Source organism: Mesorhizobium sp. WSM3860 (assembly GCF_002294995.1).
In the GTDB taxonomy this organism is placed as follows: Bacteria; Pseudomonadota; Alphaproteobacteria; order Rhizobiales; family Rhizobiaceae; genus Mesorhizobium.
Genome location: NZ_NSGF01000024.1, coordinates 1 through 57671, shown reverse-complemented (window position 1 = coordinate 57671; position 57671 = coordinate 1). Strand labels below are relative to the sequence as shown.

Below are 57671 nucleotides of genomic sequence, written 5' to 3'. Positions count from 1 at the left end.
ACCGCTCCCGGTGGAAAAGTCGGAGGGTGATCCTCTCACCGGCGGCACGTTGAACAAGAACGGCTCGCTCATCATGCGCGCCGAAAAGGTCGGCGCCGAGACCACGCTTTCGCGCATAGTCGAAATGGTCGCCAAGGCGCAGCGCTCGCGCGCGCCGATCCAGGGGCTGGCAGATCGCGTTTCCTTCTATTTCGTGCCGGCTGTCGTGCTGGTGGCGATCATCGCCTTCATTGCATGGTCGCTCTTCGGTCCCGAGCCCAGCCTGGCCTTCGCCATCGTCTCGGCGGTGTCGGTGCTGATCATCGCCTGTCCCTGCGCGCTCGGGCTGGCCACGCCGATGTCGATCATGACCGCGACCGGGCGCGGCGCGCATGCCGGCGTGCTGATCAAGGAAGCGGCGGTATTGGAGCGCTTCGCCTCCGTCGATACTCTGATCGTCGACAAGACCGGCACCTTGACTGAGGGCCGGCCACGGCTGACCGATGTCGTCGCCGCCCAGGGCATAGCGGAGAATGAATTGCTGGCGCTTGCCGCCACGCTCGAAAAAGGCTCGGAACACCCGCTCGCCGAGGCGATCGTCGAGGGTGCCGCCAAACGCGGCGTCAAGCTTGCAGCTGCCGAGAACTTCGAGGCGGTAACCGGCAAGGGCGTTGCCGGCACCGTGTCCGGCAGGAAGGTCGCGCTCGGCAATGCGGCGATGATGGCCGACCTCGGCGTCGGCACCGCGCCCGTTGCCGCCAGCGCGGAAGCGCTGCAGGCCGAAGGCAAGACGGCGATGTTCGTTGCCGTCAGCGGCAAGCTCGCCGGCCTCGTTGCTGTCGCCGATCCGGTCAAGGCAACCACTGCCGAGGCGATCAAGGCGCTGCACCACAAGGGCCTGAGGATCATAATGGCGACCGGCGACAACGAGCGCACAGCAAGAGCGATCGCGGGCAGGCTCGGCATCGACGAGGTCCGCGCCGGCCTGCTGCCGGATGAGAAGGCGGCACTTGTCAACGACCTGCGCGCCAGGGGCGCCGGCATCGCCATGGCCGGCGACGGCGTCAACGATGCGCCGGCGCTTGCCGGAGCCGATGTCGGCATTGCCATGGGCACCGGGGCCGACGTCACGGTCGAAAGCGCCGGCATCACGCTGGTCAAGGGCGATCTCAACGGCATCGTCAGAGCCCGCACACTGGCCCAGGCGACGATCCGCAACATTCGCCAGAACCTGTTCTTCGCCTTCCTCTACAACGTGCTCGGCGTGCCGGTCGCCGCCGGCGTGCTCTATCCGCTCGCCGGGACGCTTCTGTCGCCGATGATCGCGGCGGCGGCGATGAGCCTGTCGTCGGTCTCGGTGATCGGCAACGCGCTGCGGCTGAGAACGTTGAAACTTTGAGCGACGCCCCCAAATACGACATTCCATTCAACAGGAGATATTGGATGACCTTGGCCAAGAAGATTGTGCTGCTGCTGATGGCGGCGGGAATGCTGATCGCGGTGTTCCTCGAAAGCGTGCCCGCGCAATCGGACGAAATGAAGCACGACATGTCCGGTATGGCCATGGGCGCCAAAACTCCGGCGACTGCTGGCTACAAGGCCGCGATGGACAAGATGCACAAGGACATGATGCTCAACTACACCGGCAACGCCGATGTCGATTTCGTCCGCGGCATGATCCCGCATCACCAGGGAGCCATCGACATGGCCAAGGTGGTGATCGCCAACGGCAAGGACCCGGAAATCCGCAAGCTCGCCGAGAACGTCGTCAAGGCGCAGGAAGCCGAGATCAAAAAAATGCAGGATTGGCTTGCCAAGCATCCGGTGAACTAATTTCCCGCGCCGGGAATCCGGACGAAGGCGAGGACTTCGGCCTGGATTTCCGGCAATGCTTGTGCTGCGATCCGGCCTCACGCGGAGCAGGCCATGTCTTCTAAAATCAGAACTACCGTCCTGCCGTCAGGCGAAGCCCTTCCGGTGCTGGGTCAAGGCACATGGAAGATGGGCGAGGACCGCCGGCGCCGCGCTGATGAGGTCGCGGCGCTAAGGCTTGGACTGGATCTCGGCATGAGCTTGATCGATACGGCGGAAATGTATGCCGGCGGCGGCGCCGAGGAGGTGGTGGCGGAAGCCATCGCCGGGCGCCGCGACGAGACTTTTCTGGTTTCCAAGGTGCTGCCGTCCAACGCCTCGCGCGGCGGCGTCAAGCGGGCCTGCGAGAACAGTCTGAAACGGCTCGCCACCGACCGCATCGACCTCTATCTGCTGCACTGGCCGGGCAGCGTGCCGCTGTCGGAAACAATCGAGGCCTTCGAGGCCTTGAAGGCGGCCGGCAAGATCCGCCACTGGGGCGTCAGCAATTTCGATACCGACGAGATGGAGGAATTGGTCGGCCTACCCTCCGGCGCCAATGTCCAGACCAACCAGGTCCTCTACAATCTGTCGCGGCGCGGTCCGGAATTCGATCTTGCGCCCTGGAGCCTTGAGCGCGGCATCCCGCTGATGGCCTATTCGCCGGTCGAGCAGTGCGCGCTGGCGCGCAACGCCAGGCTCGACGCCGTTGCCGCCCGCCACAACGCCACGGCGGCGCAGGTCGCGCTTGCGTGGGTGATGGCCCAAAAAGGCGTCGTCGCCATCCCGAAGGCCAGCCGGCAGGAGCACGTCCGCCAGAACGCTGCGGCACTCGACATCAAGCTGACGGCGGAGGATTTTGCCGAGCTCGATCGCGGCTTCCCGCCGCCGACGCGCAAGCGCGGTCTGGAGATGATTTGACGGTGAAGCTGCCAATCTCCCAACTTGGGGAGAGATCAGCCGTCATCGCGGCTTTCGCCAACCGTCAACGCAGAGCCAGCCCTTTCAGCCTGTAAAGCGCTTCCAGCGCCTCCCTTGGCGTCATCTCGTCCGGATTGATCGCCCCCAGTGCTTCGCCCAGGACATCGTTCTTCGGCGGCTTCGGCGCTTCGCGCTTCACCGCCACCGAAAACAGCGGCAGGTCGTCGACCAGCCGGTTGGTCTTGCCCGAAACTTCGCCTTCCTCGAGCTGGTGCAGCACTTCCTTGGCGCGCGCCACCACCGCTTCCGGCAGTCCGGCGAGCCGCGCCACCTGCACGCCGTAGGAGCGGTCGGCGGCACCCTTGCCGACCTCGTGCAGGAAGACGACGTCGCCTTCCCACTCCTTGACCCGCATGGTGACGTTGGAGAGCCGCGAAAGCTTGCCGGCCAGCGCCGTCATCTCGTGGAAATGCGTGGCGAAGATCGCCCGGCAGCGGGTTTTTTCATGCAGATATTCGACCGCCGCCCAGGCGATCGACAGGCCGTCGAAGGTCGCAGTGCCGCGGCCGATCTCGTCGAGGATGACCAGCGCCCGTTCGCCGGCCTGGTTCAGGATCGCCGCCGTCTCGACCATCTCGACCATGAAGGTCGAGCGCCCCCGCGCCAGATCGTCCGAGGCGCCGACGCGCGAGAACAGCCGGTCGACGACGCCGATATGGGCGCTTTCGGCCGGCACGAAGGAGCCGGTCTGGGCAAGGATGGCGATCAGCGCGTTCTGCCTCAGGAAGGTGGACTTGCCGCCCATGTTGGGGCCGGTTAGCAGCCAGATGGCGCCGGCCTCTGCGCCGTTTTCAGGCGAGAGGTCGCAGTCATTGGCGACGAATGGGCCTTCGCCTGAGCGCCTGAGCGCCTGTTCGACTACCGGGTGGCGGCCGCCGGCGATCTCGAAGGCGAGGCTGGAGTCCACGACCGGCCGGCACCAGCCCTCGCTTTCGGAAAGCAGCGCCAAGGCCGACGATACGTCGAGGACTGCGAGTGCCTCGGCGCCGGCACGGATGCTGTTGGCCTCGCTCACCACTTCCGCCGTCAGCCGGTCGAAGGTGGCAAGCTCGATGCTCAGCGCCTTATCGGCGGCATTGGCGATCTTCGATTCCAGCTCCGCCAGTTCCGTCGTCGTGAAGCGCATCGCGTTGGCCATGGTCTGGCGATGGATGAAGCGCGCCTTCGCCGCGTCGCTGCCGGTCATGATCGAATGATGGTTGGCCGTAACCTCGATATAGTAGCCGAGCACATTGTTGTGCCGGATCTTCAGCGATCGGATGCCGGTCTCCTCGATCAGCGAGCGCTCCAGCCCGGCGATCACTTTTCGCGACTCGTCGCGCAGCGCCCGCATTTCGTCGAGTTCGGCATTGTAGCCTGACCGCACGAAGCCGCCGTCGCGCCGGATCAGCGGCAGTTCGTCGTCGAGCGCCTCGCTGAGATGGCGGGCGAGCGCCTCGGGCAGGCCATGGATCGCCGAGAGCGCCGCGGCGAGTTCGGCGGGGAGCGTCGTCGTCGCGAGCAGCGCGGCGATCGCGCCCGCGGCCTCGAAGCCGGCGCGCAGCGCGCCAAGATCGCGCGGGCCGCCGCGGTTGAGCGCCAGCCGGGACAGCGCTCGTGGCATGTCGGCGACGTTTTTCAGGCTCGTTCTCAATCCCTGGCAAAGCCGCGCTTCGGCGCGAAAGAACGACACCGAATCCAGCCTTGCGGAAATCGCTCCCGGGTCGGTCAGCGGCGCCATCAGCCGGTCGGCGAGCAGCCTCGCCCCGCCGCCGGTCACGGTGCGATCGATCGCCTTGAACAGCGAGCCTTCGCGGCTGCCGGACAGCGTGCGCAACAGTTCCAGATTGGCGCGCGTCGCCGGATCGATGAACAGCGTCGAGCCGCTCTCTTCGCGCTCGGGCCGCGACAGCGGCGGCCGTTCGGCCTTCTGCGTCTTCTCGACATAGGCGATGGCGCCCGAGATCGCCGACAGCTCGGCGCGCGAAAAAGTGCCGAAACTGTCCGGGGTCGCCACGTCGAAGAAGCGGGCGATGCGGCCCGTGGCCGATGCCGAATCGAACAGCGATGGCGGCTGCGGGTTGGCGACCCGGCCGAGCACGTCGAAGACCGGCCGCAGCTCCGCGTCATGGAACACCGGCTCAGCGACGATCAGCTCGCGCGGATCGACCCGGAAAATGTCGGCAAGCAGCCGTTCGGCCGAGGTTTCAGCCACCCGAAACGCGCCCGTCGAGATGTCGATCCAGGCAAGCGCGAAACTGCCTTGGCTGGCTGCATTGCCGCCCTTCACTCGCCCCAGCGCCATCAGAAAGCTCGACTCCGAGGGTGCAAGCAGCTTGTCCTCGGTGATGGTGCCGGGCGTGACCAGCCGCACCACGTCGCGGCGCACCACCGATTTCGAGCCACGCTTCTTGGCTTCCGCCGGGTCCTCGATCTGCTCGCATACGGCGACGCGGAAGCCTTGCGCGATCAGCTTCTGCAGATAGTCGTCCGCCGCATGCACCGGCACGCCGCACATCGGGATGTCGTGGCCCTGGTGCTTGCCGCGCCGGGTGAGCACGATGCCGAGCGCCTGGCTTGCCTTTTCGGCGTCGTCGAAGAACAGCTCGTAGAAATCGCCCATGCGGTAGAACAGAAGCGAATCCGGGTTCGCCGCCTTGATCTCGATATACTGCTCCATCATTGGCGTGACGCCGCCCATGGCGGGCGCCGGCGTCGTCGTTTCCTGGGCGTCGGTATCGGTCGGCATGTGCATGTTCATGCCCGAACGCTAGCAGATGTGGCAGGGCGGTTTAATGCCGGACGCTCGAAAAGCAGGGGAAAGCGCGAGCCATGCCGCCCCTCGCCGTCATTCGGCCCGCCGCATTGCTGGCCTTCTGCGTTGACGCAGCTTCGCCCGGCTTGTCGGTTTACAGTCGCCGCGTGTAGCCTTAATCGGTGGAAAGCATAAGCAAGCAGCCGTCCCAAGCGGTGCCGCACAGGCGAGGAAATCAAAAGCATCATGGCCAGGAAAACCGAAAGCAGCGGGCCCTCCGTCAGCGCGCAGGAGGCGCTCGAATTCCACGCCATGGGGCGTCCCGGCAAGCTGGAGATCGTCGCCACCAAGCCGATGGCGACGCAACGCGATCTGAGCCTCGCCTATTCGCCGGGCGTCGCCGTTCCGGTGCGCGCAATCGCGGAGGATCCAAGCCGCGCCTTCGACTACACGACGCGCGGCAACATGGTCGCCGTCATCTCCAATGGCACCGCAATCCTCGGTCTTGGCAATCTCGGCGCCCTGGCCTCGAAGCCGGTCATGGAAGGCAAGTCGGTGCTGTTCAAACGCTTCGCCGATGTCGATTCGATCGACCTCGAAGTGGCGACCGAGGATGCCGACGAATTCATCAACTGCGTGCGCTTCCTCGGACCTTCCTTCGGCGGCATCAATCTCGAGGACATCAAGGCGCCGGAATGCTTCATCATCGAGCAGCGCCTCCGCGAGCTGATGGACATCCCCGTCTTCCACGACGACCAGCACGGCACCGCCATCATCTCGGCCGCCGGGCTGATCAACGCGCTGGAGATCACCGGCCGCGACATGAAGACCACGAAGATGGTCTGCAACGGCGCGGGCGCGGCGGGCATCGCCTGCATCGAATTGATGAAGGCGATGGGTTTTTCGCCGGAAAATATCATCCTGTGCGACACCAAGGGCGTCGTCTTCCAGGGCCGCACCGAAGGCATGAACCAGTGGAAGTCGGCGCATGCGGTCAAGACCGAGGCGCGCTCGCTCGCCGAGGCGCTGGACGGCTGCGACGTCTTTCTCGGTCTTTCCGCCAAGGGCGCCCTGACCCCCGCCATGGTGCAGTCGATGGCCAAGAACCCGATCATCTTCGCGATGGCCAATCCGGATCCGGAGATCACGCCCGAGGAAGTGGGCGAGATCCGCACCGATGCCATCATGGCCACCGGCCGCTCGGATTACCCGAACCAGGTCAACAATGTGCTGGGTTTCCCCTACATCTTCCGCGGCGCGCTGGATGTTAGGGCCACCACCATCAATGACGAGATGAAGATCGCCGCCGCACGCGCCCTGGCCGAGCTGGCGCGCCAGGACGTGCCGGACGACGTCGCGGCCGCCTATCAGGGCAATCGGCCGAAATTCGGCCCCAACTACATCATCCCGGTGCCGTTCGACCCGCGCCTGATCTCAGCGATCCCGCTTGCCGTGGCGAAGGCCGCGATGGAGTCCGGCGTCGCCCGCAAGCCGATCCTCGATCTCGACCGCTACGCGCATGAGCTCTCCGCCCGCCGCGATCCGATCGCCTCGACCTTGCAACGCATTCACGACCGCGTCCGCCGCCAGCCCAAGCGCATCGTCTTCGCCGAAGGCGAGGAAGAGCAGGTGATGCGCGCCGCCGTCTCCTATGTGAACCAGAGGCTGGGGACGGCGATCCTGCTCGGCCGCGACGACGTCATCAAGGAGAATGCGCGCAACGCCGGCATCGATCTCAACAAACAAGGCCTGGAGATCATCAATGCCAGGCTGTCGCGCCGCAACGGCATCTATACCGACTATCTCTACGAACGCATGCAGCGCAAAGGCTACCTGTTTCGCGACTGCCAGCGCCTGATCAACAACGACCGCAATCATTTCGCCGCCTGCATGGTGGCGCTGGGCGATGCCGACGGCATCGTCACCGGCGTGACCCGCAACTATTCCACCGCGCTCGACGACGTGCGCCGCGTCATCGACGCCAAGCCGGGCCACCGCGTCATCGGGGTTTCGATCGTCTTGGCAAGGGGCCGCACCGTACTGGTTGCCGACACCGCGGTACACGACATGCCGAATGCCGAGCAGATCGCCGACATCGCCGAGGAGGCGGCCGGCTTTGCGCGCCGCATGGGCTACGAGCCGAGGATTGCCATGCTCGCCTACTCCACCTTCGGCCATCCGCAGGGTGAGCGCTCCGAGCGGGTGCAGGAGGCGGTGCGCATCCTCGACAAGCGCCGCGTCGACTTCGAATATGACGGCGAGATGGCCGCCGACGTGGCGCTGAACCCGCGCGCCATGGCGCAGTACCCGTTCATCAGGCTCACCGGTCCGGCCAATGTGCTGGTCATGCCCGCCTTCCACTCGGCCTCGATCTCGACCAAGATGCTGCAGGAACTCGGCGGCTCGACCGTCATCGGCCCGCTGCTGGTCGGCCTGAACAAGCCGGTGCAGATCGTCTCGCTGAATGCCAAGGATAGCGACATCGTCAACATGGCAGCGATCGCAGCTTATACGGCGGGAAATTGACGGGCGGCCGCCCCAACTTTCTGCAAAAACAAAAAGGGCCCGCGGCTTTGCCGCAGGCCCCTTCCTTTGAGAATGCAAGCTTCGATCAGAACGAGCGCTGGAAGCGGACGATGCCGCCGACGCTGTCCTTCTTGTCGGCCTTGGTCCAGTTGCCGAACGGAGTGCCGTCGTCGAAGTGGCCGAAGTGGTTCCAGTCGACTTCGGTCGTGATCGTGTAGCCCGGCACGATGGTGTAGGCGACGTTCGCCGCAAGAGCGTAGTTCTTGTCGTCGTCGGCCGAAGCCTGAAGATTGAACGCCGTCTTGTCGTTGAACTTGTAGGTGCCGCCGCCCCAGACGGCCCAGTTGCCGCCCCACGGCTTGTAGAAGCCGCGGCCATGGGCGTCTATGGCGTTGCCGGCATCGTCGCTCAGGTTGTCGTCGGTGCCGTAGCCGGCCATGATGAACAACGACAGTTCCTTGCTCACATTGACGTCGAGGCGAACCTTGCCCGCCACTTCCTCATAGTTGCTGTCATAGGCGACGACGCCGGTGATCGCACCCCAGTCGCCCTTGTACTTCAAGCCGCCGACGACGTGGGGAACGTAGCTGTCGATCGTGCCGGTCACACCGGAGCCCTCTTCGAGCGAAATGACACCCGAGAAGCCGCCGTCCACATCGAAGTAGTAGCTGACGACGTTGGTATCCTTGACGCCGTACGGAATGATCGTGTCCTGGATGACATTCCCGGCATAACCGATGAACTGGTCATAAGGCGTTTCGTCCTTGCCAACGCGCAGACCGCCGAGCTGGATCCAGGCGAAATGCAGGTCGGTTGCCTTGTTTGCGGCGGGATTGCTGTCGACGTCGCCGGCTGCATCGGTGACGAGGTTCCTGTCACCGAAGTTGAAGCGCGTTTCGGTGTAGGTCTTCAACGTGCCCAACTCGGTTTCCTGGCCGGTCCAGGTCTTCAACGTGAAGCGAAGGTTCTTGTAGAAGGTGTTCTGGACGTCGCCGTCCCGAACGTCGATGCTCTTGGCGCCATCGAACGTGCCGATATCGCCGATGCCGGCGTCATAGCGGATATAGCCGCCGATGCGCAGACAGGTCTCGGTGCCGGGGATATAGAAGTAACCTGCGCCGTAGACGTCGCAGATCTTGACGTATTCGGCCGGTTCCGGCTCGGCGACGGTCACCGCGTCGGCGGCGCGGACGCCCGAAACTGCGATCAGCGCCGCAGCGGAGCCGAGAAGAAGGCTCTTGATGTTCATTTTCTTGAATCTCCAGTCAAAGGTTCAAGACAGGTCTGGCAGCCATCCGGCTTTTGCCAACCCCGTCCCCATCGTTGAAAAAGTCGCGCACCGGCGCCGCTTCTTCGCGCTCGACATGGCCCAATTGGCTGTCCTTCACAACAGAGATTGCGTCCGAAAAACGGTCTTTGGGCTCTTATACAAGTCTTGTTGCGCAAATATCACGTCACATATTTGAAAGAATGGCACATATGGCACAATATATACGGTAGTGGCGTTATTTTTGATTATGAAATGTGCCAAATGTGCCATTTATTACGGTTTTATGACAGATGTATTCTCGGCTGGTGAGTGTCTTGTGAGGGCCCCAAAGCGCGAAGCCGATCGGGAAATCGGGGATCAGGACAAGCTGCGCGCGACGCGAACCACGTCCTCGATCATGTCCTCGCGCAGCATTTCGATGGGGATGCGGCCATCCAGTTCGGGGCAGAGGTGAGTGAGCCAGAACCAGGCCAATCTCGGATTGGTGATTGCCGCCAACACCTCGCTTATGCCGGGGGCCGGCCTGCCGTCGACGAACTGGGCGAGCGGGAAGACATGCTTGCGGCCGCCTTTGCGCAACGCGACGACCTCACCGCGCCTTTGCCAGCGGTGCAGCGTCGAACGAGGTATGCGGTACTTCTCTTCCAGGTAGGTCGACCCGGCAACCTCGCCGGCCCAGTCTTCGATCAGCATCGACTGCAGCTCGGAGTCCCGCTCGGCAAAAGGCCTGGCGGTGGGCTTGCCGGCCCCGATCTTCGGTTTTTCGTCCCTGCTGCCGGCGTCGCGTGGTTCGGCGCGCGCGATCTTCTCCGCCATGGCGCGGAAGAATTCGGATGCGAGCCCGGTCCAGTTCTCCTTGAAGGAGGTGATGGCAAGCCGCTGCGCCTGCGGCAGGAAGGGAAGGGCGGCGGAAACACCGCCGGCCATCGCGCTGGCGCAGATCAGAGCCTCCGGGTCCAGCAGGACGCCATGCTGCATCAAAGCCTGCCGCACAGCCTCGGCCACCAGACCGGCCAAGGCGTCTTGCGAAATTCCTTCAGGCGAATTCTGAAATCTGGTCATGCGTCTGTCTTGCGCGCCGCGCTCCTCCCAAGCTGGGGAACGGCTACAGCGGAAAGCGGCAATCGCAATCGTGACAGACGCAGCGACCGTGAAGGTTGCTGTCTTGCATTTTTGACACCCCAACTGCTGCGGGCGTCTCGAAATGTCAGTCGCGGAACACCCAACCTGCCTGTAGGAGCGATCTATGACAGCGGCGCGACAGATGGTCCTCTTCTTCTCCCCTTGTGGGGAAGGTGGATCGGCGCGCAGCGCCGAGACGGATGAGGGGTCTTCCAGCTTGGCGCCGGCTTACCCCTCACCCGGATTGCCAGCCGAATTGCGAAGGGCAATTCGGGGCAATCCGACCTCTCCCACAACAAGGGGAGAGGTAAAAGGCGCTAAAGCAGGCCCGCCTGTTCCGCTTCGCGGCGCAGCTTCTGGCGCGGTCGCGGGCCGATCTGCTGGATCACCAGCCCGGCCGCCAGCGAGCCGAGGTCGCCGCAGTCCTGGAGGCTGCGTCCGGTCGTGTACCCATAGAGGAAACCGGCGGCATAGAGGTCGCCCGCGCCGGTGGTGTCGACCAGTTCCTTGATCGTGGTCGCGTGAATAGTGACGGTCTCGTCGCCGCGCACGATCACCGAACCCTTCTCCGAGCGGGTGACGGCGGCGATCTTGCAATCCTTGCGTATCGCCGCCAGCGCATCCTCGAAGGAAGCGGTCTGGTAGAGCGACTTGATCTCGTGGCTGTTGGCAAAGACGATGTCGACCGTGCCGGAGCGCATCAGATCGAGGAACTCGTCGCGGTAGCGGTCGACGCAGAAGGAATCCGACAGCGTCATCGACACTTCGCGCCCCGCCGCATGCGCCAGCCTCGCGGTCTGCCGGATCGCTTCCTTGGCGCGCGGCGGATCCCACAGATAACCCTCGAAATAGGTCACCTTGGCGCCGGCCGCCTTGTCGGCCTCGACATCTTCCGGCCCCAGCTCGACGCAGGCGCCGAGATAGGTGTTCATCGAGCGCTCGCCGTCCGGCGTGACGAAGATCATCGAGCGAGCCGTCGGCGGCTCGCCTTGCAGCGGCTTGGTGTCGAAGGCCACGCCCTGGGCGCGGATATCATGGGTGTAGATGTCGCCGAGCGCATCGTTCGACACCTTGCCGAAAAAGGCGGCGCGGCCGCCGAAGCTCGCCACGCCCGCCGCCGTGTTGCCGGCGCTGCCGCCCGAAGCTTCGATCGCCGGTCCCATGCGGCTGTAGAGCAGCTCGGCGCGCCTAGTGTCGATGAGGTTCATCGCGCCCTTGATGATGCCGTTGGTTTCGAGAAAGGCCTCGTCGCACTGCGCGATGATGTCGACAATGGCATTGCCGATGCAAAGCACGTCATATTCCGGCATCAATGTCTCCGCCAACGATTGTCCGGCTTTCTGCCACGCCGGCCGCGCGCGGGTCTAGCGGCTCGCAGCCGCTTTGCCTACCCCGAAAATCGGCACCGGTTTCCGCTTCGCCGACTTCTGATCGGCTGCTGCGGCAGCCATCGCGCCGAACTGGACCATACCGATGGCGGCGACGGCGGCTATGGTTGGATCGTGATCGAAACATCTCCGCCGCGGTGTGAGCTAGAAGCGGACCGTCGAAACAAGCTGAAGGCGCGAAACCACCATGTCTGAAAAGACCGAGATGACGACCGAGCTGGCGCTGCTCGGCATCCTGGCGGTGTTGTGGGGCGCTTCCTATACCTTCATCAAGATCGGCGTGGAGACAATCCCGCCGGTGACCTTCATCGCCGGGCGCACGCTGATCGCCGGCGGCATTCTGCTTGGCCTTATCCGCTGGCGCGGCCTTGCCATGCCGCGCGATCTGGTCAACTGGCGCCGCTTCATGTTCCAGGCCTGCTTGAACAGCGTCATCCCGTTCACGCTGATAGCGGCCGCCGAACGTTCGATCGACGCCGGCCTTGCCACCATCCTCAACGCGACGTCGCCGATCTTCACCTTCCTGCTGACGGCGCTGATCACCCGCCACGAGCCGGTGACATTGCGCAAGCTGGTCGGCGTCGGCGCCGGCATCGCCGGCATTTGCCTGATCGTCGGCACCGAGGCGCTTGGCGGCATCGGCCATCAGCTCTGGGCGCAGCTTGCGGTCGTCGCCGCCACCGTCTGCTATGCCGGCGCCGCGATCTTTGGCCGAAACTTCAGAGGTCTGGATCCTATGGTGCCGGCCGCCGGCTCGATGATCTGCGGCGCCGCGATCCTGATCCCCTTGAGCCTCGTCTTCGACCGGCCCTGGACGCTGACGCCGTCGACAGCGTCGATCCTGGCGCTCTTCGGGCTTTCGGTCTTCTCCACCGCGCTCGCCTTTTCGATCTTCTTCCGGCTCATCCACACGCTGGGCTCGGTCGGCACCACCTCGCAGGCCTATCTGCGCGTGCCGATCGGTGTCGGCATCGGCGCCGTCTTTCTGGGCGAAAGCCTCGGGCCGAGCGCCTGGCTCGGCATGGGCTTCGTCGTCGTCGGCGTCGCGGCGATGACCATTCCGGCAAGACAGGCCAGGCTTGCGCAATAGTTGCGCCGCTTATCAAGCCCGCCTATCTCGGGAACGTCGTTCCTCTGTAAGGGCTTGGACCTGCCGTGATCCTCGACGCCGTCCGCGCCGCCGCAAGCCGGCTGTTCTCACCTGAATTCCGCTCCGTCTTCCTGAAGACGCTGGGCCTGACGCTGCTCGCCCTGGTGGCGCTGTGGTTCGGCATCGAGAGCCTGCTCGAATGGCTGGCATGGCCATGGCTGCAGACATTTGTGCCCGGCCTGCCGTCCTGGGCAGGATGGCTGAGCGGCATCATCGCCGGCATCGTGCTGGCAATGGGCATGGCGCTGCTCGTAGCACCCGTGACGGCGATCGTCGCAGGGTTGTTCCTCGACGATATCGCCGAGGTGGTCGAGCGCACCGACTATCCTGGCGATCCGCCCGGCAGCGCCGTGCCGGTGCTGCAGTCGCTGGCGCTGGCGATAAAATTCTTTGGCGTCGTGATCCTCGGCAACATCGTCGCCCTGCTGCTGCTCCTCGTGCCGGGCATCAACATCGCTGCATTCTTCATCGTCAACGGCTATCTGCTGGGCCGCGAATTCTTCGAGTTCGCCGCCATGCGCTTCCGCCCCGAGGCGGAAGCCAAGGCGCTGCGCCGGAAGTATGCGGGCACGGTATTCCTGGCGGGACTGCTGATTGCGGGCTTCCTTGCCGTGCCGCTGCTCAACCTTTTGACGCCGCTCTTTGCTGCCGCCATGATGGTGCATCTGCACAAGGCGGTTTCCGGGCGGGAGCCGGTCCAGAGCAATTCCAGGAAACCGTAGCGGTTTTCCGTCCGCAGTTGCGTAACAAAGGGATAGGGCGGTTCGGCGTTCCGGTGAAACGCTGAACGCTCTAATCCTGCTCGGTACCGCCCCCGCGGAACAGCGCCTGCAGCTTGCCGAACGGCATCGCCGAACGGGTGAAGCCGAAGGTGCCGTCCTGCTGGATTTCGCGCGCCGCGGTTTCCAGCATGCCAAAGGCGAAATTCGTCAGCCATGGCCCGAGCGAGACGCGCTTGACGCCGGCCTCGGCAAGGTCGGACACGGTGAAGCCGGGCCGGGCCATGACATTGACCGGCTTGCTGACCGCGGAGCAGACCGTCCGCACCGTGTCGATGTCGGTCAGGCCCGGCGCATAGAGCACGTCCGCGCCGGCCTTCTCGAAACCCTGAAGCCGCTTGATCGTGTCGTCGAGATCGGTCTTGCCCCACAGGAAATTCTCAGCCCGCGCGGTGAAGACGAAATCGTGCTTCAAGGCGCGAGCCGCCTCGGCGGCCGCGGCGACGCGTTCGACCGCATGCGAGAACTCGTAGATCGGATTGTCGTGATCGCCGGTATGGTCCTCGATCGAGCAGCCGGCGAGGCCGGCGGCTTCGGCCGCGAAGATGGTTTCCGCGGCCTGCTCGGCGCTGTCGCCCTTGCCGCGTTCGAGGTCGGCCGAAACCGGCAGGTCGGTTGCCGCCGTCACCTCGCGGCAATGGTGGATCATGGCCTCGAACGTCACGGCGCCGTCGGGCAGGCCGCGCGAGAAGGCGAAGCCGGCGCTGGTCGTGGCCAGCGCCTTGAAGCCGAAGGAAGCCAGAAGCTTGGTCGTGCCGACATCCCAGGGATTGGGCATGACGAAGGTCGAAACGTGCAGATCGCGAAAAATCTTGCCCTTGTCCATGGCGGGTCCTCAATCATGGGTCGTGCGGGGAATTTATCGCGGTCGCCCCGCTCGGGCAAACGAATGCGCTCGGCTTAGAAGCGTTTCTCGTTCTCTGCTGACAGACGTTTGAGGGCGTCTGAACCGGCTACGTAGCGAGACGCTTTCTTATTCCAATGATAGGTGACTGAAATGTCTTTCGAGGACGCCTTGGGTGGGGCATCCTCGCAGCTTTCCTCACTCGGCACGGTGGCATCGGTCACCGTAGCCTTGATGGCTGCATGGGCTTGGCCGCCCGCAATGGCGCGCAAAGCGATGTCCTGCTTGCGGCTGTAAGCACACAGCCTTTCGTCGAAGGTATAGATCATGTCTATCAGTTCGAACTTGTCGTTGCGCACCATGATCAGCGGCGTGATCACATAGCTCTGGCTCGAATTGAAATGCGTGCTCATGGTGACGAGGATATCGTCACCGGCGCCGACCGACAGTTTGTTCGGCTCGCGGAAATAGGTGCTGCGATCGACGGCGACATTAACCGCGTCGAGCAGCGCCGGCTTGCCGGTCAGATCGTAGAGCGCCAGCACCGCATAGCCCTCGGCGCTGTCGGCAGAATCGCCGAGATCGAACAGCATGGTAAACCGGTCCTTGCCGCCGGCCTTGATGGCAAGCACCGCAGCATTGGGCAGGCTTGATGTTTCAGGCGGCGAGCCACCACTGTCCGGGCCCTCGATATGGCGCATCTCGATCGGTAAGCCGCCGTGGTAAAAGCCGTCAGCGTTCGGCGCCAGGTCGGGGATGACCATCCTGGCGAGATCGAGATAGGTGACGTCCTTGTGGCCTGGGACAGCGCTGCCGAGATCCGGGAAGCTGACGTCCTGCGCGGCCGCCGAGACCCGCAACCAGGATAGAAGCACGAGAGCGAGGGCGAGGCGCAGCAGAGTGGGTTTCATGCAGGGGCGCTTCCGGCGGTCTGACGCATGCACGCTAGCACGGAAGATTTCGCCGCACAGCCCGGAGCAATTCCAGCATAGATGTGAAACAGTTTCCGTCTGGAATTGCGTAAAAACAAATACCTAGAGCGGGTCGGCAATTCAACGGAACGCTGAATCGCTCCAATGTCCGATCAAAGGATCGGCACCAGATCGGCGAGTTCGCGCATGTCGTCGAACAGGATGCCGCCGGCTTCCGCCAGCCCGTCGGGGTCCGAGAATGGATCGGCGTGATAGGAAAACACGCGCATGCCGGCGGCAATGCCGGCCTGGGTGCCGGCGACACTGTCTTCGATGACAATGCAGTCGGCCGGTGCGAAGCCCATCGTCTTTGCCGCATGCAGGAAGAGGTCCGGGAACGGCTTGCCGCGCCCGACCATGGTCGAGGAGAACATGGCGTGCTCGAACAGCGGCAACAACCCGGTCTGCCCGAGCGTGATATGCATCTTCGAAACCCGCGCCGACGAGGCGACGCAATAGGCGATACCGGCGGCGCGCACCTTTTCGATGAAGTCGCGCACATGAGGGATCGCCTCGACGCCATGCGCGAACAGGTCCGGCAGCCCGGCGTTCCAGCGTTCGACGAAGTCGGCGCCGAGTCGGGCCTCGGTCGCCTCTTCGATCTCTTTCTGCACCGAAGCCATGGTGCGGCCCGAGAAGTTCTTGCGGCAATATTCGAATGTGGTTTGAAAGCCCGCTTCACAAAGCCATTCGGCGAGGCGCCGATTGGCAAGGTTCTCGGTGTCGACCAGAACCCCGTCGCAATCGAAGATGACCAGTTTTGGAACCAGCATTACGCCGTGCCGGTCGATCCGAAACCGCCTGCGCCGCGCGCCGTGCCGCCGGCAAGCGCCCGTTCTTCGCTGGCCACCTGCGTCACCGCCGCAAACACGATCTGCGCGATCCGCATGCCGCGCGCCACCGCGAAATCCTCATCGCCAAGATTGACGAGCAGCACTTTCACCTCGCCGCGATAGTCGCTGTCGATGGTGCCCGGCGTGTTGAGCACAGTCAGGCCATGCTTGAAGGCGAGGCCGGAGCGCGGCCGCACCTGGCCTTCCATGCCTTCCGGGATTTCCAGGATCAGCCCGGTCGGCACCAGCGCGCGTTTTCCGGGCAGGATGAGCAGCGGCCGGTCTTCCGGCACGGCGGCTCGCAGGTCCATCCCGGCAGCACCCGCGCTTTCATAGGCCGGCAGCGGCAGGCCATCGCCATGCGGAAGCCTGACGAAACCGACGGTGGGGCCGATGACGGAAGAAGGATAGACAGCCGTGCGCATGAGCCCATTCCTATCGGCGCGGCTGCCGATTCGGTCAACCCGGCCGCGACGCTATCAACGCCTTTCTTTCAATGCGGTTCCGCGTCAGCGTAGCTCCACCGGAACGACGGTCGTCTCCTTGATCTCCTCCATGACGAAGGAAGCGGAGACGTCCGACAGCGGCACCTTGGCGATCAGCCGCTGATAGAGCCTGTCATAAGCTTTCACGTCGGCGACGCGGGCTCGCAGCACATAGTCGAGGTCGCCCGACATGCGGTAGACGCCGGTGATCTCGGCAAAGCCCGTCACCGCCGCCCGGAACTTCTGCAGCCAGTCCGGGTCGTGGTTGGACGTGCGGATCAGGATGAAAACAGAGAGGCCGAGCCCGAGCTTGTCGGCATCGACCAGCGCCACGCGCCCGGTAATGACGCCCTCCTCCTCCAGCCGCTTGACACGTCGCCAGCAAGCGTTGCGGGACAAGGCCACGCGCTCCGACAGCTGGTCGACGGAAAGCGTGCCGTCGCGCTGCAGTTCCGCGAGTAATCGTCGGTCAATCGCATCAAGTTCGAAGGGCATATTGGGATGAATGTCCCAAAATAACGCTCAACACAAGGACAATTTGAGACCGATGAACCTTCAGATCTTGGCAGGATACTCAGCATCGGGACTCATCCCGGCAGGAGGGATCACCATGACGCGGTTTTCGGCGCTCTTTACGTCTCACCCGGCCAAGGTTGGCGAAACCTATTTCGGCCACATGGCCTTCGCCGCCTGGTTCTGGTCCCGCCTGTCGATGGCCGCGGGCGCCGCCCTCGTTCACGCTTTCTTGCCGTTTCTGTTCGAGACTACGGCAAGTCGAATCGTCCGTGAGCTCTATGAGCGTACGCATAACAGAGGCTCACACGCGGTGAAGGAGCCGTCGGCTCTGATGGATCGCGCCTGATAACTGGTGGAATGCGATGTGCCGGTGGGCGGCCTATCTTGGTGAAGCGGTCTTCCTCGAAGACATCATTACCGCGCCCTGCCATTCGCTGATTGCCCAGAGCCACTGCGCCCAGGAGGCCAAGTCGCCGACCAATGGCGACGGTTTTGGCCTCGCCTGGTACGGCGACCGTCCCGAGCCCGGCCTTTATCGCGACATCCTGCCGGCCTGGTCGGACCCCAATCTGAAAAGCCTCTGCCGCCAGATCAAATCCGGCCTGTTCCTCGCCCATGTGCGTGCCTCGACCGGTGGTGCCACCAGCCGCATGAACTGCCATCCGTTCGTCTCCGGCCGCTGGTCGTTCATGCACAACGGCCAGATCGGCGGCTTCGAGAAGATCCGCCGTACGCTGGAAAATTCGCTGTCGGATGCCGTCTTCGACCAGCGCGAAGGGACGACTGATTCCGAACTCTTCTTCCTGCTGATGCTCGACGAAGGTCTGTCCGCCGACCCGCAAGGCGCGGTATCCCGCGCCACCAGCCGCGTTCTCGAGGCTTCGCGCCACGCCGGCCTCGAACCCTCCCTGAAGCTGACTGCCGCCTTCTCCGATGGCGAGACGCTCTACGCTGTGCGCTACGCCACTGACGGCCATGCGCCGACGCTCTATACCGGCGCATTCGCGAGCCGAGCCGGCCGCTGCATTGTCTCGGAACCGTTCGACCGCGACGGCGGCGACTGGCAGGCGATCCCGCCGTCGAGCTTCGTCACCATGACCAGAGACGGCACAAACATCCGGCCGTTCGCGCCGGCAGCTGCTAAGTTCGCGGTGGCCGTTTAGCTCCAAACTTAGCAAGGTCACGGGACAGCGCCGCCCTCTGTCCTGCCGACATCTCCATCACAAGTGGGGAGATTGGCAGCTCCGGCTCTCGCTCCATCCTGCAATATAGACCCAGTCGCGAAAGCCGCGGTGACGGCTGATCTCGCCCCGAGTGGGGGAGATGTCCGGCAGGACAGAGGGCGCCGTAGAGCGCCAACCTGAAAATCGGTCGGCGCAATTTCGATCAAGCGCTTCAGGCGTTCGGATGCTGAATTCAGCTTGAAGCCGTGCTCTCATCCGCCATGTTCAAGGCGCAGCGCGGCAAGCAGCCGGAGTGCGCATCATGGACATCGGATTTTCCTCGACTACCGAACTCGCGGCAGCAATTGCCCACCGGAGAATCTCGGCCGTGGAGGCGCTCGATGCGCATCTGGCACAGATCGACCGGCATAATGAGACGGTCAACGCCGTCGTCCTCCTCGATCAAGAAGGCGCACGTGAGCGTGCCCGACAAGCCGATGCGGCACTGGCGCGCGGCGAACCGCTCGGACCGCTGCACGGCGTGCCGTTCACGCTGAAGGATGCGCACGAGACCGCTGGCATGAAGACGACGGTCGGCTTCCCGCCATTTGCCGACTACGTTGCCAAGCAGGACAGCCCTGTGGTTGCAAGGCTAAAGACAGCCGGCGGCGTGCTGGTCGGCAAAACCAACGTCGCCACCATGCTGGGCGACTGGCAGTCGGACAATCCGCTTTTCGGCCGCACCGCCAACCCCTGGGATCCGTCGCGTACGGCGGGCGGCTCAAGCGGTGGCGCAGCAGCCGCGGTCGCGACGGGCATGACGTCGTTCGAGGTCGGCACCGACATGCAGAATTCCATCCGCTTGCCCGCGGCGTTTTGCGGCGTCTACGGCCTGAAGCCGACCGAGCATCGCGTCTCGCTGGCCGGCGCTTTTCCCGATCCGAGTGGCATTCCGCGCAGCGTCCGCTTGATGTCCTGCGTTGGACCGATTGCTCGCAACATCGAGGACCTGGCGCTGATCTATCAAATCATTGCCGGTCCGGACGGAGCCGACACCGATCTGGCGCCGGTGCCGGTTGATCCGATGCCGAAGCTCGAGCTGAAATCGCTGCGCATCGCCTTCGCCGGCACCTTCCCCGGCTTTCCGGTGGCCGCCGAGATCGGCGCCGCGGTCGAAAGATTGGCTGCTAGGCTCGCTTCCGCCGGCGCGCACGTCGAGGAAGCCAAACTGCCGAAGCTCGACCTGCATGATGATCTCGCCGAGGGCGGCAAGTTGATCGGCATGATGCTGGAGGCAGCGCAACCGGAACCGCCGGAACAGCCTGCGCCGGTGTCGCGCTGGTTCGCGGCGCTTGCCCGCCGCGACCGGTCGATCTTTGCCTGGGAGCAGTTCTTAGAAAGCTGCGATGCCTTGCTTTGCCCGGTCGCCATGACCACGGCCTTTCCGCACTGCAAGCCGGGCAGCGCGCTCAAGGTCGACGGCAAGGACGAGAGCTATTGGATGCTGCCGGCCTATGGCGCGGTGTTCAACTATTCCGGCCATCCGGCGCTGGCGATACCATGCGGGCAGGACAGCAACGGTTTGCCCCTCGGCCTGCAACTGGTCGGCAAGCGCTGGTCGGAGGCGAGACTGCTCGGCGTCGCGACGGCGATGGCGCCGCTAACTGGCGGTTTCCGCCGGCCGCCGGGCTATTAAAGCAATTCCAGGAAAAGTGCGAAGCGGTTTTCCGTCCGGGATTGCGTTGATAACTCTAAGCGAAGCGCGACAGCGCATAAGGCGCGAGCAATGGATCGCGCTCGCCATCGAGGATTTCGCCGGCCGCAAACAGGCCGATGGCGGGTGCCAGCGTAATGCCGGAATGGGTGACGGCGACATAGAGGCCGCCTATTCCTTCGGCGCGGCTGACAATTGGGAAGCCATCGATCGGAGTAGGACGATAGCCGACTGTGTGGAAATCGTACTCCACCCCGTCGGCGCCGCGCAGCATCGCTTTCACCGCTTCGAAAAGCTCAAGCGCGGTTGCCTCCGGGTTCTCGCCAGGATCGCCGCCGCCAAAATCCGAGCCGGCGATGATCCGGCCCTCCGCCGTCTGCCGCATATGCAGCCTCTCGGCCAGCACAAGGCCGTTGAGCAGCTTCCCGTAGGGTCGCGAATGCACGATCAGGCCGGGCGGCGTCTTGATCGGCAGCTGAACGCCTGCCGTCGCGGCGATCGCCGGGGCGCCGGCGCCGGCGGCGATCACGACCTGATCGGCGGCGATGGTTTCACCCGCTACGACGACGCCGGTGAGCTTGCCACCGGATAGAGTCAGTCTATCGACAGTCCCCATAACGAGCCGCGCGCCGCGCCGTTCGGCGTCCGCCAGCAGCGCCTTTGCGGTCGCGACCGGCTCGGCCACGCCTTCCTCGGCGACGTGAAGCGCAAAATCCGGAAGCTCGGTCAGGTTCGGCTCGATCCGCGCTGCCTGCTTGGCGTCGACCCGCTCGATGCCGTAGCCCCAGGACGAATGCTCGGCCGCATAGGCTTTGAGCTTGTCCGCCGGCAGGTCCCAGCACAGGCCGCCGCACCAGGCAAGCGGCAGGCCCGGCAGATCATTCGCCAAGCGTTTCCATTCGGCCATGGCCCGGATGCGCAGCCGGAAATAGGTCTCCGGGTTGCCCCAGCTTGCGTTGATCCAGGCGAAGGAATTGGGCGTCGCCACACCGCCGGCGCCGCTTGTCGAGACGACCGTCACCCGCGCTCCGGCCTTCGCCAGATGCCAGGCGATCGATGCGCCGATGATGCCGGCGCCGATGACGATGATTTGTTTCGCGCTGCTCATGCCATGACCTTCAGAGGAAATTTCCCCCTCATGCCATCGCGCCGGCCAGACCTCAAGCGAGAAGCGGTTGCGCGCCGCCCCACCGCTATCTTCTGCGTCCCGGCAAGCAGGCCCTTCAGCTCTTCGAAGCGCCGCGTGAGCTGAGAAGAGTCGACCTTCTTTGCAACCGGAGAGGCCGTGCTCCCTGCTGTCGGTTGCGCCATCGATCAGCTGCGCCGCGCGCTTGTGCCAGCCCTTGGCGACGGCAAGTTCCCCTCTCTGCAGATGAACCCTGGCCAGGCTGATTGCCGGGCAAGCCGCGCGTAACCGCTGGCCGCCCACGCCGTAGGCAGTCACCGCGCGCGCCAGAAGCGGGATGGCTTCAGCGGGGCGCCCCATGCACTCCAGCGCAAGTGCCCATTCCTCGAGATCGGCCGTCAGCAACTCGCCAGCGGTCTCCGCTTCGGTGAAGCAGGCTGCGGCCTCGTGCCATTTTCTCACAGCAACAGCCGCGCGTGCCGACAGAATCGGTGAACCGGGATTTGAAGGCTTGCCGCCCGCACGGCCGGCCCGTTTGCCGAAATTGGCGGCTGGTCGAGGCAAATCCGGTAGCCGAGGTTCCTGTCAGGGCGCTCCACCACGCTGTTCGGCCGTGCCGGTCTGCCCGAAACTGTCGACATGCCCAAAATGCGCTGCTAGAAGCCCGCGCCACAGATAGGATTCCAAAAAATTGGCAGAAGACATCGAACAGGCGGTATCGCGCCGCCGCACTTTCGCGATCATCGCCCACCCCGATGCCGGCAAGACCACGCTCACCGAAAAGCTGCTTCTGTTCGGCGGCGCCATCCAGCTTGCCGGCGAGGTCAAGGCGAAGAAAGATCGCATCCAGACCCGGTCCGACTGGATGAAGATCGAGCGCGAGCGCGGCATCTCGGTCGTCACTTCGGTGATGACCTTTGAATATGACGACAACGTCTTCAACCTGCTCGACACGCCCGGCCACGAGGATTTCGCCGACGACACCTACCGCACGCTCTCGGCGGTGGATTCGGCCGTCATGGTCATCGACGCCGCCAAGGGCATCGAGCCGCGCACGCTGAAACTGTTCGAGGTCTGTCGGCTGCGCGACATCCCGATTATCACCTTCGTCAACAAGATGGACCGCGAGAGCCGCGATCCGTTCGAAATCCTCGACGAGATCGAGCGGAAGCTGGCGCTGGACACAGCACCGGTCACCTGGCCGATCGGCCGCGGCAAGACCTTTTCCGGCACCTATCACCTGGCGCAGAACGCCGTGCGCCGGAGCGACGACGAGAAGGAGCGCACGCCGGTCCACGGCCCGGATTCCAACCGCGTCGCCGGGTTGCTGCCGGAAAACGAGCGCAACGACTTCATCGAGGAACTGGAGCTCGCGCGGGAGGCTTGCCGACCTCTCGATATTGAAGCCTTCCGCGAAGGCCATCTGACGCCGGTCTATTTCGGCTCGGCGCTGCGCAATTACGGCGTTCGCGATCTGATCGAGGCGCTCGGCGGCTACGGACCGCCGCCACGCGCCCAGGCAGCCGATGAACGCACGGTCGAGGCGACCGAGGAGAAGATGACCTCCTTCGTCTTCAAGATCCAGGCCAACATGGATCCCAACCATCGCGATCGCATCGCCTTCGTCCGCGTCTGCTCCGGCAAGCTGGAGCGCGGCATGAAGGCCAAGCTGGTGCGCACCGGCAAGCCGATGAGCCTCTCGGCGCCGCAGTTCTTCTTCGCCCGCACCCGTGTCACCGCCGACGAGGCCTTTGCTGGCGACGTCGTCGGCATTCCCAATCACGGCACGCTGCGCATCGGCGACACCCTGACCGAGGGCGAGGAGATCCTGTTCCGCGGCGTGCCGAACTTCGCGCCGGAAATCCTGCGCCGCGTCCGCCTCGGCGATGCCATGAAAGCCAAGAAGCTGAAGGAAGCGCTGCATCAGATGGCCGAGGAGGGTGTCGTGCAGCTGTTCTCGCCCGAGGACGGCTCGCCGGCCATCGTCGGCGTCGTCGGCGCGCTGCAGCTCGATGTGCTGAAGGAGCGGCTGAACATCGAATACACGCTGCCGGTGGATTTCGAGATGTCCCGCTTCTCCGTCTGCCGCTGGATCTCGGCCGACGACAGGGCGGATGTGCAGCGCTTTATCGAAGCGCATCGCGGCGACATCGCCCGCGACCTCGACAACGATCCGGTGTTCCTCGCCCAGCACGCCTTCTCGCTCAACTACGAGGCCGAGCGCTGGAAAGCGATCCGCTTCGCCGCCGTCAAGGATTATCAGGTCCGCGACAAGGCCGCGTGATTCTGATGAGGTGAATGGTGAATAGTGAATAGTGAGTAGTAGGACGGAAAGGCGCGGATGCTAATCCTCACCATTCACCATTCACCATTCACCATTCACTATTCACGCCTAATCACCCCTTCGCCGCTTCCTCGATCGTGGCGATGTCGATCTTGCCCATCTGCATCATCGCCGACATCACGCGCCCGGCCTTCGCTCTGTCCGGATCCTGAAGCAGGCGCGGCAGTTGCTCCGGCACGACCTGCCAGGAGACGCCGAACTTGTCCTTCAGCCAGCTGCAGCGTCCCGGTTCGCCGCCGCCCCCCGTGAGTCTGGCCCAGAAATAGTCCACCTCCTCCTGCGTTTTGCAGTCGATCGACAGCGACATCGCCTCGGTGAACTTGTATTGCGGCCCTCCGTTGAGGGCTTGGAACTGCACGCCGTCGAGCTCGAACGAGGCGACCAGCACCTGGCCTTCCTGAGGATGGCCCTTGGGCCAGCGCGTGACGCTCAGCACCTTCGAATTCTTGAAGATGGAGACGTAGTGGTTCATGGCTTCCTCGGCCTGGCCGTCGAACCAAAGGAAGGTGGTGATCTTCTGCATATCTTGCTCCTCCGACTTGTTCAGGTTGGTTGCATCTTCAAACGGCGCCAGCGATCTGGTGCAGCTTCCGTGCCGTCTGCCACAAGGACGGCTCGGCAAGGCGCGATCCGACAGCGCGTTTGCAAATTTCCTGAAGAATCGTGGCGCAGCGCAAAATTGTGGCAAGGCCGGACCTTGGCCGCTATAACCGCTGCCGACTGAATACAGCGCCGCCGCGCCACGCTTGAGCGCGGCCAGCCAGCAAGGAAATACCGATGCCCGCCTATCGTTCCCGCACCACCACCCATGGCCGCAACATGGCCGGCGCCCGTGGCCTGTGGCGTGCCACCGGCATGAAGGACAGTGATTTCGGCAAGCCGATCATTGCGGTGGTCAATTCCTTCACCCAGTTCGTCCCGGGCCACGTGCATCTGAAGGACCTCGGCCAGCTCGTCGCGTGCGAGATCGAGAAGGCCGGCGGCGTCGCCAAGGAGTTCAACACCATCGCCGTCGACGACGGCATCGCCATGGGTCACGATGGCATGCTCTATTCGCTGCCGTCGCGCGAACTGATCGCCGACTCCGTCGAGTACATGGTCAATGCACACTGCGCCGACGCCATGGTCTGCATCTCCAACTGCGACAAGATCACGCCCGGCATGCTGATGGCCTCGCTGCGGCTCAACATCCCGACCGTCTTCGTTTCCGGCGGTCCGATGGAGGCCGGCAAGGTGGTGCTTGCCGGCAAGGCGCAGGCGCTCGACCTCGTCGACGCCATGGTCGCCGCCGCCGACGACCGTATCTCAGATGAGGACGTCAAAGTCATCGAGCGCTCGGCCTGCCCGACCTGCGGCTCCTGCTCGGGCATGTTCACGGCGAATTCCATGAACTGCCTGACCGAAGCGCTGGGTCTCTCGCTGCCCGGCAATGGCTCGACTCTGGCCACCCATGCCGACCGCAAGCGGCTGTTCGTCGAGGCCGGCCATCTGATCGTCGATCTTGCCCAGCGCTATTACGAGCAGGAGGACGACAGCGCGCTGCCGCGCAGCATCGCCTCCAAGGGCGCCTTCGAGAATGCCATGGCCCTCGACATCGCCATGGGCGGCTCGACCAACACGGTGCTGCACATCCTCGCCGCAGCACACGAGGGCGAGGTCGACTTCACCATGGAGGATATCGACCGGCTGTCGCGCAAAGTGCCGGTGCTTTGCAAGGTGGCGCCTGCCAAGTCCGACGTGCACATGGAGGATGTCCATCGCGCCGGCGGCATCATGGCGATCCTCGGCCAGCTCGACCAGGCCGGGCTGATCAACCGCGATCTGCCGACTGTCCACACGGCGACGCTCGGCGAAGCGCTCGACCATTGGGACATCGCCCGCACTTCCGCAGAGAATGTGCGCGAGTTCTTCCGCGCTGCGCCCGGCGGCGTGCCGACGCAGGTCGCCTTCAGCCAGGACCGCCGCTGGGAGGATCTCGACACGAACCGCGAGACGGGCGTCATTCGCTCGGCCAAGACGCCGTTCTCGAAGGATGGCGGCCTCGCCGTGTTGAAGGGCAATCTGGCGCTCGACGGCTGCATCGTGAAGACGGCCGGCGTCGATGAGTCGATCCTGAAATTCACCGGTCCTGCCCGCGTCTTCGAAAGCCAGGACGCTTCGGTCAAGGCGATTCTCGGCAACGAGATCAAGGCCGGCGACATCGTCGTCATCCGCTATGAGGGGCCGCGCGGCGGCCCCGGCATGCAGGAGATGCTCTACCCGACCAGCTATCTGAAGTCGAAGGGCCTCGGCAAGGCCTGCGCGCTGATCACCGACGGCCGCTTCTCCGGCGGCACCTCGGGTCTGTCGATCGGCCATGTGTCGCCCGAAGCCGCCGAGGGCGGGCTGATCGGCCTGGTCCAGGAAGGCGACACGATCGAGATCGATATCCCGAACCGCAAGATCCATCTCGCCGTCAGCCAAGCCGAGCTCGACGCGCGTCGTAAGGCAATGGCGGCCAAAGGCGCGGATGCCTGGAAGCCTGAGGAAAAGCGCAAGCGCAAGGTGACGACCGCCTTGCGCGCCTACGCCGCCTTCGCCACCAGTGCGGACAAAGGTGCTGTAAGGAAAGTGCCGGAGTAGGTCGGACTGCGCCCTCTACCTCCCCCTTGTGGGGAGGTCGGACCGAAGGTCCGGGTGGGGGTCGGCGCCGCACCCCCGCCCCGCTGCTGCGCAGCGACCCTCCCCACAAGGGGGAGGGTAAGGCGCCGGCTCTACGGCATCAGCTGATACTCATAAAGCTTCTGATAGAGCCCGCCCTGTTTGAGCAGGGTCTTGTGCGGGCCGCTTTCCCGCACCTTGCCCTTCTCCAGCACCACGATCGTGTCGGCCTGATGCACCGTTGACAGCCGATGCGCGATCACGATCGTCGTGCGTCCGACGGTGAGTTGCTGCAACGCGTCGCGGAACAGCGCTTCCGACTCGGCGTCCAGCGCGCTGGTCGCCTCGTCGAGCAGCAGGATCTCGGCATTGCGCAGCATGGCGCGCGCGATCGAGATGCGCTGGCGCTGGCCGCCGGACAGCAATGAGCCGTTCTCACCCACTTCCGTCTCGTAGCCCTTGGCCATGGCGCTGATGAAATCATGCGCGTTGGCGGCCTTGGCCGCGGCGATCACCTCCTCATCGGTCGCGTCCTGACGCCCGAGGCGTATGTTGTGCATGATGGTGCCGGCGAACAGGAACGTGTCCTGGCTGACATAGGCAATCTTCTGCCTGAGTGAATCGAGCGTGGCGAAGGAGATGTCCTGGCCGTCGAACATCACCTTGCCGCTCTGCGGGTCGTACATGCGCATGATCAGATTGAGGATCGTCGACTTGCCGCCGCCGGAAGGTCCGACCAGCGCCGTCATCTTGCCGGCCGCCAGAGTCAGGTTGAGATCTTCGAAAACCGGCGGGCTCTCGGGATAGGCGAAGCTGACATTGTCGAAGCGGATTTCGCCCGGGCCCTGCTGCAGCGGCTTGGCGCCGGGCTTTTCGGCCAGCGTCAACGGCCGGTCGGCAAGCTGGAACATCATGCGCACGCCGACGATGCCGGTCTCCAGCGAGATGCGCACGCGCGCCAGCCGCTTGGCCGGCTCATAAGCGAGCAGCAACGCCCCAATAAAGGCCATGATGTTGCCCGGCATCTGGCCGCCCTGCAGCACCAGGAAGCCGCTGATGAAGACTGCGCCGGCGATCGCCAGACCGGCAAGCGTTTCCATCACCGGGCTGGTGGCCGCCTCGAGCGTCGCGATGTTGTTGGCGCGGTTTTCGACGTCGGAAACCGCTTTGTACATGCGCTTGCGCATCGCGCCTTCGAGATTGAAGGATTTGACGACGCGCACGCCGATCGCCGTCTCCTGCATCACATGCACGATCTGGCCGAGCGAGCGGAATTCCATCTTGGCGATCTGGCGCACGCGCTTGAGGATGCTGTTGACGCCGTAGATCGCCACTGGTCCGACGACGAAGCAGATCAAGGAAAGCGCCGGCTGCTGCCAGACCATCACCGCCACCAGGGAGATCAACGTCACCAGATCGCGCACATAGGAGGTGACGACGAGATCGAGCACATTGCGTGCCGCCTGCGCATTGTTGGTCATGCGGGTGATCAGGTCGGACGACGAGGTCGAGTGGTAAAACTCAATGCCTTGCGCGAGGATCCGGTCATAGATCTTGCGCTGCCGGTCGGCGATGATGGCGTTGCCGACGCGGCTCATGAAATAGGCCTGGACGAAATTAGCGAAGCCCTTGAGGATGAAGATCGCCGCGGTTGCGGCCGCAATCATGTTGACGTGACCGATCCTCTTGTAGACCACGAATTCGTTGGTGATTTCGCGCAGCATATAGGCGCTGGCCGCCGTCGTGCCGGCCATCACCAGCATCGACAGTATGGCGAGGGTGTAGCCGACCCTGTGCTCTTGGAAGGATTCCTTGACCAGCCTCGCGATGAGGCGCTGGTTTTCCGTCGAGCGGAAGAAACGAAACAACGGCTGATCCCATGCCTTGCGAATTTCGGATTCGCCACCGGGGCGAGAGGCGGCTTATAGAGCGAGTTGCCGCCGGATGGAACCTTTCGCACTTGCGCAATGGCACGGCCGCTATGACGACGCTGGTTCTGCAGGGAGGATGACGACAGATGGATTTCGACCTCATCGTGCGCGGCGGCACGCTGCCGGACGGCAGGATCGCCGATATCGGCATCGCTGGCGGGACCATCGCCGCGATCGAGCCTCAGTTGCAAGGCGCAGCCCGGAGCGAGGTCGACGCGCGCGGCAATCTCGTCTCGCCGCCCTTCGTCGATCCGCATTTCCATATGGACGCCACGCTCTCCTATGGCATTCCGCGCATCAACGCTTCGGGCACGCTGCTCGAAGGCATTGCGCTCTGGGGCGAGTTGAAGCCGCTCCTGACGCATGAGGCCGTGCGCGACCGCGCGCTCGCCTATTGCGACTGGGCGGTATCGATGGGCCTGCTTGCCATCCGCACCCATGTCGATGTCTGCGACGACCGGCTGCTTGCCGTGGAAGCCCTGCTGGATGTGAAGAAAACGGTCGCGCCCTATATCGACCTGCAGCTGGTCGCCTTTCCGCAGGACGGGTTTTATCGCTCGCCGACGGCGCGCGAAAACACAATCCGGGCGCTGGATATGGGCGTCGACATCGTCGGCGGCATCCCTCATTTCGAGCGCAGCATGGCCGACGGCACCCGCTCGGTGACGGAGCTCTGCGAGATCGCGGCGAAGCGCGGCCTGATGGTCGACATGCATTGCGACGAGACTGACGACCCGCTGTCGCGCCACATCGAGCAGCTTGCCTATGAAACGCAGCGCCTCGGCTTGCAGGGCAGGGTGGCGGGCTCGCACCTCACCTCGATGCATTCCATGGACAATTACTACGTCTCGAAGCTTTTGCCGCTGATCGCCGAGGCCGGCGTTTCGGCGATCCCCAATCCGCTGATCAACATCATGCTGCAGGGGCGCCACGATACTTTCCCCAAGCGGCGTGGTCTGACCCGCGTGCGGGAGATGCTGGCGCTCGGCATCCGTGTCGGCTGGGGCCAGGACTGCGTGCTCGACCCATGGTATTCGCTGGGCACGGCGGACATGCTCGACGTGGCCTTCATGGGTCTGCATGTCGCGCAGATGTCGAGCCCGGCCGACATGACGCGCTGCTTCGACATGGTCACCAACGTCAACGCCGCCATCATGGGGCTTGATCATCTGGGTCTGGCCGTCGGCAAGCGGGCGAGCCTCGTCGTGCTCGACGCCGGCAATCCGATCGAGGCCGTCCGCCTGCGCCCCGAGCGCCTCTGTGTAATCGCCAGGGGCAAGGTGGTGGCCGAACGGACAAGGCAGGAGACGCGGCTGTCGATCGCCGGTCGGCCGGAGACCGTCAACCGCAGGCACAAATCCGCGTAGCGCCAGCCGATTTCCGCCGCTGGTCTTACGGATCGTCCGAATCTCCCTCCTCAAAGCGACAGATTGCGCGTAGGGAGCCGGGTATGCCCCAGTTCCTCGCCCGCAATGTTACGATCAAGAATGTCCTGCTCGCCGGCATTCTCTTGATGCTGGCCGGCGACTTCATGTTCGCGCTGAACGACGCGATGGGCAAATGGCTGGTCGCTTCCTTCTCGGTCGGTCAGGTGGTGCTGGTCCGCTCCATCGGCGCCTTCTTGGTGCTCGGGCCGATGATCGCCAACCAGGGCGCGGGCAAGCTGCTTCAGGTGGAAAGACCGGTGCTGCAGGTCCTGCGCGTCGCGGCGACTACGCTCGACACCGGGCTGTTCTATGCCGCGGTCGTCTATCTGCCGCTCGCCGACGTGATGAGCTTCTACATGGCCGGACCGATCTATGTCGCCGCGCTCTCGCATCTCCTGCTCGGCGAGAAGGTCGGCTGGCGGCGCTGGCTTGCGATTCTCGTCGGGTTCTGCGGTGTGCTGATCATCCTGAAACCCTCGTCGGCGGCGTTTTCGCTGTCATCGGCCTATGCGCTGATCGGCAGCATTGCCTTCGGCTTCGCCATCATTCTCGGCCGGCGTTTGCGCGGAACTAGTGACACGACGCTGGTCACCTGGCAGACCATCGGCACGCTGATTGTCGGCGGCGCGCTTGCAATCGGCGCCTGGCGCACGCCGTCCGCGCTCGATTTCGGCGCCATGCTTTTGCTGGGCGTCGTCTCCTGCGCGGCCCATCTGATGATCACCCGAGCGCTGAAGCTGGCGCCGGCGTCAACACTGGCGCCGCTGCATTACAGCCTGCTTTTGTGGGCCATCGTCTTCGGCCTGGTCTTCTTCGGCGATGTGCCGAGCCCGCGGATCCTCGCCGGCTCGGCCATCGTTGTGCTCGCCGGCATTTTCATCTTCCATCGCCAGAAGGTGGTCGAGACCGTCGTGCCGCCGGAAAACGTCCCGAAAGGCGTCAATTAGAGCCGGATGATTTCAGGTCGAATCGGCCTGAAATCTGAATCCGGCTCTAAATCAAAGAGACAGAGCATGATGTCGTCCGAAAACCGCTTCACACTTTTCGGCATCATGCTCTAGGATCCAGGCCTGCGCTCACCCCTCTCGCACAGCGGCGAGGTGCCGTGAAAACTCCGGCGTCTCCATCAGCGCCTTGCAGCGGGCGAAGCGTCCGTCGGCATAGGCGCGGAAGTCGTCGACCGGATTGTTGTTGGCGAGCTGAATCAGCCCCCACAGCGTCCAGAGCAGGTCGCACATGGCCTTGTAGATGGCGACGCGGCCGCGCTCGGCCGGCCTTGCTTCGCCGCCGAAATAGGCGCGCATCAGCGCTTCGTCCTGGCCGGCGTCGAACTGGCCTTCGACCGAGAGGTCGCCGAGGTCCCACAACGGATCGTTCATGCCGGAATACTCCCAGTCGACGATCCACATCCGCTCCCCGGTATCGAGAAAGTTTTCGCAGAGCGGATCGCAGTGGCAGGCGGCAAGCTGGATCGGGTGCGTGACCAATGCTTCGCGCACCACCGCCGCCTCGCGCACCACGTCGTGATAGCCGGGCGGCAGGGCCACATCCTTGGCCGACAGCACTTTCAGATAGTCGTCGATCATCGCAAACAGCTCGAAGCGGAAGGGGAAGACCGCGCCGGACGCATGCAGCCTGCGGAAGGCTGCACCGGCACGCGCCGGACTGCCCTGTCTGGCCTTGAACTTTTCCGGCGACATGGTCTCGGCGCCGGCGACGAAGCGCGTTGCCATCAAGCCGGATGCGGGATCGGCAAAAAGCACCTCCGGGCTGACGCCGGCCTTGGCCGCCTCGCGCGCCGCCACTGCCTCGTTGGCGCGGTTGATATATTCCTCCGTGCCCTTGCCGGGAATACGCAGGCAGACCTCGCCGGCCTTGTAGACACGGTTGGTAAGGCCGCCCAGCCGCTCCAGCGGACCCTTATATCCGGCAAGCGCCGGTATGGCGGCCAGCGCCGCGCGCGCCTCTTCCATCGTCACCCCCTTAACCATCACGCCATGTTTATGGCGGAACGGTTCCACAGTTTTTGCCGCTTGGCTACCATGGCCGACACGAATCGGCGGCGGGAGCGGCAATGGCGGACGGCAGGCACAACAGCGCGCTAGGCGCGGCCTATGCGGCAACACGGCCGGAGGAAGTCGCCGCTATCTACGATAGCTGGGCCGAAACCTACGACGCCGATATGTCGGCGGCCGGCTATCGCCATCCGACCATCTGCCTTGCCCTGCTTGCCCGCCATCTGCCACGCGGCGCAGAGCCGCTTCTCGATGCCGGCGCCGGCACCGGTCTGATCGGCGAATGGCTTGCCATCACCGGCTATCCTCAAGTCGAGGCGCTCGACATCTCGCAAGGCATGCTGGATAAGGCCGGCGCCAAGGGCGTCTACACGGCGCTGCATCGTCTGGCGCTGGGCGGCGCCTTGCCTTTCGCGGATGGCGCCTATGCCGGCATCGTCTCGGCCGGCGTCTTCACCTCCGGCCATGTTGGTGTCGAGGGGCTCGACGAGTTGATCCGCATCTGCCGTCCAGGCGGCATCATCGTGCTGACGATCAAGAACACGCTCTGGCAGGCCGGCTTTGCTGAGCGGATCGCCGCGCTCGAAGCGGAGGGCGTCATAACCCGGCTTGAAGAGACACGGCCCTACGCCTCGATGCCCGGCGAGGGCGACGCGGTGCCGAGCAGAGGCCTCGTGCTGCGCGTCGGCTGACCGCTTTCCTCGCTTATGCCTTTATCTTCTCTCCGGCCGGATCGTACATCGGCTCGAGATGGATCTTTGCCGGCGTGCGCCTCATCGCCACCACCAGTTCATAGGCGCCGGAGGCGAGGAAGTCGTCGCTGACGCCATTGGCGTTGCGCACATAGCCATAGCCGATGTTCTTCTCCACAGTGTAGCAATAGCCGCCGCTGGTGAGATAGCCGACCGGTTCGCCGTTGCGCAGGATCGTCTCGCGTCCGGCCAGGACGACCTCCGGATCGTCGACCGTGAAGCCGGCAAAGCGTTTTGTCAGCGGCTCGCCGGCCGCCTTCTCCAGCGCCCGCCGCCCGATGAAGTCGGTGTTCTTCCTGAGCTTCGCCGCCCAGCCGAGGCCAGCCTCCTGCGGCGTGTCGTTCGGCGTGATGTCGGATCCCCAGGCGCGATAGCCTTTCTCCAGCCGCAGCGATTCCAGCGCCCGGTAGCCGACCGGGCGGATGCCATGCTGTTTTCCGGCCGCCATCAGCCCGTCGAAAATCTCGCCCGTGGCGGCGATCGGCACATGCAGCTCCCAGCCGAGCTCGCCCACATAGGTGACGCGCAGCGCCCGCACGGTGTGGCCGGCGATGTCGATCTCGCGCGCGTGGCCGAAGGGGAAGGCGGTGTTCGAAACATCGGCGTCCGTAACTGCCGACAGCACGTCGCGGGCGCGCGGCCCCATCAGCGACAGCGTGCCGAAATCCTCGGTCACGTCTTTCAGCGTCGTCTCGAGTCCCTGGCCGAGATGGTCGCCGATCCACGAAAAATCATGCGTGCGGAAACCGGTGCCGGTGACGATGTAGAACCTGTCCCCGCCGAGCCGCGACACCGTGAGGTCCGCCTCGATTCCGCCGCGCGTGTTCAGAAGCTGCGTGTAGGTCAGCCGGCCGACCGGCTTGTTGACGTCGTTGGCGCAGATCCAGTCGAGCGCCTTCAGAGCATCGGCCCCTGTCATCTCATATTTGGCGAAAGAGGATTGGTCGAAGATGCCGACCTTCTGCCGCACATGGCGGTGCTCGTCGCCGACCGGGCCGAACCAGTTCTGCCGGCCCATCGAATAGGCGTCCTCGGCGGCTGCGCCATCGGGCGCGAACCAGTTCGGCCGCTCCCAGCCGAGCTTGGAGCCGAACACGGCACGGTGGCTCTTCAACCGCTCGTAAAGCGGCGAAACGATGCGCGGCCGGCCGGACAGATACTCTTCGTGCGGGAAGCCGATCGTGTAGTGCTTGCCATAGGCTTCGAGCGTGCGGTCGCGGACCCAGTCGCGGTCGCGGTGCAGGCCGGAGAACCGCCTGATGTCGACCGCCCAGAGGTCGAGCGGCGCCTCGCCGTCGACCACCCATTGCGCCAGCACCCAGCCCGCGCCGCCGCCCGATGCAATGCCGAAGGCGTTGAAGCCGGCGCCGACGAACATGTTGGCGCATTCGGGCGCGACACCAAGGATGAAATTGCCGTCCGGCGTGAAGCTTTCCGGCCCGTTGATCATTTGCTTGACGCCGGCATGGCCAAGCGCCGGCACGCGCTCGATCGCCTGCGCCATATGCTGCTCGAAGTGGTCGTAATCGTCATCGAACAGGCGGAACTCCCAGTCGTCGGGCACGTCGCCTCCTGGGAGCTCAGTCGTCCAGGCCTGCGGGTTCGGCTCATAGCCGCCCATCACCAGCCCGCCGACCTCTTCCTTGAAATAGGTGCGGCGGTCGGGGTCGCGGATTGTCGGCGCGTCGTTGGCCAGCCCTTCGATCTTCTCGGTGATGACGTACTGGTGCTTGACCGGCTGCAGCGGCACGTTGATGCCGGCCATCGCGCCGACCTGCCTTGCCCATTGCCCGGCGCAGTTCACCACCTTGTCGCAGGCAATGTCCCCCTTTTCGGTCTTCACCGCGGTGATGCGTCCGTCCTTCATCTCGAAACCGGTGACGCGCACGCCCTCGAACAGTTTTGCGCCATGCATGCGCGCGCCCTTGGCAAGCGATTGCGTGATGTCCGAGGGGTTGGCCTGGCCGTCGGTCGGCAGCCAGGAGGCGCCGACGAGGTCGCCGGTTTCCATCAGCGGCCACATGCGCTTCACCTCGGCGGGCGACAGAAGCTGCATGTCCATGCCAAAGCTTTTTGCCGTCGTCGCCAGTCGCTTGAACTCGGTCCAGCGGTCGGCGTTGGTGGCGAGCCTAAGGCACCCGGTCATCTTCCAGCCGGTCGCCAGCCCCGTCTCGGCCTCGAGCCCCTTATAGAGCTCGACGGAATATTTGAGCACGCGGGTGATCGAGGCCGACGAGCGCAGCTGCCCGACTAGGCCGGCCGCGTGCCAGGTCGAGCCCGACGTCAGCTTGCCTTGCTCCAGCAGCACCACGTCGGCCTTGTGGTCGCGCGCCAAATGATAGGCGGTCGAGCAGCCAATGATGCCGCCGCCGATGACCACGATCCCGGCATGACTGGGCAAAGTCATGATCTTGTCCCGTATCTCGTCCGGTAGTTTTCCAGTGCAGCGTCGAGCCGCGCCAGGTTCTCTTCGGTATAGGCGACGTAGTCGATGCCGGGCGCGTCGAGATAAAGCTCGGAAACCATGCTCCACATCGCCTCGCGCAGCAGCGAGGCGCATTGCATGGCGGCGTGCGAGCGGCGGATCTCGCTGTCCGGCTCCTTCATGAAATAGGCGGTCAGGAAGGCGAAGGATTCCTCGTCGCTCATGGCGGCATTGGAGGCAGCCCCGGCCAGGTCGAACATGGCCGTGTTGAAGCCGGCATATTCGAAATCGCCACAGCCGCTTGCCGTCGTCGAGGATGTTGGCCGGCAAAAGATCATTGTGGCCGAAGACGATCGGCAGCAGCTTCTGCGCCCTTTCGAGCTCGTCCGCTAAAGTGAGATAACGCGGCAGCTCGTCCTTCTTGCGGCTGCCGCCTTCCTCGAGCGTGCGCGCATAGTCGCGGATGACGTGAAAGACCCAGAACATGAAGCCGGCGCCGGAGACGTGGTTCGGCATCTCGCGATGAAAGCGCCGCAGCAGCGCCGCCACGCGGCCGAGATCGGCGCGCACATCCTCGGCGAGGAAGGTCCTGGCGCCGAGAAACTGGGTCACCAGAATTCCGGGCTCGGCGTAGTGGACGGCCGGCGCGAATCCGGCCGCATGCGCTGCCCGCGCCGTCATCACCTCGCGCTCGCGAAAGACATGGTGGAACGGGAAGTCCTGGCCGAAGCGCACCACATGCCGTCCAGCGGCGTCCGTAACGACATAATTGGCGTTGCTGAGGCCGCCCGGAAGCGGCTCGATGTCGATGCCGCCGCTCCAGCAGGGCAGGGCGCGGATGCGATCTTCGGTCGTTACGGGGGCGCTCACGGGTTCGGTCCTGCTTCGGCCGGCTTTCGACAAAGCGCCGGTTTCTCACAAAGCGATGAGAGAAAAAAGAAAGGCCTCGTCGGTGCGGGATGCCGGGATTGGTATCCCTCACCACACCGACGAGCCCCTTGGCCAGGTTTAGGATCCCGGCATCCGCCCCCGCGGATTCGAAAAAAGCTCGCGTCAGGCACGTTCCAGAAAATCTGGTCAGTCGATTGCGGCTCTGCCATCACCCTCCCGTGGCAGTTCCGAGCCTGTCACCACATCAATCTCACGCCAGCGTGATCTTGCTGTCAATAAAAAGCTGTGACCTTTTTTGGGTGTTTTGACCGAAAATATGAGCAATTCCTTTAAAAGCGTTAGGAATGCCGTAGAATCGGTCAGAATCCCGGACATCCACATGATCCACTCGAAACGGCATGGTGAGATCCTGCGGCTCCTCGGTGAGGAGGGCACGATCACCATCGCCAGCCTGGCCGAACGGCTGGGCGTGTCGCTGGAGACGGTCAGGCGCGACGTGAAACCGCTGACCGACGACGGGGCATTGTTCAAGATGCATGGCGCTGTCAGCCTGCCGTCGATGAGGGGCGAGGCGCCGTTCGAGCGCCGCATGCGTGAGAATGCCGAGGCAAAGCGTCTGATTGCCCGCATGGTCGCGGCCACCATTCGCGACGGCGAGTCGATCATGCTCGACACCGGCACCACCACGTCCTTCCTTGCGCGCGAACTGCTTGGCCACCGCCGCCTGACGGTGGTCACCAATTCGTCCGACATCGCCCGCACGCTGGCGACCGTGAACGGCAACAAGGTCTACATGGCCGGAGGCGAACTGCGCAGCGATTCAGGCGCGGCCTTCGGCGTCACGGCGATCGATTTCGTCAGCCGCTTCTCGGTCAGCCACGCGGTAATCTCCATCGGCGCGGTCGACGCCGTCGCCGGCCTGACCGACTACGAGCTGGAGGAGGCGGAATTCGCCCGCATGGTGCTGTCGCGCGGGCAACGCTCGCTGGTCGTCACCGACCATACCAAGTTCGGCCGGCAGGGCCTGGTTCAGGTCTGCGGCTTCGACGGGTTTTCCGAGCTTGCCACCGACCGGCCGCCGCCGCGCGACATCGCCGCCGCGCTCAGCCAGGCCGGTGCGCGGCTCAGCATTGCGACGGCCTAGCACCGAAGCCGCCGATGCCTTTCCTTCCCGGCCGCGCCGGTGTTTAGTCAGGCCATGGCCTTCACCATCCGCCAGCTCCAGTTCTTCGTCGCCGTCGCCGAGCAGGGCACGGTCTCGGGCGCTGCGCAGAACCTCTCCATCTCACAATCCTCGGTCACCGAGGCGATCAAGGAGCTTGAGAGCGATCTCGGCGTCGAGCTGTTCGACCGCCACCCGCGCGGCCTCAACATCACCCATAAGGGGCACCAGTTCCTGCGCCACGCGACGAAAATCCTCGCCGACGTTTCCGACGCGCGCCGCGCCTTCCTCGGCGATCAACTGACCGCCGGCGGGCGGCTGCAGCTCGGCGTCACCTCGCTTGTCGCGGGCTACGTGCTCTCCGATCTGCTGGCTCGCTACCGCCGCGCCTATCCGAGCGTCGAAGTCTCGGCGATCGAGGACAATGGCGACTATCTCGAGCATCTGCTGGTCGGCGGCAAGCTCGACATCGCCGTCATGGTCACGTCGAATTTGCGCGACCGCACCGCGCTGCAGTCGGAAATCCTCGAAGTCTCGGCCTATCGGCTCTGGCTGCCGCTCAGCCACAAGCTCGCCAGCGCCGACATTATCTCGATCGGCGATATCGCTTCCGAACCGCTGATCATGCTGACTGTCGATGAGATCGAGGAGAACACCGGCAAGCTGCTGTCGGCGCTCGGTGCGAGACCGCATGTCGCCTTCCGCACTCGCTCCGTCGAGGCCGTGCGCAGCCTTGTGGCCACGGGCGCCGGCGTGGCGCTGCTGCCCGATCTCGTCTACCGTCCCTGGTCTCTGGAGGGCGACCGTATCGAATCCCGCGATATCTCCGGCTCGCTTCCGGTCGTCCAGGTCGGCATGGTCTGGCGTCGCGGTTCCGGCCTGCCGCAGGCCGCCCGCGACTTTGTAGGCCTTGCCCAATCGCAGCGCATGGTCCGGCAGCGGCTTTGATCAGGGCAATTCCAGGAAAGTGTGAAACGGTCGAGCTCGGCGACTCCGCCGGAGCCTTCCGTCCGGAATTGCACCACTCTGGTATCGGGAAATCCGATATCGGCTTTCTGATAAATGAATTTGCGAAACCGGGATTTTCACAGCACTTTTCGGCTCAGGGAACAAAGCCGCTCGGGAGCGCGGCTGTCGGGGTGCTGAGAACTCCGACGTTCAGGGTTGCGCGTGATCCTTGTCGAAAACCGGATCGGTTCGGGGTCATGCGCCAAAATGGGAGATCGATGATGAATGCATTCCTGAAGTCATGCACGGCGTTGACGGTTGCGCTGACCTTCTCGGGTCAGGCGATTGCCCAGGTCAAGGAAGTCGGCAAGGGCGAAGGCGAGCTCAATATCGTCGCCTGGCCGGGCTATATCGAGCGCGGCGAGACCGATAAGAACTACGACTGGGTGACCGCCTTCGAGAAGGAGACTGGCTGCAAGGTCAACGTCAAGACCGCCAATACGTCGGACGAGATGGTCTCGCTGATGAACGAGGGCGGCTTCGACCTGGTGACGGCTTCTGGTGATGCTTCGCTGCGCCTCGTCGCCGGCAAGCGCGTGCAGCCGATCAACACCGACCTGATCAAGAGCTGGAAGACGGTCGACGACCGCCTCAAGGACGCGCCCTGGTTCACCGTCGACAAGGTGCATTACGGCGTTCCCTACCAGTGGGGCCCGAACATCCTGATGTACAACACCACTGTCTTCAAGGAAGCGCCCAAGAGCTGGAGCGTCGTTTTCGAGGAAATGAAGCTGCCCGACGGCAAGTCGAACAAGGGCCGCGTGCAGGCCTATGACGGTCCGATCCATATTGCCGATGCCGCCAATTACCTGATGTTCCACAAGCCGGAACTCGGCATCAAGGATCCTTACGAGCTCAGCGAAGACCAGTACAAGGCGGCGCTCGATCTGCTGCGCACCCAGCGCACCCTGGTCGGCCGCTACTGGCATGACGCCGCGATCCAGGTCGACGACTTCCAGAACGAAGGCGTCGTCGCCTCCGGCTCGTGGCCGTATCAGGTGAACACGCTGGTTGCCGCCAAGAAGCCGGTCGCCTCGACCGTGCCGGAGGAGGGCGTCACCGGCTGGGCCGACACCACCATGATGGAAGCCGATGCCGCCCATCCCAACTGCGCCTATATGTGGCTCGAGCACTCGCTCTCGCCCAAGGTCCAGGGCGATGTGTCGTCCTGGTTCGGCTCGCTGCCGGTCGTGCCCGCCGCCTGCAAGGGCAATGAACTGCTCGGCGACGAGGGCTGCAAGACCAACGGTTACGACAATTTCGAGAAGATCAAGTTCTGGAAGACGCCGGTTTCGAAATGCGCCAGCCAGAATGACCAGTGCGTGCCCTACTATCGCTGGGTGTCGGATTATATCGGCGTCATCGGCGGGCGGTGAGTTCGCCTAGCCTTTAGAAGTTGGCGCTGCCCCTCACCCTTACCCTCTCCCCGCAAAGAACGGGGAGAGGGGGATCGCCGGCGCTGGAGTTTGTCCCTTCTCCCCGTCTTTCACGGGGAGAAGGTGCCGGCAGGCGGATGAGGGGCAGCACAGACGCCCGAATTTGAGAGCCTGAACCTTCAGGACAGATCATGACCTCCGCCGTTTCCTTCAAGCAAGTCTCGCGCTATTTCGGCAGCGTGCGCGCCGTCGATGCGGTCGATCTCGACATCGCGCCGGGCGAGTTCTTCGCCATGCTCGGGCCGTCCGGTTCCGGCAAGACGACCTGCCTGCGTTTGATCGCCGGCTTCGAGCAGCCGACTGCGGGCTCCATCTCCATCTTCGGCGAGCGGGCCGAAGGCGTTCCGCCCTATCGCCGCAACGTCAACACCGTCTTCCAGGACTACGCGCTGTTCCCGCATCTGAACGTGCTCGACAACGTCGCTTATGGGTTGATGGTCAGGGGCGTCGGCAAGGCCGAGAGGCTGAAGGCGGCGGAAGAGACGCTCTCGCTGGTGCGCCTGCCGGGCTATGGGGCCCGGCGCCCCGGCCAGCTCTCCGGCGGCCAACGCCAGCGCGTCGCGCTTGCCCGGGCGCTCGTCAACCAGCCCAAAGTGCTGCTGCTCGACGAGCCGCTCGGCGCGCTCGACCTCAAGCTGCGCGAGAACATGCAGGAGGAACTGAAGTCGCTGCAGAAGGTGCTCGGCATCACCTTCGTCTTCGTCACCCACGACCAGGGCGAGGCGCTTTCCATGGCCGACCGGGTTGCCGTCTTCAACGACGGCAGGATCATGCAGGTCGGCACGCCGGAGGACATTTACCAGCGGCCGAGGACGCGTTTCGTCGCCGATTTCGTCGGCTCTTCCAACGTGCTGCCGCCGGATTTCGTCCACCGGTATTCCGGCCAGCATCGCTGGGGCAGCCTCAGGCCTGAATCCATCCGCGTATCGGGCGCCACGAGCGGCGATGGTGTTGCCGCGCGTCTGGTCGGGACCAACTATCTCGGCGCCACCACAAGGCTGGCGCTCGATGCCGATGGGCTGAGGCTGCACGCCACGGTACCGGCGGGGACCGCGCTGCCTGCCGAAGGCGAGGCCGTCATGCTCACCTTCAACCGCGAGCACCTGCATCTGATGGACGAGCCGGCATGATGACGCTTGGGGCACTAGCCAATTGCGCCGGCGAGGCGCTCTACGGCGCCCCCCTCTGTCGGGGCGCGAAGGAATGCGGCCTTTCCCACGTCCTGCAAGAAGGCAGAGCAGCGCGATGACAATCGCCGCTGTTCAATCCAAGCCCGCCCCCGCCATCCTGCCCGGCAACGGCGGCATGCGCGGGGCGCTCTCCGATCTCTTCTGGCGCCGGCCGAAACTTCTCCTGCTGCTCATGCTGCTGCCGCCGCTTTTGTGGCTGGGCATCGTCTATATCGGCTCGCTCTTCGCGCTGCTTTTGCAGAGCTTTTTCTCGATCGACGAGTTCTCCGGCCTGATCAACCGCGAGTTCACGCTGAAGACCTATGGCGACCTGTTGCAGGCCGCCAATCTGGACATCATCCAGCGCACGGTGACGATGGCGGCGCTCGTCACACTCGCCTCCGCAGTCATCGCCTTCCCCATCGCCTATTACGCGGCGCGCTATGCCCGCGGCCGCTGGAAGGCGCTGTTCTATCTCGGCGTCATGCTGCCGCTCTGGTCGAGCTATCTGGTCAAGATCTACGCCTGGAAGCTGATCCTCGCCAAGGAAGGCATTCTCACCTGGCTGTTCGGCAAGCTCGGTCTGCTATGGCTGCTCGAGGCCTGGTTGTCGTTGCCGATCGTCGGCGGCAACTCGCTCTCGGTCTCCTTCACCGGCACCTTCATCGTCTTCGTCTATGTCTGGCTGCCGTTCATGATCCTGCCTGTGCAGGCGGCGCTGGAACGCGTGCCCGGCAATCTCGTCGAGGCCTCGTCCGATCTCGGCGCCTCGCCCGGCCAGACCTTCCGCAACGTGCTGTTCCCGCTGGCGCTGCCGGGCATCGTCGCCGGCTCGATCTTCACCTTCTCGCTGACGCTCGGCGACTACATCATCCCGCAGATCATCGGCACCTCGCGCCTGTTCATCGGCCAGGCCGTCTATTCGCAGCAAGGCACCGCCGGCAACATTCCTTTAGCCGCCGCCTTCACCGTGGTGCCCATCGTCGTCATGGGCTTCTATCTGTGGGGCGCCAAGCGCATGGGAGCTTTCGATGCGCTCTGATCGCGGCCAATCCGCTCCGCTCGGGCTGAAGATCGCCGCCGCCTGCGGCCTGCTCTTCCTGCACCTGCCGATCCTTTTGATCTTCGTCTATGCGTTCACCACCGAAGAGAAGAGTTTTGTGTGGCCGCCGCCGGGTTTGACCACACAATGGTTCGCCGTCACTTGGAACCGGCCGGATGTCTGGGAGGCGCTGTCGCTGTCGATCCGCGTCGCCGCCATTTCGACCGCGATCGCATTGGTTCTTGGCACGCTCTGCGCCGCTGCGGTTTCGCGCACGCGCTTCTTCGGCCGCGAGACCATTTCGTTGCTCGTCATCCTGCCGATCGCGCTGCCCGGCATCATCACCGGCATCGCGCTGCGCTCGGCCTTTGCGCTCGCCGATATCCCGTTCTCGTTCTGGACGATCGTGCTCGGCCACGCCACCTTCTGCGTGGTCGTCGTCTACAACAATGCCGTCGCCCGTTTTCGCCGCACCTCAGGTTCGATGATCGAGGCCTCGATGGATCTCGGCGCCGACGGTTTTCAGACGTTTAGGCATGTCGTGCTGCCCAACATCGCAACCGCGCTGCTTGCTGGCGGCATGTTGGCCTTCGCGCTGTCGTTCGACGAGGTCATCGTCACCACCTTCACCGCTGGCCAGCAGCAGACCGTGCCGATCTGGATGCTGGAGGAGTTGATCCGCCCGCGGCAGCGTCCGGTCACCAATGTCGTGGCCATGGTGGTCGTGCTGGTGACGCTGCTGCCGATCCTCTTTGCCTATTACCTGACCCGCGACGGCGACCAGATCGCCGGCTCGGGCAAATGAAAAGCAGTGAGTGGTGAATGGTGAATAGTGAATAGTGAATAGTGCATAGAAAAATACCCAGTGGAGATCGCCACTACTCACTGATGACCACTCACCATTCACTATTTACCATTCACTTCTCTTAGGGAGAACTCCAATGGACACTCAAATGCTGATCGGCTCGAAATTCGACAAGGGCACCGAAACCGAGGAGCCGATCCTCAATCCGAAGACCGGGGCGAAGATCCTCAGCCTGCCGGAAGCAAGTCCGGCGCAGATCGGTGCGGCTGTGGCGGCGGCCGAAAAGGCCTTCGCCAGCTGGTCGCGCACCACGCCGGCGCAGCGCTCAGGCTATCTGTTGAAGATCGCCGACCGCATCGAGGCCGAAGCGAAGGAGTTCGCGGCGCTCGAGGCGCTGAATTGCGGCAAGCCGATCAACGCGGTGCTCAATGACGAGATCCCGGCGATCGTCGACTGCTACCGCTTCTTCGCCGGCGCGGTGCGATCGATGCCTGGCCAAGTGGCGGGCGAGTATCTGCCCGGCCACACCTCGATGGTGCGGCGCGACCCGATCGGCATCATCGCCTCCATCGCGCCCTGGAACTATCCGCTGATGATGATGGCCTGGAAGCTGGCGCCGGCGATCGGCGGCGGCAACACCGTTGTCTTCAAGCCATCGGAGCAGACGCCGCTGACGGCGCTGAAGCTGGCGAGGATCCTGTCGGAAATCCTGCCCGAGGGCGTCGTCAACGTCGTCCTCGGCCGCGGCGACAGCGTCGGCAACACGCTGATCAATCATCCCAAGGTCAACATGATCTCGATCACCGGCGACGTCGCCACCGGCAAGAAGGTGCTGCAGGCGGCCGCCAAGTCGGTCAAGCGAACGCATCTCGAGCTCGGCGGCAAGGCGCCGGTCGTCGTCTTCGACGACGCCGATCTCGGTGCGGTGGTCAACGGCCTGCGCGCCTTCGGCTATTACAATGCCGGCCAGGACTGCACCGCCGCCTGCCGCATCTATGCCGGCAAGAAAATCTACGACAAGCTCGTCGCCGATCTCTCCTCGGCGGCGACGACCATCAAATACAATCTGCCCGACGACACCGAGAACGAGATCGGGCCACTGATCTCGCGCCGCCAGCGCGACCGCGTGTCGAGCTTCGTCGAGCGCGCATCGGAATTGAAGCACATCGAGATCACCACCGGCGGCAAGCCGGGCGAGGGCTCCGGCTTCTACTACCAGCCGACGGTCGTCGCCGGAGCGCTGCAGGAAGACGAGATCGTGCGCCGCGAGGTGTTCGGTCCGGTCGTCTCGGTGACCCGCTTCTCCGAGGTCGACGAAGCGGTGAACTGGGCGAATGACAGTGACTACGGCCTTGCCTCGTCCGTATGGACCAAGGACGTCTCGCGCGCCATGACGACTGCCGCCCGGCTGCAATATGGCTGCACCTGGATCAACACCCACTTCATGCTCACCAACGAGATGCCGCACGGCGGGCTCAAGCAGTCCGGCTACGGCAAGGACATGTCGCTCTACGCGCTGGAGGACTATACCGCCGTCCGCCATGTGATGGTGGCGCACGGGTAGGAATTTCCTTCGCCCCGCTTCACGGGAAGAAGGTGGCCCGAAGGGCCGTATGAGGGGCAGCGCCAAGTTCTGCAAGGCTGGCGCCGTCCCTCATCTGCCGGCGGGCATCTTCTTCCCCGTGAGCGGGGCGAAGAAAGCTACTCCACGACCCGGAAAACCTGCCACAGGCTGGTGCCCGACACGACATAGGGCTCCAGCTCCTTGCCCCATTTGGCGTGCGCGTCGATCTTGGCGATCTTGGCGAAGAATTCCTCCAACTGGGCCAGGCTCTCGACCTGGTGGTGGGCCTCGATCGTCGCTTCGCGCGCGCCGACTGAACCGGTCATGAGCTGGAATTTCAGGTCGGCGAGCCCGACCTGCGAGCCGATCTCGCGCTCCCATTTCCGCATCAGCTCGATCGCGGTCTGCTTGTGACCGAACTTGGCGTCGATCTGCCATCTGGCGCTGAACATCTTGGTTCTCCTCCCTGTTTTGCAGATAAAATCCGTTCTTGAGCTACTCGTCCCAGGCCTGCACGACCGTCTGCCGCGCGATGCGGCCGTTCTTCAATTCGAGCATCGCGGCGCAGAACACCTTGGTGCCGTCCGGATAGACGCAGGCTTGGGTGAAGGCGAGATTGTCGCCCTCGGCGATCGTGGCGTCGACCTTGTGGGTCATCGCCCGGCTGCAGATGTCGTCCCAGAAGGTGGTGATCGCCGCGCGGCCGCGGATCTCGCGCGGCTTGCTCGGCGGGTTGTTGCGGTCGATCACCCGCACCAGCGCATCGTCATTGTAGAAGCTCGACAGCATCTTGCCGTCACGGCCCTCGATCGCTTTCTTGATCGCCGCGCCGTCCACTGTTTGCGTCTTGGTCAGCATTTCATCCTCCATGTGCCCATCGTCTTGGGCGGTAGGTGTGCGAAGCGCTGCCCGGCGATTACTGCCGGGCAGGGATTTTCTCACAGCGAATTGGCCACGGCGGCCGCGAACAGCTCGTCGGTCTGTTTCGTGAAGGTGACGAAGTCCACCTGGCGCCTGGCCTGCATGGGAAGAATTCATAGTCCTCGAGACGCCCCATCGCTTCGCCCGAAAGCGCCATGGCGGTCATGGCCCGTCCGGGCCAGTGTGCCTTGCCGAGAAGGCCGCCGCAGCAGCGCGCGACGGCAGGTCTAGCTTGAGCAATATGTTGGCGACGTGCCGCTTAACCGTATGCTCGCTGAGCCTCAGCTCGGCGGCGATCGCCGCATTGCTCATGCCGTCGGCAATCAGGTTCACCACCTCGCTTTCCCGTGCCGTCAGTGTTGCTGGCTCCGGGGCCTTGGGTCTGTGGCGGCAGGCTGGTTCCAGATGCTGCTCAGACGTGGCCTGGACCACTGGCAGCGGCTCGCCCAGCTCGTCGAGGCTGATACGTCCGGCATCGATGAAGCGCAGGCCGGAGCCTTTCGCCAGTTCGGCGACCAGCCGCGAAGCGAGGATGTCGCCGTGCCCGGCATGGGTGGCGAGCTGCATGGTCACCCGCGCCGTTAGGCCGACCGGCTGGCCGCGCATTTCGATCTCGCCGACATGCACGCCTTGCGCGCTTGCCACGCCGACCTGCTGCGCCGCATCGCGCAGCGCCGCCGCGCAGCGTATGGCGCGCCCCGGCCCGTCGAAACGAGAGATCATCAATTCGCCATGCGTGCCGGCAATCCGCCCGCCATGGCGGCCGACCAGCAGCCGCCATGTTTCCTGGAAGCGCTGGCTGCGCTGGCTCCACATGCGGTCGCCGAGCTTGGCGGTGTCGAAGATGCGCGTCACCAGCAGCGCGGCAAGCACCCGCTCGGTGTCGGCCACCGCCGGTTGGCCGGTCAGGCACTCCTCGATCAGGTCGGCCACCCGGTCGACGTCCCCGGTCCAGATCGGATGGTCGCGGCCGGGTATCTCAATAAGTCGGGCGCCGTGAATCTTCCTGGCAAGGAAGCGGCTGGCCTCCGGATCGACCCGCGCGTCATTGCGGCGATGGATCAGCAGCGTCGGCGCGCTGATCGCGGAGAGGATGCCGCGCACGTCGATGCCTGCATTCATGCGGGCAAGGGTGGCCGCGGCCGTCGGGCCGGCCGACAGCCGTTCGAACCGTGCCCACCACTGGGCGAAATGCGTGTCATCCACCCGGCCTGGCGCGAAATTGGGCAAGGTCGCGCCGGTGCCCCAGGCCGTCTCGGCCGTCTCGATGAAGGCTTCCAGGCGCTCCGGCGGCATTACCCATTTGTGGAAATGCGCATAACCGCCATAGAGCACGAGTGCCCGCGTCCGCTCCGGATAGGTGGCGGCAAACAGCATCGCCATCGGTGCGCCTTCCGAAGCGCCGAGGATTGCCGCGCGGCCGCTGCCGGTGGCGTCCATCACCGCGCGCACGTCATCCATGCGGGTTTCCAGGCTGGGCAGATGACGGTTGTCCACGCGGTCCGAAAGCCCGGTGCCGCGTTTGTCGAACAGAATCAACCGAGAGAAAGTCGAAAGCCGCTTCAGCAGGCGGCTGTAGCCCTCGTCTTCCCATTGCAGGTCGAGATTGGAAATGAAGCCGGGAACGAAGACGAGATCGAACGAGCCTTGGCCGACCACCTGATAGGCGATCCGCACATCCCCGCTACGGGCATACCTGGTCTCGATCGGCCTCACGCAACTGCCCCGCCGGCCCGACGATCTCCTGTCGTCAACCATAGCAGAGGCAGCCGGCTTGCGGCAGCGAAACTTTAGAGAGCGGAAATATAAGACCTTTGGCGCCGATGCGGCGCCGAGGACTACTTATGCGGAATGACGCCCTCGCCCTCTGCAGGCTTGGCGTAACCGAGGCTCTTGTCGGCCTGCTCGGCCGTCAGCGGCCGCTTGATCTTTGCCGAGGCGGCGATCACCAGTTCGTCGAAATCCTCCGCGTCGCCGTCCAGCAGCTCGAAGAACTGCCGCCGCATCCTGGGCTCCCAGAATTTGTTGATGTGCTCGGCAACGCCGGCAATGCCTTCCTCGCGCGGCTTCGAATGGAAGAAGGTGGCGATCTGATTGGCCATGCGCACCAGCTTTTCCCTGGTGCTGGCGATGTGGTCATGCGACATGCTTGGCAACTCCGGAAGCCACCCGGTCGGGGTGGGTGAAAATATCGAAATCGTCGCCGCGCACCAGCGCCACCAGCGTCATGCCGGCGGACTCGGCGGTGCGGATGGCAAGCGCGGTGGGCGCCGATACCGCCATGATGATCGGGGCACCGATGGCGGCTGTCTTCTGCACCATCTCCACCGACACGCGCGAGGTCACCACGACAGCCCCTGTCGCGCCGTCGATGCCGGCTTTGGCCAGCGCGCCGGCGAGCTTGTCCAGCGCATTGTGGCGGCCGACATCCTCGCGCGCCATCACGATACCTTTGCCGGGAACGTAGAAGCCGGCAGCATGCACCGCCCCGGTCTCGGTGTGCAGCGGCTGTTGCTTCGACAACAGCTTGACCGAACGGGTGACGTCTTCGGCGTAAAGCGTAAGCTTCGACGCACTGACGGCGTCGACCGAGCGCATCGCTTCCTCGATGGATTCGATGCCGCACAGGCCGCAGCCGACCGGCCCGGCAAGCCGGCGCCGTCGCGCCTGGAAGCGCGTGTTGGCCTGGTCCTTCAGCTTGATCTGGATGTCGATGCCGGCGCCTAGATCCTCGACTTCGATCGCCTCGATCTCTTTCGGATTGCCAACGATGCCTTCGGTCAGCGAGAAACCGAGCGCGAAGTCCTCGAAATCGGCGGGGCTCGCCATCATCACCGCATGCGTCGTGCCGGCATAGGAGAACGCGACCGGCGTCTCCTCCGGCACCATGCGGTTCGCGGCCGCGGTACCGCTGGCGCGGTGCGCCAGCCGCGATATCTGCGTCGTGGCTTTGCGGCGCGCGGCCAAGGCTACTCCGCCGCTTCCAGCGGGGCGATGCGGCGGCTTTGGCGCGCCTGCTCGTTATAGTCCCTCTGCCACTCGGTCGGACCGTTGGAGGGCGCCACCTGCACGGCGGTGACCTTGTATTCCGGACAGTTGGTCGCCCAGTCCGAGAAGTCGGTCGTGATCACGTTGGCCTGCGTGTCCGGGTGGTGGAACGTCGTATAGACAACGCCCGGCGACACGCGGTCGGTGATCAGCGCGCGCAGCGTGGTTTCACCGGAACGGCTCGCCAGCCGCACCCAGTCGCCTTCGCGGATGCCGCGGTTCTCGGCATCGTGCGGATGGATCTCCAGCCGGTCCTCGGCATGCCACATCGAATTCTCGGTGCGCCTGGTCTGCGCGCCGACATTGTACTGCGACAGAATACGGCCGGTGGTGAGCAGCAGCGGGTAGCGGGGGCCGGTCCGTTCGTCCGTCGCGACATATTCGGTGCGGATGAACTTGCCCTTGCCGCGCACGAAGCCGTCGACATGCATGATCGGCGTGCCGAGCGGTGCCTTCTCGTTGCAGGGCCACTGCACCGAGCCGACACGGTCGAGCAGCTCGAACGAGACATTGGCGAAGCTCGGGGTCGTCTTGGCGATCTCGTCCATGATCTCGGCGGGATGCGTGTAGTTCCAGTCGAGGCCGATGGCTCGGGCAAGCTCCTGCGTCGCCTCCCAGTCGGCGTAGCGCGCCTTCGGCTCCAGCACCTTGCGCACCATGTTGATGCGGCGCTCGGCATTGGTGAAGGTGCCGTCCTTCTCCAGGAAGGTCGAGCCCGGCAGGAAGACATGCGCGTAGTTCGCGGTCTCGTTGAGGAAGAGGTCGTGGACGACCACGCATTCCATCGCGGCGAGGCCGGCGGCGACATGCTTGGTGTCGGGGTCGGACTGCAGGATGTCCTCGCCCTGGATGTAGATGCCCTTGAACGAGCCGTCTACGGCGGCATCCAGCATGTTGGGGATGCGCAGGCCGGGCTCCTCGTCGAGCTTCACGCCCCACAGGCTCTCATAGATGTCGCGCACGGCCTCGCCCGAGATGTGGCGATAGCCCGGCAACTCGTGTGGGAACGAGCCCATGTCGCACGAACCCTGCACGTTGTTCTGGCCGCGCAGCGGGTTCACGCCGACGCCCGGACGGCCGATATTGCCGGTGGCCATGGCGAGGTTGGCAATCGCCATCACCGTGGTCGAGCCCTGGCTGTGCTCGGTCACGCCGAGGCCGTAATAGATCGCGCCATTGCCGCCCTTGGCGTAGAGGCGCGCAGCACCTCGGATCAGTTCGGGATCGACGCCGGACAGCTTGCCGACCGTCTCCGGGCTGTTTTCCGGCAGGGCGACGAACGACGCCCAGTCCTGGAACTCGGCCCAGTCGCAGCGTTCGCGGATGAAAGCCTCATTGAACAGGCCCTCGGTGACGATCACATGCGCCAGCGCCGTCAGCACCGCCACGTTGGTGCCTGGCTTCAAGGGGAGGTGATAGTCGGCTTCGACATGCGCCGACTTCACCATCTCGGTGCGGCGCGGATCGAGCACGATCAACTTGGCGCCCTCGCGCAGACGCTTCTTCAGCCGCGAGGCGAACACCGGATGGGCGGTAGCGGGATTGGCGCCGATGATGACGGCGACATCGGTGAATTCGACGGAGTCGAAATCCTGCGTGCCGGCCGAGGTGCCGTAGGTTTGGCCGAGGCCATAGCCGGTCGGCGAATGGCAGACGCGCGCGCAGGTGTCGACATTGTTGTTGCGGAAGCCCTGCCGCACCAGCTTCTGGACGAGATAGGTCTCCTCGTTCGTGCAGCGCGAGGAGGTGATGCCGCCGATCGAGCCGCGTCCATACTGGTACTGGATGCGGCGGAATTCCTTCGCCGTATGGGCGATCGCCTCTTCCCAGGTCACCTCGCGCCACGGATCGGTGATCTTCTCGCGCAGCATCGGCTTCAGGATGCGATCCTTGTGGGTGGCGTAGCCGTAGGCGAAACGGCCCTTGACGCAGGAATGGCCGTGGTTCGCCTTGCCGTCCTTGTAGGGCATCATGCGGATGACTTCGTCACCCTTCACTTCCGCCTTGAACGAGCAGCCGACGCCGCAATAGGCGCAGGTGGTGACGGCCGAGCGCTCCGGCATGCCCTTCTCGAGCACGGTCTTCTCGCGCAATGCGTCGGTCGGACAGGCCTGCACGCAGGCGCCGCAGGACACGCATTCGGAAGCGATGAAATCCTCATGCATGCCGGCGACCATGCGCGACTCGAAGCCGCGGCCCTCGATGGTCAGCGCGAAGGTGCCCTGCACCTCTTCGCAGGCGCGCACGCAGCGCGAGCAGACGATGCATTGCGCCGGATCGTAGGTGAAATAGGGGTTGGATTCGTCGCGGGCGATGTAGTCGACCGCCAGCGAGCCATGGCCGGGCGCCACGCCGCCTTCTTCCTTGACGTGGTTGCGACCTTCGACGCCGTAGCGGTTCTCGGTCAGACCGACCGACTCCGCAACCGCGTCGAATTCGCTGTCGCCGGTTCCGGCCTTCTCGTTCCAGCCGGTCGGGTGGTCCGAGACGTAGAGTTCCATGACGCCGCGGCGGATGGCATCGAGCCGGTCGGACTGCGTGCGCACCACCATGCCCTCGCCGACCGGCGTCGTGCAGGATGCCGGCGTGCCGCCGCGGCCTTCGATCTCGACCAGGCAGACGCGGCACGAGCCGAAAGAGTCCAGCATGTCGGTGGCGCAGAGCTTCGGGATCTCGACCCCGCCTTCCATCGCCGCGCGCATGATCGAGGTGCCTTCCGGCACGGTGATGCTTTGCCCGTCGACGGTCAGCGTGACCTGCTTCGCCGCTTTCGTCTCCGGCGTTCCGTAGTCGATCTCTTCGATCAGTGTCGGGAAGTCGGCTTTGATGTTCATCTGCCAGCTCCTATTCGGCAGCCACGCGCGTCGGCGCCGGCTTGAAATCCTCGGGGAAATGGGTGATCGAGCTCATCACCGGGTAGGGCGTGAAGCCGCCCAGCGCGCAGAGCGATCCGAACTTCATCGTGTTGCAGAGGTCGGTGACCAGAGCGAGGTTCTTCTCCGCTTCGATCCCCGCGGCGACCTTGTCCAGAACCTCCATGCCGCGCGTCGAGCCGATGCGGCAGGGCGTGCACTTGCCGCAGCTTTCGATGGCGCAGAACTCCATGGCAAAGCGCGCCTGCTTCATCATGTCGGCGCTGTCGTCGAACACGGTGATGCCGGCATGGCCGATCAGCCCGTCCTTGGCGGCAAACGCCTCGTAGTCGAAAGGCGTGTCGAACAACGCGCGTGGGAAATAGGCGCCGAGCGGGCCGCCGACCTGCACCGCTTTCACCGGGCGTCCCGAAGCCGTGCCGCCGCCGATCTCGTCGACGATTTCGGCCAGCGTTAGGCCGAAGGCCGCCTCGAACAGGCCGCCATGCTTGACGTTGCCGGCGATCTGGATCGGGATCGTGCCGCGTGAGCGGCCCATGCCGAAATCCTTGTAGTAGGTGGCGCCCTTGTCCATGATGATCGGCACGGAAGCCAGGCTGATCACGTTGTTGATCACCGTCGGCTTGCCGAACAACCCTTGGATCGCCGGCAGCGGCGGCTTGGCGCGCACCACGCCGCGCTTGCCCTCCAAGCTGTTGAGCAGCGAGGTTTCCTCGCCGCAGACATAGGCGCCGGCGCCGACGCGGATTTCCATGTCGAAGGCGTTGGGCGAGCCAAGCACATTGACGCCGAGCACGCCGGCCTTGCGGGCGATCGCCACGGCCTTGTTCATCGTCGCCACCGCATGCGGATATTCCGAGCGGATATAGACGAAGCCCTTGGTTGCGCCGGTGGCGATGCCGGCGATCGCCATACCTTCGATCAGCACGAAGGGATCGCCCTCCATAATCATGCGGTCGGCGAAGGTGGCGCTGTCGCCCTCGTCGGCGTTGCAGACGATGTATTTGCGTTCGGAATTCGTATCGAGAACCGTCTTCCACTTGATGCCGGTCGGGAAGCCGGCGCCGCCGCGGCCGCGCAGGCCGGACTCGGTCACCTGTTTCACGATGTCGGCCGGCGCCATGGCGACCGCGTTCTGCAGGCCTCTCAGGCCGCCATGCGATTTGTAGCTGTCGAGCGACAGCGGGTCGATGACGCCGCAGCGCGCGAAGGTCAGCCGCGTCTGCTTGGCGAGGAAGGGGATCTTGTCTGGCGCGCCGAGCCAGCGCTTGTGATGGCCACCCTTGAGGAAACCGCTGTCGAACAGGCTCTTCACGTCAGACGGCTTCACCGGCCCGTAGGCGACGCGGCCCTCGGCGGTCGCAACCTCGACCATCGGCTCCAGGAAATAGGCGCCGCGCGAGCCGTTGCGCACGATCTTGGCCTCGACGCCGCGCTCCTTGAGCTCCTTCTCGATCGCCTTGGCGACCTGTTCGGCGCCGAGCGCCAGGGCACCGGAATCGGCAGGGATGTAGATGCGCGGGATCATGAACGCACCTCCGCGACGATCTCTTCGATCTTCTCGTCATCGAGCCGGCCGAGCACTTCGCCGTCGAGCATCGCCGACGGCGAGCAGGCGCAAAGCCCGAGGCAATAGACCGGCTCCAATGTAACCGATCCGTCGCGTGCGGTCTCGTGGAAATCAATGCCGAGCAACTGCTTGACCTTGGCGGCGACCGCTTCCGAGCCCATCGACTGGCAGGCTTCCGCCTGGCAGAGCTTCAGCACATGCCGGCCGGCCGGCTTGGCGCGGAAATCGTGATAGAAGGTGACGACGCCGTGCACCTCCGCCCTCGAGAGGTTCAGCCCGTCGGCAATGACCGGAAGCGCGGCCTGCGGCACATGGCCGAATTCTTCCTGGATGCCGTGGAGAATCGGCAACAGCGGACCTTCGAGGTCCTTCAACTCCTCGATGATCGCCGCTATGCGCGACGCGATCTCGGTACTTGCAGGCTGCATCGGCATGCAGCGCCCTCCCTGTCATGGCGCCCAACGATGTCACCCCAAAATATAGAGCGCTTTTGGGGCAATGACATACACAGGGCGCAATATCGCTAAGTCCTTATGAAATCAGAGGAAACCTCCGAGATCAATAAAGCAGTCTCGTCGCTTGATAGAAATTTTCTATCAAAAACGCTGAGCCCGATTGTCTAGCCTAGCGGTGGGCCCGGAAATCGTCTGCCAGCGCCATCGCCTCGTCCAACAGCGCCTGCACCAGCGGCGTGTGCGGCTCGCGCGGCGCCGCCACCAGCCCGACCGTGTGGCTGGCATCCGGATCGACGATCGGAATGGCTCGGATCGGTTCAGAAAAGCCGAACGTTTCCGCAAGGTTAAGCGGCATGATCGACGACCACTTGCCGGTCCGGATATGCGAGAACAGCACGATCATCGAGTTGGATTCCAGCGTCGGCCGCACCTGCACGCCGGCTTCCGCCAGATGCTGGTCGATGATGCGGCGGTTCTGCATGTCGGGCGTCAGCAGGCAGAGCGGCAGCTGGCTGATCTCTGCCCACGTCACTTTGTCGCGGTCGGAATAGGGATTCCCGACCGCCGTGATCAGCTGGTAGCGCTCGTCATAGAGCGGCACGCTGGTCACCCGCCCCAGCGGCTCGTTGTCGAGATAGGTGATCCCGGCATCGACATCGAGATTGCCGAGCAGGGTCAGCACCTCGATCGAGGTCCGCGACAGCACCGAAAAGGTGACGCCGGGATGCTTGTCGCGGAAAGGCGTCGTCAGCCGCGCCACCATGGCGAGCGCCGTCGGAACGGCGGCGATGCGGATGCGGCCGGACAGGCCGTGGCGCGCCGCCCGCATCTCCTCGCGCATGGTCCTTGAATCGCCGACGATGCGGCGCGCCCAAACCAGCACCTGCTTGCCTTCCGGCGTCAGGCCCTGAAAGCGCGAGCCGCGCAGCACCAGCATGACGCCGAGCTGCTCCTCAAGCTGCTTGATGCCGGCCGACAGCGTCGGTTGGGTGACGCCGCACACCTCGGCGGCGCGCCCGAAATGCTCTTCCCTGGCTAAAGCGATGAAGAATTCCAGCTTGTCGATCATGTCATCCGATCCACAGTTTGCCCAAGGTCGGGGAAATCGCTTTGCTTCGCAAGACGCATGCGCGATAGGATCTCATCCACATTTTGAGCCGGCTTATCTGTTTCCCGCGCCGCCCATGGCGCTATGTGGGATAGGCGGAAGCGGGGAGGACGAGATGCTGAGTTGGTTTCGCAGACTGTTGCCGCGCGAGGATCGCTTCTTCGAACTGTTCGAACGGCATTCGCGCACGGTAGTCGGCGGCGCCGAAGCGCTTGAGCAGCTTCTCCAGGGCAGAGACATCGAGCGCTGGTGCAAGACCATCGTCGATCTGGAGGACGAAGCGGACGGCATCACCGCGGAGGTCCTGCTTGCCGTCAGGCGCTCCTTCATCACGCCCTTCGACCGCGGCGATATCAAGGATCTGATCCAGTCGATGGATGATGCCATCGATACGATGCACAAGGCCGTCAAGACAGTGAAATTGTTCGAGATGAGGGAGTTCGATCCGCTGATGCGGGAAATGGGCGGCGTCATCGTCGAGGCCGCCCGACTGGTCGCAGAGGCCATCCCGCTGCTCGGCAAGGTTGGCGCCAACGCCGCGCGGCTGAATGCCATCGCCGAAGAAGTCATGCGCGTCGAGGGCCGCGCCGACGACTTGCACGAGCAGGGGCTGAAGGACTTGTTCAAGCGGCACGGCCGCAGCGACCCGATGGCCTATATGATCGGCTCGGAGATCTACGGCCAGCTGGAAAAGGTGGTCGACCGTTTCGAGGACGTCGCCAACGAGATCAGCGGCATCGTCATCGAGAACGTATAGGCGATGGACGCCGCGATCGCCTTTCCCCTGCTGGTCGGCCTTGTCGCCGTGGCGCTGTTCTTCGATTTCCTGAACGGCCTGCACGATGCCGCCAACTCGATCGCGACTATCGTTTCCACCCGCGTGCTCAGGCCGCACTACGCGGTGTTCTGGGCGGCTTTCTTCAATTTCATCGCCTTCCTGTTCTTCGGCCTGCATGTCGCCGAGACGGTGGGAAAGGGCATCGTCGACGCCGAGATCGTGACCCCGGCGGTGATCTTCGCCGCGCTCGTCGGTGCCATCGTCTGGAACATCGTCACCTGGATTGCCGGCATTCCGTCGAGCAGCTCGCACGCGCTGATCGGCGGGTTGGTCGGCGCCGGCGTCGCCAAGGCCGGCCCGGGGGCCATCGTCTGGTCCGGGCTCGGCAAGACGGTGGCGGCGATCGTGCTCTCGCCGGCGACCGGATTCGTGCTGGCGCTCCTCCTAGTCCTCACCGTCTCATGGCTGTTCGTGCGGCAGACGCCGTTCGCGGTCGACAACTCCTTTCGCGCCCTGCAGTTCTTCTCGGCTTCGCTCTATTCGCTGGGACACGGCGGCAATGACGCGCAGAAGACCATGGGCATCATCGCCGTGCTGCTCTATTCGCAAGGCATGCTCGGCCAGAGCTTCCACGTGCCGCTTTGGGTGGTCATCACCTGCCAGTCGGCACTGGCTCTGGGCACGCTGTTCGGCGGCTGGCGCATCGTCCACACCATGGGATCGAAGATCACTCGGCTGAACCCGATGCAGGGTTTCTGCGCCGAGACCGGCGGCGCAATCACGCTTTTTGCCGCCACCTGGCTCGGCGTTCCGGTGTCGACCACGCATACAATCACCGGCGCAATCATCGGCGTGGGCGCTGCCCGCCGCGTCTCGGCCGTGCGCTGGGGCATTGCCGGCAACATTGTCGTGGCGTGGGTGATCACCCTGCCGGCGACGGCGGCGATTTCGGCGTTGACCTATTTTGTCACGCGCCTGGCGGCCTGACGCGAAGCTGGTGCTGAAATCTACTCGCCCGCAAGACACAGTATGTTGCCGTCCGGGTCCTTGAACCAGGCGACCTTCATGCCGTAGCCGACATGGACATCGCCCTCGAGCGTCAGCCCGGGCATCTCATAGCGCTCGAAGGGGACGCCTTTCGACTTCAGCGCCTGGACGATGGCGCCGATCTGATCGCCGACCGTCCAGGTCAACGCCGTCGCCTTGTTGGTACCGGCGAATTCTGAACGATAGACGTTGATGACCGTGTCGCCGCTTTTGTAGACGATCAGTTCTTCGGCCATTTCGTCGACCGGCTTGAGGCCCAGCGTTCCTTCGTAAAAGTCCTTTGCTCTCGAAAGGTCCTTCACCGCCACGTTGGCCGCTGCATTGCTGTTTGCGAGCATGACAGTCTCCTTTTCCGGTTTGCCGTCGCTCATGGCAACCGAGATAGGGCCCTTGGATCGATTGGCCATGGCAATCGGCGGACCGGGACGCCGTCGGCAAATCCGACACCACCCGGTCCGTTTTCCGGAGCACGCCGGACGAGCCATTGCGCCACGGCTTGGTTCTGCCGGGAAACTGCACTATCTGGAACGCCAAACTCCGAGGAAAGACCATGACTGTAACCAAGGAAACCGTCATCGAACGCCTGAGGACGGTCAATGGACCGGACTTCACCGGCAACATCGTCGACCTCGGGCTGGTGTCTGAGATTTTCATCGCCGACTCCAAGGTGTTTTTCTCGATTACCGTTCCCGCCGCCCGCGCCCAGGAGATGGAGCCGCTGCGCGCCGCCGCCGAGCGTGTCGTCAAGGCGATCCCCGGCGTCGCCAACGCCGTCGTCGCGCTGACGGCGGAGAAGAAGGGCGGCGGCATGGAGGCGCCGGTTCGGCCGCGCCCGGCTTCGCCGGCAGCGCCGCCACGACCTGCTCCCCACGCAGCGCCGCAGCGTCCTGGCCCGCAGGCGCCGGCTTCTCACAGTCACGGCAAACGCGGCGTGCCCGGCATCGATGCGATCATCGCGGTGGCGTCCGGCAAGGGCGGCGTCGGCAAATCGACCACCGCCGTCAACCTGGCGCTCGGCCTTGCCGCCAACGGGCTGAGCGTCGGCGTGCTCGACGCCGACATCTACGGGCCGTCGATGCCGAGGCTGCTCAACATTCATGGCCGGCCGCAGACGGTCGACGGCAAAATCCTGAAGCCGATGCAGAATTACGGCCTCAAGGTGATGTCGATGGGCTTCCTGGTCGACGAGGAGACGCCGATGATCTGGCGCGGCCCGATGGTGATGTCGGCGCTCACCCAGATGCTGCGCGAGGTCGAATGGGGACCGCTCGACGTGCTGGTCGTCGATATGCCGCCCGGCACCGGCGATGCCCAGCTCACCATGGCCCAGCAGGTGCCGCTGGCCGGCGCCGTCATCGTCTCGACGCCGCAGGACCTGGCGCTCATCGATGCCCGCAAGGGCCTCAACATGTTCAAGAAGGTGGACGTGCCGCTGCTCGGCATCGTCGAGAACATGAGCTATTTTCTCGCGCCCGACACCGGCAAGCGCTACGACATCTTTGGCCATGGCGGCGCGCGCCGCGAGGCCGAGCGGCTCGGCGTCACCTTCCTTGGCGAAGTGCCGCTGGAGATGGGCATCCGCGAAAGTTCGGACGCCGGCGCGCCCGTCGTCGCCTCCAAGCCGGACGGCGCCGAGGCGAAGATCTATCGCGACATTGCAAGCAAGGTCTGGGAGCGGGTCCAGGAAGAGCGCGGCGCGGCCGAGGCGGCAGTGCCCAGCATCGTGTTCGAGTAATTCGCCGGGCCGGCGCTAGAGCGGGATGAATTTGGATTGAATCGAAGGGATTCCCAAGGGTCTGCAAATCAGATTCAAGATGCTGGCTGGGAA

General features: G+C 64.3%; 49 protein-coding genes and 1 pseudogene (1 of these 50 running past the window's edge). 24 read left to right on the top strand and 26 right to left on the bottom strand.

Features of this window, described 5'->3' with window-relative positions:
- The 3 genes from CK220_RS27245 to CK220_RS27235 form a co-directional block, all read left to right on the top strand.
- Positions 1–1378, top strand: partial view of a heavy metal translocating P-type ATPase gene (locus CK220_RS27245; protein WP_095814483.1) — the 3' portion only. It extends 1133 nt beyond the left edge of the window; the window shows 1378 of its 2511 coding nt (coding positions 1134–2511); the start codon falls outside the window, past its left edge; the stop codon is at positions 1376–1378.
- 44 nt (positions 1379–1422) lie between these two features.
- The gene (locus tag CK220_RS27240) at positions 1423–1812 is read left to right on the top strand and encodes a DUF305 domain-containing protein (protein ID WP_095814482.1); all 390 of its coding nucleotides are present in this window, start codon (positions 1423–1425) and stop codon (positions 1810–1812) included.
- A 93-nt stretch (positions 1813–1905) separates the two neighbouring features.
- Positions 1906–2751: an aldo/keto reductase gene (locus CK220_RS27235; protein WP_095814481.1), complete on the top strand. Its 846-nt coding sequence runs from the start codon at positions 1906–1908 to the stop codon at positions 2749–2751.
- Between the two features lie 64 nt (positions 2752–2815).
- Here the strand turns inward: CK220_RS27235 and mutS are convergent, their stop codons facing one another.
- Positions 2816–5551 carry a DNA mismatch repair protein MutS gene (gene mutS / locus CK220_RS27230; RefSeq protein WP_095814480.1) on the bottom strand — a complete coding sequence of 912 codons (2736 nt, stop codon included), beginning with the start codon at positions 5549–5551 and terminating at the stop codon, positions 2816–2818.
- Positions 5552–5791: 240 nt separating this feature from the next.
- On the opposite strand from mutS, the gene CK220_RS27225 reads away from it, so the two are divergent.
- The gene (locus CK220_RS27225; RefSeq protein ID WP_095814479.1) at positions 5792–8071 is read left to right on the top strand and encodes an NADP-dependent malic enzyme; all 2280 of its coding nucleotides are present in this window, start codon (positions 5792–5794) and stop codon (positions 8069–8071) included.
- Between the two features lie 85 nt (positions 8072–8156).
- Here CK220_RS27225 and CK220_RS27220 read toward each other — a convergent pair whose 3' ends face one another.
- The 3 genes from CK220_RS27220 to CK220_RS27210 form a co-directional block, all read right to left on the bottom strand.
- On the bottom strand, positions 8157–9320 hold the full coding sequence (locus CK220_RS27220; protein ID WP_095814478.1) for a porin: 1164 nt from the start codon (positions 9318–9320) through the stop codon (positions 8157–8159).
- A 378-nt stretch (positions 9321–9698) separates the two neighbouring features.
- The gene (locus tag CK220_RS27215; protein ID WP_095814477.1) at positions 9699–10403 is read right to left on the bottom strand and encodes a hypothetical protein; all 705 of its coding nucleotides are present in this window, start codon (positions 10401–10403) and stop codon (positions 9699–9701) included.
- Between the two features lie 377 nt (positions 10404–10780).
- Complete coding sequence (locus tag CK220_RS27210; RefSeq protein ID WP_095814476.1) at positions 10781–11773, bottom strand: adenosine kinase; 993 nt, start codon at positions 11771–11773, stop codon at positions 10781–10783.
- A 265-nt stretch (positions 11774–12038) separates the two neighbouring features.
- Between CK220_RS27210 and CK220_RS27200 the strand changes: the two genes are divergently transcribed.
- Together CK220_RS27200 and CK220_RS27195 are read left to right on the top strand one after the other, a co-directional pair.
- Positions 12039–12941, top strand: coding sequence for an EamA family transporter (locus CK220_RS27200; protein ID WP_095814474.1), 903 nt, complete (start codon positions 12039–12041; stop codon positions 12939–12941).
- Positions 12942–13006: 65 nt separating this feature from the next.
- Entirely contained in the window at positions 13007–13723 is a 717-nt protein-coding gene (locus CK220_RS27195) for a sulfate transporter family protein (RefSeq protein WP_095814473.1), read from the top strand.
- A gap of 70 nt (positions 13724–13793) precedes the next feature.
- On the opposite strand, the gene CK220_RS27190 is transcribed toward CK220_RS27195, so the two are convergent.
- The 5 genes from CK220_RS27190 to CK220_RS27170 all read right to left on the bottom strand — a co-directional run bounded on the left by CK220_RS27190 (position 13794) and on the right by CK220_RS27170 (position 17408).
- On the bottom strand, positions 13794–14606 hold the full coding sequence (locus CK220_RS27190; protein WP_095814472.1) for an oxaloacetate decarboxylase: 813 nt from the start codon (positions 14604–14606) through the stop codon (positions 13794–13796).
- A gap of 74 nt (positions 14607–14680) precedes the next feature.
- The gene (locus CK220_RS27185) at positions 14681–15535 is read right to left on the bottom strand and encodes a hypothetical protein (protein WP_095814471.1); all 855 of its coding nucleotides are present in this window, start codon (positions 15533–15535) and stop codon (positions 14681–14683) included.
- 173 nt (positions 15536–15708) lie between these two features.
- Complete coding sequence (locus CK220_RS27180; protein WP_095814470.1) at positions 15709–16368, bottom strand: HAD family phosphatase; 660 nt, start codon at positions 16366–16368, stop codon at positions 15709–15711.
- Positions 16368–16853: a dUTP diphosphatase gene (dut, locus tag CK220_RS27175; RefSeq protein WP_095814469.1), complete on the bottom strand. Its 486-nt coding sequence runs from the start codon at positions 16851–16853 to the stop codon at positions 16368–16370. Before dut ends, CK220_RS27180 begins: the two co-directional genes overlap by 1 nt.
- A gap of 84 nt (positions 16854–16937) precedes the next feature.
- A complete protein-coding gene (locus CK220_RS27170) occupies positions 16938–17408 on the bottom strand; it encodes an Lrp/AsnC family transcriptional regulator (protein WP_095814468.1) in 471 nt (156 codons plus the stop codon).
- Positions 17409–17523: 115 nt separating this feature from the next.
- Here CK220_RS27170 and CK220_RS27165 point away from each other — a divergent pair, with 115 nt between their 5' ends.
- The 3 genes from CK220_RS27165 (at position 17524) to CK220_RS27155 (ending at position 20288) form a co-directional block, all read left to right on the top strand.
- Positions 17524–17775, top strand: a complete 252-nt coding sequence (locus CK220_RS27165) for a DUF6356 family protein (protein ID WP_095814505.1) — start codon at positions 17524–17526, stop codon at positions 17773–17775.
- Positions 17776–17791: 16 nt separating this feature from the next.
- On the top strand, positions 17792–18592 hold the full coding sequence (locus tag CK220_RS27160; RefSeq protein ID WP_095814467.1) for a class II glutamine amidotransferase: 801 nt from the start codon (positions 17792–17794) through the stop codon (positions 18590–18592).
- Between the two features lie 322 nt (positions 18593–18914).
- Positions 18915–20288, top strand: a complete 1374-nt coding sequence (locus CK220_RS27155; protein WP_095814504.1) for an amidase — start codon at positions 18915–18917, stop codon at positions 20286–20288.
- A gap of 55 nt (positions 20289–20343) precedes the next feature.
- Here CK220_RS27155 and CK220_RS27150 read toward each other — a convergent pair whose 3' ends face one another.
- Positions 20344–21414 carry an FAD-binding oxidoreductase gene (locus tag CK220_RS27150; RefSeq protein ID WP_095814503.1) on the bottom strand — a complete coding sequence of 357 codons (1071 nt, stop codon included), beginning with the start codon at positions 21412–21414 and terminating at the stop codon, positions 20344–20346.
- A gap of 709 nt (positions 21415–22123) precedes the next feature.
- Between CK220_RS27150 and CK220_RS27145 the strand changes: the two genes are divergently transcribed.
- Complete coding sequence (locus CK220_RS27145) at positions 22124–23716, top strand: peptide chain release factor 3 (RefSeq protein WP_095814466.1); 1593 nt, start codon at positions 22124–22126, stop codon at positions 23714–23716.
- A 112-nt stretch (positions 23717–23828) separates the two neighbouring features.
- Here CK220_RS27145 and CK220_RS27140 read toward each other — a convergent pair whose 3' ends face one another.
- Positions 23829–24299, bottom strand: a complete 471-nt coding sequence (locus CK220_RS27140; protein WP_095814465.1) for a VOC family protein — start codon at positions 24297–24299, stop codon at positions 23829–23831.
- 254 nt (positions 24300–24553) lie between these two features.
- On the opposite strand from CK220_RS27140, the gene ilvD reads away from it, so the two are divergent.
- A complete protein-coding gene (gene ilvD / locus CK220_RS27135; RefSeq protein ID WP_095814464.1) occupies positions 24554–26398 on the top strand; it encodes a dihydroxy-acid dehydratase in 1845 nt (614 codons plus the stop codon).
- Positions 26399–26529: 131 nt separating this feature from the next.
- On the opposite strand, the gene CK220_RS27130 is transcribed toward ilvD, so the two are convergent.
- Positions 26530–28284, bottom strand: coding sequence for an ABC transporter ATP-binding protein (locus CK220_RS27130; RefSeq protein ID WP_095814463.1), 1755 nt, complete (start codon positions 28282–28284; stop codon positions 26530–26532).
- 149 nt (positions 28285–28433) lie between these two features.
- Here CK220_RS27130 and CK220_RS27125 point away from each other — a divergent pair, with 149 nt between their 5' ends.
- Complete coding sequence (locus tag CK220_RS27125; protein WP_095814462.1) at positions 28434–29714, top strand: amidohydrolase family protein; 1281 nt, start codon at positions 28434–28436, stop codon at positions 29712–29714.
- Positions 29715–29797: 83 nt separating this feature from the next.
- Entirely contained in the window at positions 29798–30721 is a 924-nt protein-coding gene (locus CK220_RS27120; RefSeq protein WP_095814461.1) for a DMT family transporter, read from the top strand.
- Between the two features lie 129 nt (positions 30722–30850).
- Here the strand turns inward: CK220_RS27120 and CK220_RS27115 are convergent, their stop codons facing one another.
- Entirely contained in the window at positions 30851–31753 is a 903-nt protein-coding gene (locus CK220_RS27115) for a phosphotransferase family protein (protein ID WP_095814460.1), read from the bottom strand.
- 95 nt (positions 31754–31848) lie between these two features.
- Here CK220_RS27115 and CK220_RS27110 point away from each other — a divergent pair, with 95 nt between their 5' ends.
- Entirely contained in the window at positions 31849–32481 is a 633-nt protein-coding gene (locus tag CK220_RS27110; RefSeq protein WP_095814459.1) for a methyltransferase domain-containing protein, read from the top strand.
- A gap of 13 nt (positions 32482–32494) precedes the next feature.
- On the opposite strand, the gene CK220_RS27105 is transcribed toward CK220_RS27110, so the two are convergent.
- From CK220_RS27105 to CK220_RS31650, 3 genes and pseudogenes are all read right to left on the bottom strand, one after another.
- Positions 32495–34948, bottom strand: coding sequence for an FAD-dependent oxidoreductase (locus CK220_RS27105; RefSeq protein WP_095814458.1), 2454 nt, complete (start codon positions 34946–34948; stop codon positions 32495–32497).
- Positions 34945–35836 (bottom strand): annotated as a pseudogene (locus CK220_RS27100) (phosphotransferase family protein). The gene CK220_RS27105 and the pseudogene CK220_RS27100 overlap by 4 nt, the downstream one beginning before the upstream one ends.
- Positions 35837–36043: 207 nt before the next feature.
- Complete coding sequence (locus CK220_RS31650; protein WP_141245237.1) at positions 36044–36232, bottom strand: hypothetical protein; 189 nt, start codon at positions 36230–36232, stop codon at positions 36044–36046.
- A gap of 4 nt (positions 36233–36236) precedes the next feature.
- On the opposite strand from CK220_RS31650, the gene CK220_RS27095 reads away from it, so the two are divergent.
- From CK220_RS27095 to CK220_RS27065, 7 genes are all read left to right on the top strand, one after another.
- Positions 36237–37001 carry a DeoR/GlpR family DNA-binding transcription regulator gene (locus CK220_RS27095; protein WP_095814457.1) on the top strand — a complete coding sequence of 255 codons (765 nt, stop codon included), beginning with the start codon at positions 36237–36239 and terminating at the stop codon, positions 36999–37001.
- Positions 37002–37055: 54 nt separating this feature from the next.
- Positions 37056–37967: a LysR substrate-binding domain-containing protein gene (locus tag CK220_RS27090; protein WP_095814456.1), complete on the top strand. Its 912-nt coding sequence runs from the start codon at positions 37056–37058 to the stop codon at positions 37965–37967.
- Between the two features lie 281 nt (positions 37968–38248).
- Positions 38249–39403, top strand: coding sequence for an ABC transporter substrate-binding protein (locus CK220_RS27085; protein ID WP_095814502.1), 1155 nt, complete (start codon positions 38249–38251; stop codon positions 39401–39403).
- Between the two features lie 191 nt (positions 39404–39594).
- Positions 39595–40593 (top strand): ABC transporter ATP-binding protein, encoded by a 999-nt coding sequence (locus tag CK220_RS27080; RefSeq protein ID WP_095814455.1) that lies wholly within the window; start codon positions 39595–39597, stop codon positions 40591–40593.
- 175 nt (positions 40594–40768) lie between these two features.
- Complete coding sequence (locus CK220_RS27075; RefSeq protein ID WP_176479230.1) at positions 40769–41674, top strand: ABC transporter permease; 906 nt, start codon at positions 40769–40771, stop codon at positions 41672–41674.
- Positions 41664–42479, top strand: coding sequence for an ABC transporter permease (locus CK220_RS27070; RefSeq protein WP_095814453.1), 816 nt, complete (start codon positions 41664–41666; stop codon positions 42477–42479). The genes CK220_RS27075 and CK220_RS27070 overlap by 11 nt, the downstream gene beginning before the upstream one ends.
- Positions 42480–42615: 136 nt before the next feature.
- Entirely contained in the window at positions 42616–44043 is a 1428-nt protein-coding gene (locus tag CK220_RS27065) for a gamma-aminobutyraldehyde dehydrogenase (protein WP_095814452.1), read from the top strand.
- A 137-nt stretch (positions 44044–44180) separates the two neighbouring features.
- Here the strand turns inward: CK220_RS27065 and CK220_RS27060 are convergent, their stop codons facing one another.
- The 9 genes from CK220_RS27060 to CK220_RS27020 all read right to left on the bottom strand — a co-directional run bounded on the left by CK220_RS27060 (position 44181) and on the right by CK220_RS27020 (position 53979).
- Positions 44181–44495, bottom strand: a complete 315-nt coding sequence (locus CK220_RS27060) for a hypothetical protein (RefSeq protein WP_095814451.1) — start codon at positions 44493–44495, stop codon at positions 44181–44183.
- A 43-nt stretch (positions 44496–44538) separates the two neighbouring features.
- On the bottom strand, positions 44539–44901 hold the full coding sequence (locus CK220_RS27055) for a nuclear transport factor 2 family protein (protein WP_095814501.1): 363 nt from the start codon (positions 44899–44901) through the stop codon (positions 44539–44541).
- Between the two features lie 225 nt (positions 44902–45126).
- Entirely contained in the window at positions 45127–46680 is a 1554-nt protein-coding gene (locus CK220_RS27050; RefSeq protein WP_095814450.1) for an alpha/beta fold hydrolase, read from the bottom strand.
- A 122-nt stretch (positions 46681–46802) separates the two neighbouring features.
- Complete coding sequence (locus tag CK220_RS27045) at positions 46803–47111, bottom strand: formate dehydrogenase subunit delta (RefSeq protein ID WP_095814449.1); 309 nt, start codon at positions 47109–47111, stop codon at positions 46803–46805.
- The gene (gene fdhD, locus CK220_RS27040; protein ID WP_095814448.1) at positions 47101–47931 is read right to left on the bottom strand and encodes a formate dehydrogenase accessory sulfurtransferase FdhD; all 831 of its coding nucleotides are present in this window, start codon (positions 47929–47931) and stop codon (positions 47101–47103) included. Before fdhD ends, CK220_RS27045 begins: the two co-directional genes overlap by 11 nt.
- A gap of 2 nt (positions 47932–47933) precedes the next feature.
- Positions 47934–50846, bottom strand: coding sequence for a formate dehydrogenase subunit alpha (fdhF, locus tag CK220_RS27035; RefSeq protein ID WP_095814447.1), 2913 nt, complete (start codon positions 50844–50846; stop codon positions 47934–47936).
- 10 nt (positions 50847–50856) lie between these two features.
- A complete protein-coding gene (locus CK220_RS27030) occupies positions 50857–52413 on the bottom strand; it encodes an NADH-quinone oxidoreductase subunit NuoF (RefSeq protein WP_095814446.1) in 1557 nt (518 codons plus the stop codon).
- A complete protein-coding gene (locus CK220_RS27025) occupies positions 52410–52889 on the bottom strand; it encodes a formate dehydrogenase subunit gamma (protein ID WP_095814445.1) in 480 nt (159 codons plus the stop codon). The genes CK220_RS27030 and CK220_RS27025 overlap by 4 nt, the downstream gene beginning before the upstream one ends.
- Before the next feature lie 190 nt (positions 52890–53079).
- Positions 53080–53979 carry a LysR family transcriptional regulator gene (locus CK220_RS27020; RefSeq protein WP_095777568.1) on the bottom strand — a complete coding sequence of 300 codons (900 nt, stop codon included), beginning with the start codon at positions 53977–53979 and terminating at the stop codon, positions 53080–53082.
- Between the two features lie 154 nt (positions 53980–54133).
- Here CK220_RS27020 and CK220_RS27015 point away from each other — a divergent pair, with 154 nt between their 5' ends.
- Positions 54134–54775, top strand: coding sequence for a DUF47 domain-containing protein (locus tag CK220_RS27015; protein ID WP_095814444.1), 642 nt, complete (start codon positions 54134–54136; stop codon positions 54773–54775).
- A 3-nt stretch (positions 54776–54778) separates the two neighbouring features.
- Positions 54779–55783 carry an inorganic phosphate transporter gene (locus tag CK220_RS27010; RefSeq protein ID WP_095814443.1) on the top strand — a complete coding sequence of 335 codons (1005 nt, stop codon included), beginning with the start codon at positions 54779–54781 and terminating at the stop codon, positions 55781–55783.
- A 20-nt stretch (positions 55784–55803) separates the two neighbouring features.
- Here the strand turns inward: CK220_RS27010 and CK220_RS27005 are convergent, their stop codons facing one another.
- Positions 55804–56181: a VOC family protein gene (locus tag CK220_RS27005; RefSeq protein WP_095814500.1), complete on the bottom strand. Its 378-nt coding sequence runs from the start codon at positions 56179–56181 to the stop codon at positions 55804–55806.
- 212 nt (positions 56182–56393) lie between these two features.
- On the opposite strand from CK220_RS27005, the gene CK220_RS27000 reads away from it, so the two are divergent.
- A complete protein-coding gene (locus CK220_RS27000) occupies positions 56394–57578 on the top strand; it encodes an Mrp/NBP35 family ATP-binding protein (protein ID WP_095814442.1) in 1185 nt (394 codons plus the stop codon).
- Positions 57579–57671 lie beyond the last annotated feature (93 nt).

Bases quoted from the DNA above. Each gene is read 5' to 3' on its own strand.
- CK220_RS27140 (WP_095814465.1), bottom strand. From the start codon at position 24,299: ATGCAGAAGATCACCACCTTCCTTTGGTTCGACGGCCAGGCCGAGGAA.
- CK220_RS27225 (WP_095814479.1), top strand. From the start codon at position 5,792: ATGGCCAGGAAAACCGAAAGCAGCGGGCCCTCCGTCAGCGCGCAGGAG.
- CK220_RS27235 (WP_095814481.1), top strand. From the start codon at position 1,906: ATGTCTTCTAAAATCAGAACTACCGTCCTGCCGTCAGGCGAAGCCCTT.
- ilvD (WP_095814464.1), top strand. From the start codon at position 24,554: ATGCCCGCCTATCGTTCCCGCACCACCACCCATGGCCGCAACATGGCC.
- CK220_RS27110 (WP_095814459.1), top strand. From the start codon at position 31,849: ATGGCGGACGGCAGGCACAACAGCGCGCTAGGCGCGGCCTATGCGGCA.
- CK220_RS27180 (WP_095814470.1), bottom strand. From the start codon at position 16,368: ATGCTGGTTCCAAAACTGGTCATCTTCGATTGCGACGGGGTTCTGGTC.
- CK220_RS27160 (WP_095814467.1), top strand. From the start codon at position 17,792: ATGTGCCGGTGGGCGGCCTATCTTGGTGAAGCGGTCTTCCTCGAAGAC.
- CK220_RS27045 (WP_095814449.1), bottom strand. From the start codon at position 47,111: ATGTCGCATGACCACATCGCCAGCACCAGGGAAAAGCTGGTGCGCATG.
- CK220_RS27005 (WP_095814500.1), bottom strand. From the start codon at position 56,181: ATGCTCGCAAACAGCAATGCAGCGGCCAACGTGGCGGTGAAGGACCTT.
- CK220_RS27015 (WP_095814444.1), top strand. From the start codon at position 54,134: ATGCTGAGTTGGTTTCGCAGACTGTTGCCGCGCGAGGATCGCTTCTTC.
- CK220_RS27215 (WP_095814477.1), bottom strand. From the start codon at position 10,403: ATGACCAGATTTCAGAATTCGCCTGAAGGAATTTCGCAAGACGCCTTG.
- CK220_RS27165 (WP_095814505.1), top strand. From the start codon at position 17,524: ATGACGCGGTTTTCGGCGCTCTTTACGTCTCACCCGGCCAAGGTTGGC.
- CK220_RS27090 (WP_095814456.1), top strand. From the start codon at position 37,056: ATGGCCTTCACCATCCGCCAGCTCCAGTTCTTCGTCGCCGTCGCCGAG.
- CK220_RS27025 (WP_095814445.1), bottom strand. From the start codon at position 52,889: ATGCCGATGCAGCCTGCAAGTACCGAGATCGCGTCGCGCATAGCGGCG.
- dut (WP_095814469.1), bottom strand. From the start codon at position 16,853: ATGCGCACGGCTGTCTATCCTTCTTCCGTCATCGGCCCCACCGTCGGT.
- CK220_RS27020 (WP_095777568.1), bottom strand. From the start codon at position 53,979: ATGATCGACAAGCTGGAATTCTTCATCGCTTTAGCCAGGGAAGAGCAT.
- mutS (WP_095814480.1), bottom strand. From the start codon at position 5,551: ATGAACATGCACATGCCGACCGATACCGACGCCCAGGAAACGACGACG.
- CK220_RS27055 (WP_095814501.1), bottom strand. From the start codon at position 44,901: ATGCTGACCAAGACGCAAACAGTGGACGGCGCGGCGATCAAGAAAGCG.
- CK220_RS27200 (WP_095814474.1), top strand. From the start codon at position 12,039: ATGTCTGAAAAGACCGAGATGACGACCGAGCTGGCGCTGCTCGGCATC.
- CK220_RS31650 (WP_141245237.1), bottom strand. From the start codon at position 36,232: ATGTCCGGGATTCTGACCGATTCTACGGCATTCCTAACGCTTTTAAAG.
- CK220_RS27060 (WP_095814451.1), bottom strand. From the start codon at position 44,495: ATGTTCAGCGCCAGATGGCAGATCGACGCCAAGTTCGGTCACAAGCAG.
- CK220_RS27190 (WP_095814472.1), bottom strand. From the start codon at position 14,606: ATGGACAAGGGCAAGATTTTTCGCGATCTGCACGTTTCGACCTTCGTC.
- CK220_RS27010 (WP_095814443.1), top strand. From the start codon at position 54,779: ATGGACGCCGCGATCGCCTTTCCCCTGCTGGTCGGCCTTGTCGCCGTG.
- CK220_RS27185 (WP_095814471.1), bottom strand. From the start codon at position 15,535: ATGAAACCCACTCTGCTGCGCCTCGCCCTCGCTCTCGTGCTTCTATCC.
- CK220_RS27210 (WP_095814476.1), bottom strand. From the start codon at position 11,773: ATGCCGGAATATGACGTGCTTTGCATCGGCAATGCCATTGTCGACATC.
- CK220_RS27030 (WP_095814446.1), bottom strand. From the start codon at position 52,413: ATGATCCCGCGCATCTACATCCCTGCCGATTCCGGTGCCCTGGCGCTC.
- CK220_RS27155 (WP_095814504.1), top strand. From the start codon at position 18,915: ATGGACATCGGATTTTCCTCGACTACCGAACTCGCGGCAGCAATTGCC.
- CK220_RS27065 (WP_095814452.1), top strand. From the start codon at position 42,616: ATGGACACTCAAATGCTGATCGGCTCGAAATTCGACAAGGGCACCGAA.
- CK220_RS27085 (WP_095814502.1), top strand. From the start codon at position 38,249: ATGAATGCATTCCTGAAGTCATGCACGGCGTTGACGGTTGCGCTGACC.
- CK220_RS27120 (WP_095814461.1), top strand. From the start codon at position 29,798: ATGCCCCAGTTCCTCGCCCGCAATGTTACGATCAAGAATGTCCTGCTC.
- CK220_RS27070 (WP_095814453.1), top strand. From the start codon at position 41,664: ATGCGCTCTGATCGCGGCCAATCCGCTCCGCTCGGGCTGAAGATCGCC.
- CK220_RS27150 (WP_095814503.1), bottom strand. From the start codon at position 21,414: ATGAGCAGCGCGAAACAAATCATCGTCATCGGCGCCGGCATCATCGGC.
- CK220_RS27105 (WP_095814458.1), bottom strand. From the start codon at position 34,948: ATGACTTTGCCCAGTCATGCCGGGATCGTGGTCATCGGCGGCGGCATC.
- CK220_RS27075 (WP_176479230.1), top strand. From the start codon at position 40,769: ATGCGCGGGGCGCTCTCCGATCTCTTCTGGCGCCGGCCGAAACTTCTC.
- CK220_RS27240 (WP_095814482.1), top strand. From the start codon at position 1,423: ATGACCTTGGCCAAGAAGATTGTGCTGCTGCTGATGGCGGCGGGAATG.
- CK220_RS27125 (WP_095814462.1), top strand. From the start codon at position 28,434: ATGGATTTCGACCTCATCGTGCGCGGCGGCACGCTGCCGGACGGCAGG.
- CK220_RS27220 (WP_095814478.1), bottom strand. From the start codon at position 9,320: ATGAACATCAAGAGCCTTCTTCTCGGCTCCGCTGCGGCGCTGATCGCA.
- CK220_RS27170 (WP_095814468.1), bottom strand. From the start codon at position 17,408: ATGCCCTTCGAACTTGATGCGATTGACCGACGATTACTCGCGGAACTG.
- CK220_RS27095 (WP_095814457.1), top strand. From the start codon at position 36,237: ATGATCCACTCGAAACGGCATGGTGAGATCCTGCGGCTCCTCGGTGAG.
- CK220_RS27000 (WP_095814442.1), top strand. From the start codon at position 56,394: ATGACTGTAACCAAGGAAACCGTCATCGAACGCCTGAGGACGGTCAAT.
- CK220_RS27080 (WP_095814455.1), top strand. From the start codon at position 39,595: ATGACCTCCGCCGTTTCCTTCAAGCAAGTCTCGCGCTATTTCGGCAGC.
- fdhF (WP_095814447.1), bottom strand. From the start codon at position 50,846: ATGAACATCAAAGCCGACTTCCCGACACTGATCGAAGAGATCGACTAC.